This is a genomic window from Streptomyces sp. DH12 (assembly GCF_020873895.1).
In the GTDB taxonomy this organism is placed as follows: domain Bacteria; phylum Actinomycetota; class Actinomycetes; order Streptomycetales; family Streptomycetaceae; genus Streptomyces.
On sequence record NZ_JAHWGT010000002.1, the window covers coordinates 230,686 to 286,641 of the forward strand.

General features: G+C 73.2%; 59 protein-coding genes, 1 tRNA gene, 1 other RNA gene and 1 pseudogene (2 of these 62 cut by a window edge). 54 read left to right on the forward strand and 8 right to left on the reverse strand.

The genetic code is table 11. The features are described 5' to 3' along the window. From LPA54_RS02655 to LPA54_RS02830, 38 genes are all read left to right on the forward strand, one after another. A protein-coding gene (locus LPA54_RS02655; protein WP_228973421.1) for a hypothetical protein crosses the window boundary here: on the forward strand, positions 1-93 show its 3' end. Its footprint begins 378 nt before the window's first position; 93 of the gene's 471 nt are visible here — the last part of the coding sequence; its start codon lies off the left edge, out of view; the stop codon is at positions 91-93. Beyond that, on the forward strand, positions 90-425 hold the full coding sequence (locus LPA54_RS02660) for a hypothetical protein (protein ID WP_228973422.1): 336 nt from the start codon (positions 90-92) through the stop codon (positions 423-425). The genes LPA54_RS02655 and LPA54_RS02660 overlap by 4 nt, the downstream gene beginning before the upstream one ends. After that, complete coding sequence (locus tag LPA54_RS02665; RefSeq protein WP_228973423.1) at positions 425-733, forward strand: hypothetical protein; 309 nt, start codon at positions 425-427, stop codon at positions 731-733. Before LPA54_RS02660 ends, LPA54_RS02665 begins: the two co-directional genes overlap by 1 nt. Beyond that, positions 699-1,286 (forward strand): hypothetical protein, encoded by a 588-nt coding sequence (locus LPA54_RS02670; RefSeq protein WP_228973424.1) that lies wholly within the window; start codon positions 699-701, stop codon positions 1,284-1,286. Before LPA54_RS02665 ends, LPA54_RS02670 begins: the two co-directional genes overlap by 35 nt. Beyond that, positions 1,286-1,597, forward strand: coding sequence for a hypothetical protein (locus LPA54_RS02675; protein WP_228973425.1), 312 nt, complete (start codon positions 1,286-1,288; stop codon positions 1,595-1,597). Before LPA54_RS02670 ends, LPA54_RS02675 begins: the two co-directional genes overlap by 1 nt. Positions 1,598-1,896: 299 nt before the next feature. Further along, complete coding sequence (locus LPA54_RS02680; protein WP_228973426.1) at positions 1,897-2,613, forward strand: hypothetical protein; 717 nt, start codon at positions 1,897-1,899, stop codon at positions 2,611-2,613. Between the two features lie 88 nt (positions 2,614-2,701). Then, entirely contained in the window at positions 2,702-3,208 is a 507-nt protein-coding gene (locus tag LPA54_RS02685) for a DNA cytosine methyltransferase (RefSeq protein WP_228973427.1), read from the forward strand. A 166-nt stretch (positions 3,209-3,374) separates the two neighbouring features. Next, complete coding sequence (locus LPA54_RS02690; protein WP_228973531.1) at positions 3,375-3,902, forward strand: DNA cytosine methyltransferase; 528 nt, start codon at positions 3,375-3,377, stop codon at positions 3,900-3,902. Further along, positions 3,895-4,170: a hypothetical protein gene (locus tag LPA54_RS02695; RefSeq protein ID WP_228973428.1), complete on the forward strand. Its 276-nt coding sequence runs from the start codon at positions 3,895-3,897 to the stop codon at positions 4,168-4,170. Before LPA54_RS02690 ends, LPA54_RS02695 begins: the two co-directional genes overlap by 8 nt. After that, entirely contained in the window at positions 4,167-4,913 is a 747-nt protein-coding gene (locus tag LPA54_RS42815; RefSeq protein WP_228973429.1) for a phiSA1p31-related protein, read from the forward strand. The genes LPA54_RS02695 and LPA54_RS42815 overlap by 4 nt, the downstream gene beginning before the upstream one ends. A 68-nt stretch (positions 4,914-4,981) precedes the next feature. After that, the gene (locus LPA54_RS02705) at positions 4,982-5,170 is read left to right on the forward strand and encodes a hypothetical protein (RefSeq protein ID WP_228973430.1); all 189 of its coding nucleotides are present in this window, start codon (positions 4,982-4,984) and stop codon (positions 5,168-5,170) included. Between the two features lie 14 nt (positions 5,171-5,184). Next, positions 5,185-5,598, forward strand: a complete 414-nt coding sequence (locus tag LPA54_RS02710; protein WP_228973431.1) for a phiSA1p31-related protein — start codon at positions 5,185-5,187, stop codon at positions 5,596-5,598. A gap of 8 nt (positions 5,599-5,606) precedes the next feature. Then, positions 5,607-5,792, forward strand: coding sequence for a hypothetical protein (locus LPA54_RS02715; RefSeq protein ID WP_228973432.1), 186 nt, complete (start codon positions 5,607-5,609; stop codon positions 5,790-5,792). Then, positions 5,792-6,067 carry a hypothetical protein gene (locus LPA54_RS02720; protein ID WP_228973433.1) on the forward strand — a complete coding sequence of 92 codons (276 nt, stop codon included), beginning with the start codon at positions 5,792-5,794 and terminating at the stop codon, positions 6,065-6,067. The genes LPA54_RS02715 and LPA54_RS02720 overlap by 1 nt, the downstream gene beginning before the upstream one ends. Next, positions 6,067-6,348, forward strand: a complete 282-nt coding sequence (locus LPA54_RS02725) for a hypothetical protein (protein ID WP_228973434.1) — start codon at positions 6,067-6,069, stop codon at positions 6,346-6,348. The genes LPA54_RS02720 and LPA54_RS02725 overlap by 1 nt, the downstream gene beginning before the upstream one ends. Then, entirely contained in the window at positions 6,345-6,476 is a 132-nt protein-coding gene (locus tag LPA54_RS42175; RefSeq protein ID WP_267486665.1) for a hypothetical protein, read from the forward strand. Before LPA54_RS02725 ends, LPA54_RS42175 begins: the two co-directional genes overlap by 4 nt. 223 nt (positions 6,477-6,699) lie before the next feature. Then, positions 6,700-7,107, forward strand: coding sequence for a hypothetical protein (locus LPA54_RS02730; protein WP_228973435.1), 408 nt, complete (start codon positions 6,700-6,702; stop codon positions 7,105-7,107). 151 nt (positions 7,108-7,258) lie between these two features. After that, a complete protein-coding gene (locus tag LPA54_RS02735) occupies positions 7,259-7,438 on the forward strand; it encodes a hypothetical protein (protein WP_228973436.1) in 180 nt (59 codons plus the stop codon). Between the two features lie 201 nt (positions 7,439-7,639). After that, the gene (locus LPA54_RS02740; RefSeq protein WP_228973437.1) at positions 7,640-10,135 is read left to right on the forward strand and encodes a phage/plasmid primase, P4 family; all 2,496 of its coding nucleotides are present in this window, start codon (positions 7,640-7,642) and stop codon (positions 10,133-10,135) included. Further along, entirely contained in the window at positions 10,132-12,057 is a 1,926-nt protein-coding gene (locus tag LPA54_RS02745; RefSeq protein WP_228973438.1) for a DNA polymerase, read from the forward strand. Before LPA54_RS02740 ends, LPA54_RS02745 begins: the two co-directional genes overlap by 4 nt. 119 nt (positions 12,058-12,176) lie before the next feature. After that, positions 12,177-12,437 (forward strand): HNH endonuclease, encoded by a 261-nt coding sequence (locus tag LPA54_RS42995; RefSeq protein WP_368857858.1) that lies wholly within the window; start codon positions 12,177-12,179, stop codon positions 12,435-12,437. Positions 12,438-13,058: 621 nt separating this feature from the next. Further along, positions 13,059-13,277, forward strand: coding sequence for a hypothetical protein (locus LPA54_RS02750; RefSeq protein ID WP_228973439.1), 219 nt, complete (start codon positions 13,059-13,061; stop codon positions 13,275-13,277). Between the two features lie 162 nt (positions 13,278-13,439). Beyond that, a complete protein-coding gene (locus LPA54_RS02755; RefSeq protein ID WP_228973440.1) occupies positions 13,440-14,210 on the forward strand; it encodes a sigma-70 family RNA polymerase sigma factor in 771 nt (256 codons plus the stop codon). A 36-nt stretch (positions 14,211-14,246) separates the two neighbouring features. After that, on the forward strand, positions 14,247-14,393 hold the full coding sequence (locus LPA54_RS02760) for a hypothetical protein (protein ID WP_228973441.1): 147 nt from the start codon (positions 14,247-14,249) through the stop codon (positions 14,391-14,393). 55 nt (positions 14,394-14,448) lie between these two features. Beyond that, the gene (locus LPA54_RS02765; protein ID WP_228973442.1) at positions 14,449-15,054 is read left to right on the forward strand and encodes a hypothetical protein; all 606 of its coding nucleotides are present in this window, start codon (positions 14,449-14,451) and stop codon (positions 15,052-15,054) included. Further along, the gene (locus LPA54_RS02770; RefSeq protein WP_228973443.1) at positions 15,054-15,245 is read left to right on the forward strand and encodes a hypothetical protein; all 192 of its coding nucleotides are present in this window, start codon (positions 15,054-15,056) and stop codon (positions 15,243-15,245) included. Before LPA54_RS02765 ends, LPA54_RS02770 begins: the two co-directional genes overlap by 1 nt. Positions 15,246-15,385: 140 nt before the next feature. Next, on the forward strand, positions 15,386-15,640 hold the full coding sequence (locus LPA54_RS02775) for a hypothetical protein (RefSeq protein WP_228973444.1): 255 nt from the start codon (positions 15,386-15,388) through the stop codon (positions 15,638-15,640). Next, positions 15,639-15,703: hammerhead ribozyme type II (locus LPA54_RS02780), an RNA gene on the forward strand. The genes LPA54_RS02775 and LPA54_RS02780 overlap by 2 nt, the downstream gene beginning before the upstream one ends. A gap of 13 nt (positions 15,704-15,716) precedes the next feature. After that, complete coding sequence (locus LPA54_RS02785) at positions 15,717-15,884, forward strand: hypothetical protein (RefSeq protein ID WP_228973445.1); 168 nt, start codon at positions 15,717-15,719, stop codon at positions 15,882-15,884. A gap of 108 nt (positions 15,885-15,992) precedes the next feature. Continuing rightward, positions 15,993-16,196 (forward strand): hypothetical protein, encoded by a 204-nt coding sequence (locus LPA54_RS02790; protein ID WP_228973446.1) that lies wholly within the window; start codon positions 15,993-15,995, stop codon positions 16,194-16,196. A 76-nt stretch (positions 16,197-16,272) separates the two neighbouring features. Then, complete coding sequence (locus LPA54_RS02795) at positions 16,273-16,455, forward strand: hypothetical protein (RefSeq protein WP_228973447.1); 183 nt, start codon at positions 16,273-16,275, stop codon at positions 16,453-16,455. A gap of 16 nt (positions 16,456-16,471) precedes the next feature. After that, the gene (locus LPA54_RS02800; RefSeq protein ID WP_228973448.1) at positions 16,472-16,654 is read left to right on the forward strand and encodes a hypothetical protein; all 183 of its coding nucleotides are present in this window, start codon (positions 16,472-16,474) and stop codon (positions 16,652-16,654) included. Further along, on the forward strand, positions 16,639-16,791 hold the full coding sequence (locus tag LPA54_RS02805; RefSeq protein ID WP_228973449.1) for a hypothetical protein: 153 nt from the start codon (positions 16,639-16,641) through the stop codon (positions 16,789-16,791). The genes LPA54_RS02800 and LPA54_RS02805 overlap by 16 nt, the downstream gene beginning before the upstream one ends. Before the next feature lie 89 nt (positions 16,792-16,880). Next, entirely contained in the window at positions 16,881-17,096 is a 216-nt protein-coding gene (locus tag LPA54_RS02810) for a hypothetical protein (RefSeq protein WP_228973450.1), read from the forward strand. Then, positions 17,084-17,257 carry a hypothetical protein gene (locus LPA54_RS02815; RefSeq protein ID WP_228973451.1) on the forward strand — a complete coding sequence of 58 codons (174 nt, stop codon included), beginning with the start codon at positions 17,084-17,086 and terminating at the stop codon, positions 17,255-17,257. The genes LPA54_RS02810 and LPA54_RS02815 overlap by 13 nt, the downstream gene beginning before the upstream one ends. Before the next feature lie 93 nt (positions 17,258-17,350). After that, positions 17,351-18,073 carry a hypothetical protein gene (locus LPA54_RS02820; RefSeq protein WP_228973452.1) on the forward strand — a complete coding sequence of 241 codons (723 nt, stop codon included), beginning with the start codon at positions 17,351-17,353 and terminating at the stop codon, positions 18,071-18,073. A gap of 85 nt (positions 18,074-18,158) precedes the next feature. Next, positions 18,159-18,821: a DUF2637 domain-containing protein gene (locus LPA54_RS02825; protein ID WP_228973453.1), complete on the forward strand. Its 663-nt coding sequence runs from the start codon at positions 18,159-18,161 to the stop codon at positions 18,819-18,821. Positions 18,822-18,830: 9 nt separating this feature from the next. Continuing rightward, entirely contained in the window at positions 18,831-18,995 is a 165-nt protein-coding gene (locus tag LPA54_RS02830) for a hypothetical protein (RefSeq protein ID WP_228973454.1), read from the forward strand. A gap of 461 nt (positions 18,996-19,456) precedes the next feature. Here LPA54_RS02830 and LPA54_RS02835 read toward each other — a convergent pair whose 3' ends face one another. The 5 genes from LPA54_RS02835 to LPA54_RS02850 all read right to left on the reverse strand — a co-directional run bounded on the left by LPA54_RS02835 (position 19,457) and on the right by LPA54_RS02850 (position 22,038). Then, entirely contained in the window at positions 19,457-19,876 is a 420-nt protein-coding gene (locus LPA54_RS02835) for a hypothetical protein (RefSeq protein ID WP_228973455.1), read from the reverse strand. 86 nt (positions 19,877-19,962) lie between these two features. Next, a complete protein-coding gene (locus LPA54_RS42180) occupies positions 19,963-20,085 on the reverse strand; it encodes a hypothetical protein (RefSeq protein WP_267486666.1) in 123 nt (40 codons plus the stop codon). 83 nt (positions 20,086-20,168) lie between these two features. Next, positions 20,169-20,239: transfer RNA gene (locus LPA54_RS02840), tRNA-OTHER, on the reverse strand. A 69-nt stretch (positions 20,240-20,308) separates the two neighbouring features. Beyond that, positions 20,309-20,533: a hypothetical protein gene (locus tag LPA54_RS02845; RefSeq protein WP_228973456.1), complete on the reverse strand. Its 225-nt coding sequence runs from the start codon at positions 20,531-20,533 to the stop codon at positions 20,309-20,311. Positions 20,534-20,838: 305 nt separating this feature from the next. Further along, on the reverse strand, positions 20,839-22,038 hold the full coding sequence (locus LPA54_RS02850) for a helix-turn-helix domain-containing protein (RefSeq protein WP_228973457.1): 1,200 nt from the start codon (positions 22,036-22,038) through the stop codon (positions 20,839-20,841). Between the two features lie 140 nt (positions 22,039-22,178). On the opposite strand from LPA54_RS02850, the pseudogene LPA54_RS02855 reads away from it, so the two are divergent. Further along, positions 22,179-23,009 (forward strand): annotated as a pseudogene (locus LPA54_RS02855) (TIGR03560 family F420-dependent LLM class oxidoreductase); the annotation flags it as partial. 68 nt (positions 23,010-23,077) lie between these two features. Here LPA54_RS02855 and LPA54_RS02860 read toward each other — a convergent pair. Next, positions 23,078-25,654: a polynucleotide kinase-phosphatase gene (locus LPA54_RS02860; RefSeq protein ID WP_228973458.1), complete on the reverse strand. Its 2,577-nt coding sequence runs from the start codon at positions 25,652-25,654 to the stop codon at positions 23,078-23,080. Then, a complete protein-coding gene (locus LPA54_RS02865; protein WP_228973459.1) occupies positions 25,651-27,177 on the reverse strand; it encodes a 3' terminal RNA ribose 2'-O-methyltransferase Hen1 in 1,527 nt (508 codons plus the stop codon). Before LPA54_RS02865 ends, LPA54_RS02860 begins: the two co-directional genes overlap by 4 nt. Before the next feature lie 407 nt (positions 27,178-27,584). Here LPA54_RS02865 and LPA54_RS02870 point away from each other — a divergent pair, with 407 nt between their 5' ends. The 12 genes from LPA54_RS02870 (at position 27,585) to argF (ending at position 50,203) form a co-directional block, all read left to right on the forward strand. Further along, a complete protein-coding gene (locus LPA54_RS02870) occupies positions 27,585-28,313 on the forward strand; it encodes a Crp/Fnr family transcriptional regulator (RefSeq protein WP_228973460.1) in 729 nt (242 codons plus the stop codon). 272 nt (positions 28,314-28,585) lie between these two features. Then, positions 28,586-29,398 (forward strand): hypothetical protein, encoded by an 813-nt coding sequence (locus tag LPA54_RS02875; protein ID WP_228973461.1) that lies wholly within the window; start codon positions 28,586-28,588, stop codon positions 29,396-29,398. Then, on the forward strand, positions 29,395-31,764 hold the full coding sequence (locus tag LPA54_RS02880; RefSeq protein ID WP_228973462.1) for a hypothetical protein: 2,370 nt from the start codon (positions 29,395-29,397) through the stop codon (positions 31,762-31,764). Before LPA54_RS02875 ends, LPA54_RS02880 begins: the two co-directional genes overlap by 4 nt. After that, complete coding sequence (locus LPA54_RS02885) at positions 31,761-33,284, forward strand: hypothetical protein (RefSeq protein ID WP_228973463.1); 1,524 nt, start codon at positions 31,761-31,763, stop codon at positions 33,282-33,284. The genes LPA54_RS02880 and LPA54_RS02885 overlap by 4 nt, the downstream gene beginning before the upstream one ends. Continuing rightward, positions 33,281-33,766, forward strand: coding sequence for a Pycsar system effector family protein (locus LPA54_RS02890; RefSeq protein ID WP_228973464.1), 486 nt, complete (start codon positions 33,281-33,283; stop codon positions 33,764-33,766). Before LPA54_RS02885 ends, LPA54_RS02890 begins: the two co-directional genes overlap by 4 nt. An 8-nt stretch (positions 33,767-33,774) precedes the next feature. Beyond that, positions 33,775-36,360: a vWA domain-containing protein gene (locus tag LPA54_RS02895; protein ID WP_228973465.1), complete on the forward strand. Its 2,586-nt coding sequence runs from the start codon at positions 33,775-33,777 to the stop codon at positions 36,358-36,360. A 45-nt stretch (positions 36,361-36,405) separates the two neighbouring features. Beyond that, positions 36,406-39,900, forward strand: a complete 3,495-nt coding sequence (locus tag LPA54_RS02900; protein ID WP_228973466.1) for a tubulin-like doman-containing protein — start codon at positions 36,406-36,408, stop codon at positions 39,898-39,900. Next, positions 39,897-42,629 carry a hypothetical protein gene (locus tag LPA54_RS02905; protein WP_228973467.1) on the forward strand — a complete coding sequence of 911 codons (2,733 nt, stop codon included), beginning with the start codon at positions 39,897-39,899 and terminating at the stop codon, positions 42,627-42,629. The genes LPA54_RS02900 and LPA54_RS02905 overlap by 4 nt, the downstream gene beginning before the upstream one ends. Further along, complete coding sequence (locus LPA54_RS02910; protein ID WP_228973534.1) at positions 42,626-44,710, forward strand: hypothetical protein; 2,085 nt, start codon at positions 42,626-42,628, stop codon at positions 44,708-44,710. The genes LPA54_RS02905 and LPA54_RS02910 overlap by 4 nt, the downstream gene beginning before the upstream one ends. Beyond that, positions 44,710-47,547 (forward strand): hypothetical protein, encoded by a 2,838-nt coding sequence (locus tag LPA54_RS02915; RefSeq protein WP_228973468.1) that lies wholly within the window; start codon positions 44,710-44,712, stop codon positions 47,545-47,547. Before LPA54_RS02910 ends, LPA54_RS02915 begins: the two co-directional genes overlap by 1 nt. Before the next feature lie 125 nt (positions 47,548-47,672). Then, entirely contained in the window at positions 47,673-48,905 is a 1,233-nt protein-coding gene (locus LPA54_RS02920) for an arginine deiminase (protein ID WP_228973469.1), read from the forward strand. Positions 48,906-49,183: 278 nt separating this feature from the next. Next, a complete protein-coding gene (gene argF / locus LPA54_RS02925; protein ID WP_228973470.1) occupies positions 49,184-50,203 on the forward strand; it encodes an ornithine carbamoyltransferase in 1,020 nt (339 codons plus the stop codon). A 14-nt stretch (positions 50,204-50,217) separates the two neighbouring features. Here the strand turns inward: argF and LPA54_RS02930 are convergent, their stop codons facing one another. Next, positions 50,218-51,609: an aminopeptidase P family protein gene (locus LPA54_RS02930; RefSeq protein WP_228973471.1), complete on the reverse strand. Its 1,392-nt coding sequence runs from the start codon at positions 51,607-51,609 to the stop codon at positions 50,218-50,220. Positions 51,610-51,809: 200 nt separating this feature from the next. Between LPA54_RS02930 and LPA54_RS02935 the strand changes: the two genes are divergently transcribed. The 3 genes from LPA54_RS02935 to LPA54_RS02945 form a co-directional block, all read left to right on the forward strand. Then, positions 51,810-54,242: a collagenase gene (locus LPA54_RS02935; protein WP_228973472.1), complete on the forward strand. Its 2,433-nt coding sequence runs from the start codon at positions 51,810-51,812 to the stop codon at positions 54,240-54,242. 56 nt (positions 54,243-54,298) lie between these two features. Beyond that, positions 54,299-55,501 carry an FAD-binding oxidoreductase gene (locus LPA54_RS02940; RefSeq protein ID WP_228973473.1) on the forward strand — a complete coding sequence of 401 codons (1,203 nt, stop codon included), beginning with the start codon at positions 54,299-54,301 and terminating at the stop codon, positions 55,499-55,501. A 152-nt stretch (positions 55,502-55,653) separates the two neighbouring features. Next, positions 55,654-55,956, forward strand: the 5' portion of a protein-coding gene (locus tag LPA54_RS02945; protein WP_228973474.1) for a (2Fe-2S)-binding protein. Its footprint extends 18 nt past the window's final position; 303 of the gene's 321 nt are visible here — the first part of the coding sequence; it begins with the start codon at positions 55,654-55,656; its stop codon lies beyond the right edge, outside the window.

Sequence of the window (55,956 nt, forward strand, 5' to 3'; positions counted from 1 at the left end):
CGCGACTTCAGCGACAACCGCGTCTTCCGGCTCACGGGCGCCCGGTGGGCCGCTGACTTGATCGACTCGGAGACGGCAGAGGAGACACGATGATGCAGTTCCGCGACAAGGACGGAGACGTCTGGGAGTCGGACGGCGAAGGCCGCCTGCGGTGTGTCCGGGCGAACGACCCCGATGACGTCGGCCTGGATCTTTCCGCGGCTGACGTGGATGAGGACTACGGCCCCCTGACCCCCGCTGCGGAAGAGCCCTCGGAAACCCCCTCAGCGCCCGTCTCGCCGCTCTTCAGCGCTGACCACGTCCTGAGCCGCGCGAGTGTCTTTCAGAGCGCTCACGCGCTCGTCACGGGTCTCGCGTGGGGCGAGGAGCAGAAGCCGAGCGTGTACGACGTGCTGCAGGTGGCGCGATTCCTGGAGGAGAGCTGATGAGCATGCGTGAACTCGTGGCTGCCGGCGCGCCGGAGCTGCCGCCCGGCTACTTCTACCGGGTGCGGAGCGAGTCGTCGTTCGGACTGCTGAAGGTGGAGCTTCGTCGACAGGGGCGTTGGTTCTCCACGGCTGTGGAGAACACCTACGTCCGACCCGCGGACTACGCGACGGTGGAACGCGCCGTTGTGGATGCGTGCTCCCGAGTCGTGGAGTGGTGGGGCGGCCGACAGGCCGACGCACGAGCGATGGAGGAGTCACAGAAGTTCATCGGTGACCACGACCCGAGGGGCGGTCGGCATGGCTGACTGGGCTGCAATGGTGGAAGCGCGAGACGCGAAGATCGAGCGACTGAGAGAGCTCCTTCAGTACGAGAACCAGCGCGCTGACGCCGCCATCGATCGGGAGGAGACTGCGGAGAAGGCCGCAGAGGAGGCGCAAGCGGAGGTAGAGCGTCTGGCGTCGCTCGCCGGTTACTGGGAGCACCGGGCGGAGGAGTCGGCGGAGGAGGCAGCGCAGCTCCGGAGCGCGTGGAAGGTCTCCCACGCAACAGGCGAGTCGTACCGGCGAATCACTCGAGACCTGAACGAGACGGTTCGGGAACTGCTCAGTGCACTTACGGGGCGTACCTCCGAGCGCGACCGCTACCGTCTCGCCTGGCTCTCCGCCCGTCGACGTGCCGCGGACGAAGCAAATTTCGCCACGGAGGCGCTGGAGATCCGTGACGCCCACATCGCCCGTCTTGAGGCGCAGCTCCGGGACCTCCGTGAGTCGACTCACGCACCTCCGCGCCTAGTGGCCGCCGGCTCCACGGACGACGGTGACGAGGTTTGGCGCCTGGCGGAACGGGAGGGACGCTGATGGGCTGGGCTAGCGCTAGCCGCATCTTCGAGCCAGCGGCGGACGCCATGCTCCGAACGGGGGCAACCGCTGCGCAGAAGACGGAGGTTCTGAGCGCGCTCGTTAAGGCGCTGCTGGAGGGCGACTGGGACACAGCGGAGGAGAGCCTCGGGCTATACGAGGACGATCCCGCCATCGTGGAGGCGTTCCGACGTCACGGGATCGTCGTGGAGTGCGGCGCCGAGCGTGATCTCCTCAGCGGCTGGAGCGTCTGTCAAGAGGAGCGCGGTCACGTCGGCTGCCACCGCGACTGGCAGGGACGGGAGTGGTGACCCCGCGGGCACGCTGGGGCGCCGTCTGGGCAGGCTGGGCCGCGTACTTCGCCGTGGCGGAGTGGGCCGCTCTGCGATCGGGGCACCCAGATGCCCCGCTGTCGTCGCACCTGCGCTACGTGCTGGGCGTGCGCAAGCGCTCGGTGCACACCCGCGCCGGTCAGGTGGCGGCCGTGGCTGGCGCTGTCTGGCTGGCCGACCACCTCTACCGAGATTGACTGTCACAACCGGGCGCCCCCTGTCCATAACTAGGGTGCGGGACCGAATGGGCCCCCTAGTCACGTAAAGGACTCACGAAAATGGCAAACAATCTGCGCCGCCTCTGGGACACCGACCCCGACGCCGCTCCCAAGAAGCGAACCTTCTCCGACGACTTCGTCGGCCGCTTCCGCTCCGGTCGGCTCGTCGGCAAGCAGCCGGAAAGCCTGTCCGCCTGGCGGGTCACCACGGGGGACCCCACGGTTGCCGCGGAGATCGCTCGCCTGATGGGCGGCGAGCCGGAGGAGTGGGACACGGACAAGGAGGACAACCTCGAAGTGCTCACCGACTCCCCGTCGGTGGAGATCATCATCGAGTCGTCCGACAAGATCGATGCGAGCATGAAGCTCTTCGGCCTCCAGGGTCTCGCGCATCACTGCGACGGCGTTGAGCTCCTCTCGCCCGACGAGGACAAGGGCGAGCCGTGCGGCTGCCCGCCGCTGCTGCAGGACCGCAAGGACAAGGCCCGGTCGGGCCGGGGGCCGAAGCCGTCCATCGATGTCGCGTTCCGCCTGACGGCGGCGCCGGATCTGGGGCTCTTCCGCTTCAACTCCGGCTCGTGGGAGCTCGTGAAGATCCTCCACGAGGTGATTGCCGACGTCGACGCTTACGACGGCCCCGTCCGCGCGACGCTGACGATCGAGCACGTCAGTTACACCACGAAGGCCGGTCGGGACGTGGCCTACAACAAGCCGGTGATCAGCGTGAAGGGCGCCTACGAGACAGCCGCTCCGGCTGACCTTCCGATGGCCGCCTGACCGACCACGCCGAAGCGCCCGCCTCTCCCGAATAGCGGTCGGGAGGGGCGGGCGTAGTCACGAGTCTACGCACACGAGGAGAGACACGATGCCGATCCTTGAGCTATGCGCCGGCTACGGCGGACTGGGGATGGCGGTGGAGGCCCTGACGGGCGACAGGGTGGCGTACGTCGCGGAGGTCGACGAGGCGGCGTGCAAGATTCTTGCCGTCCGCTACCCCGACGCGCCGAACATCGGCGACATCACGGCGTACGACTGGCGGCAGCTCGTCGGCCAGGTCGACATCATCACGGCGGGATTCCCCTGCCAGGGACTGAGTAACGCTGGCCTTCGGAAGGGACTCGCGGATGAGCGCTCGGGAATCTACGTCCACGTCGTTGAGGCAGTTCGCATCCTTCGACCGCGACTCGTCTTCCTGGAGAACGTCGCGGCCATCCGGTCGCGGGGCCTCGACGTCATCGCCGCGGACCTGGCCGCGATCGGGTATGACCTCCGGTGGACGTGCCTTCGAGCTTCCGACGAGTCTGTTGGATTCGCGCACCACCGAGACCGATGGTTTGGCCTGGCGGTTCCTGCCGACGCCCAAGGCGTCTGACGGCCCCCACGGAGGCCCGAACCAGCGCAGCAGCAAAGGCGAATACGACGCGCTGCCGGGTGCGGTGGTGCATCTGCTTCCCACCCCGACGGCGTCCATGGCGACGCGTGGAGACTGCCCTTCGGAGCGGCGCCGACGATCTCCATTCCTCGGCTCTGTGGTCAACATGCTTCCCACTCCAACGGCGCGCGACTGGAAGAGCGGCGCGTCCAATCTGCACGGGAAGAACAGCCGACCGCTCAGCGAGGTAGTGCTGTTGTTCAAGACCCCGACGGCAAACCTTGGGACGAACGGCGCGGCTCAGCATCCCGACAAGCGCAAGGCTGGAGGACACGGCCCGACGATTGACGACGAAGTCAGCTATCTCCTTCCCGAGCCGACGGAGGAGGTCCAGGACTGGGCAGACTACGAGCCCGCCATCCGACGCCAGGAAGCCGTCACCGGCCGCCAGGCGCCCATCCCCACGGAGGTCGGCCCTCGCGGCGGGCGCAGGCTGACGGCACGATTCGCAGAGTGGCTCATGGGCCTCCCTGACGGGTGGGTGACCGGCGTCCCGGGGCTCACCGCAGGCAAGCGCGACCCGCGGGCGAAGCAACTCCACGCCATCGGCAACGGCGTCTGCCCGCAGCAAGCCTACGAGGCGTATCGACGCCTTCTCACGATGAACGTTCACGCAGAGGAGAGCAATGTCTAAGGCCCGACTCACCGACTTCACCGGAGCGGAGATCCGTCCCGGCTCCGTCATCGCCTACCCGACGCGCCAGGGAAACCGAGTGCGCACGTCGGAGGCCGTCGTCCTGGAGACGATGAGCGACAAGTCCACCGGCCGCGTCGTCCCCATGCTGAAGGTGCGGCCGACGGGGCGTGACTCCGGCTTCATCGCCCGCAAGACGCTCAAGGCTCAGAAGGTCAGCGCGGAGCACGTCGTCGTGATCGGCGAGACGGAGGGGGAGCGGGCGTGAGCGAGTTCAAGGTAGGGGACAAGGTTCGAGTCCTCAGCGGTGGCGAGGGCGTGATCACCTACGGACCGGTGAATAGCACGTTCGGCACCTTCAAGCTGATGGTTGTCAAACAGGACGGGGACGAGGAGCGCGCGTTCAGGGTCAGCGACCTGGAGTCGATCCCGAAGTTCGCCGTCGGCGACCGGGTGAAGAAGCCTGCGACAGGTATCAACGGGATCATCGTTGCCGGCCCGTACACGGCCTGCGACGGGGAGCAATTCTGGGTCGTGGAGGAGCGAGACGGTAGCCACTCGACACCGCGCGAGGATGGCCTCACGCGAGTAGCTGGCGGATGCGTCAATGTCGGCGACCGGGTGCGCGTCGTTGTCGCGGACCCGGAATTTTGCCCTGCCGAGGAGTCGACGTTCGTCGGGCGAGTCGGAACCGTAACTGAACTCAAGAAGGAAATGAGCCTCCCGTACAAGGTTCGCTTCGGCGACGGGCCTCACGGCGCCCCCGACGGATATTGGTGGTGCCAGGAGGTCGAGCTTCTCACCGAGCCGGCCGCAGACACCTACGAGCACGACGGCGTGGTGTACGACCTGAGCGCACGGTACCGCGATGTCGACGGCGATCCCTGGACGTTCAAGCGGTTCGGTACCGACGTACACGGCGGATGCAACGGCCATGAGCCAAAGGACACGTACGACACCCTGGAGATGATCGTCAGGTATTACGGCCCCCTGACCAAGATCATCGACTGACCCGCTCCACCCTCGCCCCCGGCGCCCACGTGGCCCGGGGGCTTTGGGCGTAGGAGGAAGGAGAAGGAATGACCTTCGGTGAACTGCGGCGCCTGATCAACACCATGCCGCTCACAGCGGACAACGATCCCGTGATGTTCCTCGACATGGACGCCGCGTATCTCTACGACATCGATCGTGTTCACCACGACGACGTTCGGCACGACGAGCCCCGAACTGAGGGCGGCACAGTCATGATCTTCGGCCGCGAGCACTGACACGAGGAGAACCCATGGCCACCGCACAGTACGAAACCCGCACGCGCACCGTGGAGGAGACGGTCGTCGTCCTGGAGCTGACGGAGGACGAGGCAGCCGGCCTGCGGGGAGTCCTGGAGTCGCTCGACTACACAGGGAACCTCACGAGCCTGCTGAAGGCGCTCCAGGGGCCGGAGGTGCCGACGCCCACGGACACGTACACGTACGACGGCGTGGTGTACGACTTGAGTGCCCAGTACCGCGATGTCGAAGGCGACATATGGGAGTTCTCGACGGAGCTCAGCGGGCCGGACACGCTGGACCACATGAACGACGGTACGCCGCTGGCACGATTTCGGACGGGCTCCAGCGGGTTCGGCAGGCATTGGACCTTCAGTCTTGCGGAGGTCACTCGGAACTACGGCCCCCTGACCAAGGTCACCGAATGAGCGGCGCCATGCACGTCATCGACGACGCCAACGCCCCCGCCCTTGGCGACATTCGCGACGCCGGCCCGGATGACTGCATCTACATCCGCGCTGCCGCGACCGGGCGGAAGGACTGGCCGAAGTATTGGGAGGCTGCGGGGGTGGCGCTGGCCCGTGGCGCGTTCGTGCACGTGATGAACAGGGAGGAGGTCTGATGGCCCGCCACGCAGGGGACGACGCACAGGCTTTCCGCGCCGTCCTGGAGTACGAGCGGCCGAAGCGAAACCCGGTCCACCACTGGCGCGACAACCCCGACGTGCCGGAGTTCCTCGACGAGTGGGAGACGCGCGTCAGCTACATGGGTCCCTACTCCACGCCGGGCGCGGCGCGCGGGCAGTTCAGCCGGCACCGACGAGACACGCTGTGGGGTGGGGCGCGGCTCGTCAGGGAGTACGTGCAGCGCTCGGAACTGAAGTGGGAGGAGGTCTGATGGTGCGCCAGATGGTAGGCGACGAGCAGCAGATGTACCGCGTCCTCATCGCCCGCCAGCAGCGTCGGGACAACCCCGACTGGGAGCGGGGGAATGTCAACTCCCCACGCTTCTTCTGGGACGGCCCCGAGTGCACCACGGCGTACGGCCCATACAGCACCATCGGCGCCGCCCGCGGACAACTCACCTTCCACACGGTCGACGTCTACGGAGAGACGAAGAAGGGCGTGGTGGACGGGCGGATTCAGCGGGCGCACACGACATGGGAGGACGTTCAGTGACCGACGAGGACAACCTCCGCCGCGTGTGGCCTGCGCCCGACTCGGAGCCGGTGAGCTTCGACAAGCCTGCCTGCGTGTACGCCTCATGGATAACGCCGGAGATCATGCGGGAGGTGGAAGAGGGATGACAACGGCTGGTAACGGTCGGCTCGACTGCCATCGCATCTGCTACGCAGGATCGCCGGAAGCCACGGCTGCATGGCTGAAGGAGCGAGGTTACCGGGCAGCGCCCGCGGGCGTGCCTGGGTGCTTTCAGGTGGGCGTTGTGTTCTCCCGGGGTAACGAGCCCGCTCGACTGGCCGTGATGGACGAGACGCTCGTCTTCGACGGCCATGAAGTGACGGTGCACTGATGGCTAACCCCTCGAAGGCCAAGGGCACCACCTGGGAGGCCGCCCTCGTCGCCTACCTCCGCGAGCACCACAACCCCGCCGCTCACCGCAACGTACAGATGGGGCGACTCGACATCGGCGATATTTCCGGTTACTACCTCCACGCCCTGGAGGCGAAAGCGGAGAAATCCATCACGCTCGCCGACTACATCGCGCAGGCTAACCGGGAAGCAGTCCACGCCGGCCAGCCATTCGGCTGCGCGGTCGTCAAGCGGCGCATGAAGGGCACCGCGGACGGCTACGTCGTGCGCGACGTGCGGACGGACGTGCGGTTGATGAACCGCATGAGGGACATGGAGGAGGCGCTTCAGGACGTCGACTACGACCGTTGGCACGACATCGACGCGGAGCACAGGGAGGCAGCGTGAAGCAGTTCGTTTGTACCGACGGGATGACCTGGACCGAACAGCCTGACGGCTCGTATCGCAGCCCTGATCCCGCAGGCGGGTACTGGCGGGAGCCGTCCCTCGACACGTTGGAGCTCTGGGGCGGTCCCCTGAAGCCTGTGGAGGAGGCAGCGTGAAGCAGCGAATCGAGTTCACCGGGGCCGTCGACGTCTACACCGACAAGCCGCTGACGCTGGACGCCGCCGCTCGGTGGGTGGAGGTCGCTCTCCTACGTGGCGACAAGCACGCTGACTCCTACGTCTCGTGGCTGGAGGAGGTCGTGCACGTGAACGAGGTCGACGATGACGCGTAGCTACTCACTTCCGCGACTCTGCCGCTGCGCCAACCCTCGCTGGTCTGACTGGGGTTACCACACTGCACGGGGCGTGTCGCGCCGCTGCCTGACGTGCTGGGGTGTGCAGCCCTTCCGGCGTCGAGTCTGACGACAACCGAACACCGCGCGACAAGGGGCGTCCTACGGGGCGCCCCTTCCGCACGCGAGAGGGGAGAGACCTTGCGACTGACCGACATCCTGGCGCGCTTCGCCGGCATGGAGGAGGACCATGACGGCTATCTGGCCCTGTGTCCCGCGCACCGGGACGTGGACCACCCGTCGCTGAAGATGACCCTGAAGGCAGACGGCACCCTCCTCATGGTTTGCCGAACGGGCTGTGAGACGTCGGCAATCCTACGCGCGGCCCGCCTGAATCCGAGCGACTTGTTCAACGTCGACGGCCAGGGGGCGAAGACGATCAGCGCACGGGCTCCCGAGAGCGTCGGCCCGGGGGAGATCGCCGGCCTGCGCATGTTCGTCGACGAGACGTCGGCCGCCCTTATGGGCTCCCCGCGCGCCACCGACTACCTGATGAACCGCTTCGGCCTGGCGCCGGAGGCGGCGGAGGATCTGGGCGTCGGCTACTCCAACTCGGGCGACCGTACTCAGCCGTGGCTCTCCCGCGGCTTCACCCGCTACCCGCGCCTTACCGTCCCGCTCACCGGGTTCGATGGTGTCGTCCGCGGCCTCCAGGGGCGCGACCTTTCCGGCAAGTGCCCAGCCCGGTGGGTGGGGCTGACGAACGTGGAGGGCCGGACGTGGGCGAAATACGGCGTCATGTGCTCAGGCGCAGGCTTCGACACGGTCCTCATCTGCGAGGGCCCTGGGGACGCCCTGACGGCCGTTGGTGCCGGCTACGACGCCGTTGCCATCCGCGGCGCCGGGCTGGCCCGGAATGCGGCCCTCGTGGAGGAGCTGGCGGGCGGTCTGCGGGACCTGGACGTCGTCATTGCCGGCGACCGGGACCGTGCGGGTGCCGGTTTCACGGACTCCCTCGCCCTCGCTCTCGTCCGCGCGGGCGTCATGGTGCGGCGCCTGGAGCTCCCGCACGACGGCGACGACCTGACTGACTGGCGGGAGCGTGACCCGGAGATGTTCCCCGGGCTGCTGCATGCCGCCGTTCGCGCTGCTGCCGTCGTGGAGGACGAGCGGACGGCGCCCGTGAGTCGACTCACGGAGCCTGAGCCGCCGGCCGACCTCCCCGCGACCGATGCCGCTCTGGCGGAGATGGACCTCAGCGCGCGACAGATGTTCGACGCGACGGACGTCGGCATCGCCGTGCGGCTGAGGGACTTCATGTCTCGCGACGGTGGGGGAGTGCGCTACGCGCCGGGGCTGGGTTTCCTCGTCTGGGACGGCACGGTGTGGGCCCACGGTGACGCGAAGGTGAGGGAGGCCCTGCACCTGATGGGGGCGGAGCTCATCGCGTCGGGCGACGACTCGAACCGGCGCCTGGCCCTGAAGGCGCTGACGAACCGGTCCATCGACGCCGTGATCAAGGAGCTTCCGAGCGTGCCCGGAGTTCCCGCGCGAGCGGACGACTTCGACGCACGGCCGGAGCTCCTGAGCGTGGCGAACGGGACGGTGGATCTGCGCACGGGGGACATTCACCCGCACACCCCGACGGACATGATCACGAAGCGGCTCGATGTCGCGTACCACCCTGACGCGAAGGCGGACCGCTGGGAGCGATTCCTCACGGAAGTCTTTCCCAGCCATCCGGAGCTTCCGGCGTACATGCGGCGCCTCGTCGGCTACGGAATTACCGGGTCGACGGCGGAGGAGTGTTTCGTCTTCCTCCACGGGGACGGCAAGAACGGGAAGTCTAAATTTCTGGGTGCGATTATCGACACATTCAAGGGGGTGACCAAGAGCACCGAGTTCAGCACTTTCGAGGGGCGTGTCAGCGTCGGCCAGGCGTCGCCGGAGGTGGCGGCCCTTCGAGGGGCGCGGCTCGTGACGGCCAGCGAGACGGAGAAATACAGCCGACTTGCTGAGGGTCTCATCAAGCAGCTGACCGGCGGCGACCCGGTGACGTGTCGATTCCTCAACCAGAATCCTTTCACCTACATTCCGTCGTTCCTCCTCCTCGTCGCGGGGAATTACAAGCCCGCCATCCTGAGTCAGGACTACGGAATTTGGCGACGGGTGAAGCTCGTGCCTTTCGAAGCGTCGTTCCGCGGCGACAAGGCGGACACCTCCCTTTCCGCGAAGTTGCGGGCGGAGCGTGAGGGCATCCTCGCGTGGGCCGTCCGCGGGGCCGTGGAGTGGTACGCGCACGGGCTCCAGGAGCCGGCGTCCATCGAGCACGCGACGCAGGACTACCGGGAGTCAGAGGACCGGCTAGGGGAGTTCATCGAGGCTCGCCTCATCCAGGAGCCCGGTGCCCGCGTCGCCCCGATGGAGGTCCGTCGCGCCTACCGCGAGTGGGCGGAGGACGCAGGACTCAGCCGCAAGGAAGTGCTGTCCGGCTGGGCGCTGGGGCTGGAGCTGGAGAGCCGGGGCTTCACGAAGGACAAGCGGCGCGGGCGCTGGGGCTTCAACGGTATCCGCCTGGCGCGCGACGAGGAGATCCAGGCGGCGCAGCGCGTCGCGGACGAGGAGGACGACGGGCCCGCCCCGGCGTCGGCAGGTACGGACATCTTTGGGCAGACACGAGAGGAGGCAGCAGCATGAGGAACTTTCCCTACCGCATAGCCGGCGAGGAGACCGTCACCCGCGTGCCGGACGACGCGAGCGACCTGCGCGACTTCCGCGCGTGGGTGGAGCGCAAGGCGTCGGCCGGCGAGATGGTCGGCGCGGACACCGAGACGACGGGGCTCGACATCTACAGCCCGTCGTACCGGCTCCGTACCGTACAACTCGGCGACGCGCGTGATGCCTGGGTGCTGCAGGTGGAGGACCGCCCGGAGATGCAGGAGGCGGCCCGCTGGGCGCTGCTGACGCTCCCGCGGCTCGTCTTCCATAACGCGGCCTTCGATCTCCTCGTCCTGGACCGCCACCTCCGGTGCCCGCTGGAGACGATGGCGCCCCGGGTGACGGACTCCAAGATCCTGGCCCACCTGTACGACCCGCGACCGAAACACGAAGGCGGCTACGGCCTGGCGCTGAAGGAACTGTGTGCCCGTGACGTCGACCCGTCGGCGCCGGATACACAAGGAGACCTCACGGCTGTTTTTCGCAGCATCGGGGAGACGAAGGCGACTGGCTGGGCGAAGATCGACCTCAGCCACCCGACGTACCTTCAGTACGCTGGCCTTGACGTCATCCTCGTGTCCCGTCTCCTGCCCGTCCTGACGAAGCGGTTGTGCGACGTCGGTGTGAGTCAGCGGCTCGTCGACTTCGAGCATGCCGTCATGGTCGTCTGCGCCAAGCTGGAGCGGCGCGGGATGCGGGTGGATCAGGACTACGTCCGTGGCCTCGTCGACCGCCTGGAAGAGGAGTCAGCGCTCCACGCGGAGAAGGCTGCGCGCTACGGGGTGGTGTCGGTCAACGCGCCCAAGCAAGTGGCTGACGCGCTCGTCGGCATGGGGGAGACGCTGACGGAGCGCACCGACTCCGGCGCGCTGAAGGTCGACAAGTCCATCCTTCTGGACCTGGCCGACCTTGACCAGTCATGGCAGCCGCGCGGGACGCGACGGCCCAACCCCTTGGCGGACGCCGTCCTCCGATCGAAGCGCGCGGGCAAATGGAGGATGTCGTACGGCATTGCCATGCGCGACGGACTGGACGACGCCGGCCGGATTCACCCGAAGATCAACAGCCTTCAGGCGCGGACGGCCCGGATGTCCATCTCCGGGCCTCCGCTCCAGCAGCTCCCGTCGGGGGACTGGACGATCCGTCGGGCGTTGCTGCCGGAGCCGGGGCACCGGATCTTCTCCGTGGACTACTCCGCGGTGGAAATGCGCGTCCTGGCCGCCCTGGCGGACGAGACGGTGATGAAGCGCGCCATCGCGGAGGGGCGCGACCTCCACGGATTCACTGCGGAGCTCATCTACGGGCCCGATTACACGTCCTTCCACCGGAAGCTCTGCAAAGGCGTGGGCTTTGGCAAGGTCTACGGGGGCGGCGCTCTCACACTCAGCCGGCAGACCGGCGCTCCGCTGCCCGACGTGAAGAAAGCCATTGCGGCGTACGACCGGACGTATCGCGGCATCAAGCGGTTCTCCTCCCGACTCCAGCGCGAGGCGCGTGCGGACGGATACATCGTCTGGACTCCCGTCGGCCGGCGGCTGCCGCTGGACCGGGACAGGGTCTACGCGGCGACGAACTACGTGGTGCAGTCGACGGCCCGTGACGTGCTGTGCCAGGCCCTTTTGGACATGGACGCGAAGGGCCTGACGGACTACCTCTATCTCCCGATCCATGACGAGTGCCTCGGGTCGGCGCCGGAGGACGTGGCGGAAGACGTGGCCGCAGAAGTCGGCACGGCCATGGCCATGGATTTCTTCGGTGTCCCGCTCGACACGGACCCCGAGGTGGGCGGCTACTCCTGGGGCTCCCTCTACATGAAGAAGGCACACACGATGATCGAACACGACCCTTGGTATGCGGCGCACCCCGACGAGGCGCATGCCGCGGAGGAGCGTCGGCGGTGACGCCCGCGCGCGGGCCGGTGCCGATCCCGGGCAGGGCGACGGGCCTTCGACGGGGCGTGGCGGAAATGCGTCCCATGACGACCCGCCAGGTGTTCCGTCTCCCGCACACCACGCCCCCCATGCGCCCGCCGGAGCCGCCCCGCGGGCCCTCCCACCGTGACGTACTGCGACGGTGGGAGGAGCTGGAATGGTGGACCTGCACCTACTGTGACCGCGACTTCGGCCCATCGGTCGTAGCAGAGGTGGACCATGTTCGTCCGCTTGCGCACGGGGGTCTTCACGAGTGGGGCAACCTTGTGCCCGCCTGCCGGGACTGCAACCGGGCCAAGAGTGACTCGGACGTCGTCAGTTGGCTCGCCGCTCACCTGCGGTGGTTGTAGCCGTGCGCAACGCTACGAGCGCGTAGGGATCCTCCACGCCGCCCGCTCAGTCGACACGAGATTCACACAAGTAACAATCAAATAACGCAAGGTCGTTGCTTCTTAAATTATGGCGGACGGCATAACGCGAGGTGAGGTGGGGTGGCCGCCATGACGGATGTCGAGCGGCAAATGTGAGGGTACGACAAATCGGTACAGAAGGGCCCGCGTTGGGCCCTGTTTTCGGTCCATTGGCAATTGCCGGAGGGGTGCCCGTGACGTACAGTCCTGACTCAGTCGCACAAGGACGCGAGCGGCTCGTGAGTCTCCTGGGAGCGCTACAGCGTGACACGGAGGAACTCACCCGCATGGTGTCCGTGTACGACGACGCGATCAACATGCCGGGACGTGTCCCAGAGGTGGACGACGGTACCGGCCGACGAGCCACGAGCGGCCCCACCCGCCCGACGGAGCGCACTGCGCTGGACGAGAGCCGGCAGGCGCTCACACGTGAATTCCAAAGCGACGCTGCACGGATGCTGCCCTACGCGGTGGCGGTCGTGCGCGGCGTCATAGCCTCGATGGACAGGACCCTGGCCCGCTGGGAAGGGGAGGAGCCTGTCCACGATACGGGGGGTATCCGTGGACATGATCACCGGGCCGCAGGCGACTCCGGAGCAGATTGGTGACCTGAGCGAGCGTGCCGGCGTCTACGGCGCCCGCATGGCGACCGACACCGATTTCGCCTGGACCGCCGTGACGCGGCTGCTGCGCCTCACGGGGTGGGACACGTGCCCGCTCTCCCTCGCCGACGTCGGCATTGCTGTCGCGCTGGCGATCCCCATCGTCGACCTGACGTAGATCTAGCGCTCCGTGAGTCGACTCACGGAGCCCATTCAACCACCTGCCCCACGACCGGTGGGGCATGTAGTGGCTCAGGTCACAAATCTCGCTGTCACATCTGCTCTCCACCTGCCCATAACTAAATCGAGTCGCGCTAGTCACTCGTGAGGGGAACGAACGATGGCCAAGAAAGTTACGCCCGAGCTCATCGCGTCCGCACAGGCCGGTGACAAGGACGCCATGTGGGACATCGTCCAGGCGCACGAGGGCGTCATCCGCGGCATTGTGCGGTCGGTGGCCCCCGCGTCCAAGGAGGAGGACGCCGAGGATCTGCGCCAGGAAGCGACGGCGCAGCTCATCAAGCACGTGTACGACTACCGTACCGACCAGAGTGCGGCCTCTCTGACCACCTACGTGCACCAGCGCATCCGCAGCGCCGTAGCACACGAGTGGGCGCGCATGCGGGCGCCCCTCACAGTGCACGCCGGGACGATACTGCGCGTCCGTCGGGCGCTCGCCGAAACGGCCGGCGACATCGAGGCGGCTTGGGCGCTGCTGGTGGAGACCTCCACGCCGAGCACCACGATCTCGCGTGCGTCGTTCATGTCAGCGCTGGAAGCGATGACTGAGGGCGTCTCTCTCGACGCCATCGCGGCACCGGGTACCTACTCGGGCGCCGACGGGAGGCTTAACCTGGCGGAGCTCATCCCTGACCCTGACGACACCCCCGACTCGCTCGACCGACGCGAGCTTGCGCGGTGGCTGCTGAACAAAGTGAAGCCGCGCGAGTCGCTCTCTCTGAGTCTCTACTACGGCATCGGCATGCAGCGCGCCGAGGACCGGGAGGCCGCCGACATCGTGGGGGTCACGCCGCCCAACCTTCGGCAGATCCGCCGGCGGGGCGTGGACCACGCTCGGACCGTCGCCACCGCGTACGGCGTGAGTGCCTAGCTCAGTCGAGTCTCACTCTCGAAAGGATCAACAGCCATGCCCCGATTCCCCTCCCTCGACTCCTACGACCTCCAGGGCATCCGCCCCGACGAGGCCGCCCTCTGGGGCGACGACGTCCGATACGCCGTCGACGACCTGGATGTCACGGAGTTGTACGAGAGCGCGGAGAGCCTCGTCGACTAGCTCCGTGAGTCGACTCACGGAGCCTCACGTTAGCCACTCACGAAGAGGAGAGAACATGTCCAAGCACACGGCAACTTGCAAGTACGACGCGGGCGACACGATCGCTGCGAACGTGGCCAACCATGACGTGCGTCTTCTGGTGCGGTCCACGTCCGACGAAACGGCACACATCTACCTCAGCCCCGCCGACGCCCGGGACTTCGCCCGCGGCATCCTTGTGGTGGCCGACGAGGTGGAGGGGAGGGGGCAGAAGACCGGCGAAGAGCGCACCACGACGAGCCCCATGTCCGTCAACATCGGCGACCGGCTCCGCGTCACGCGCGACTGCCTGGAGTCCGCGGCCGTCCGTGTTGGTGACGTGGTGACCGTAACGGGTCGCTACGGAAGTGCGTTCCACACCGATGACGCCGAGCACCCGGGCATGGCGCGGTGGCACTTCAGCACCGCCAACCTGGGTGACGGTCTGGAGTTCGTAGACGACCCGGAGTCGTCGGAAGCGGCGCCGAACCCTGCGTCGGGCCCCACCGCGGACGAGCCCGTCCCGGACGTCCTCGCCTCCCGACTCGAAGCCCTCCGCGCCGCCCGCGAGTTCGCCGGCCCGCGCGCGGACAGTGACTCCGTCCTGGAGTACGCGCGGTATCTGACGGGCGAGTACCTCTGATGCAGGTCAGTCGGGGGAGGGGGCGCGTCATCCTGAGCGCCACCCTCCCCGGCACGGCCGGTGAGTTCACCGACGAGCTCACCCCCGCGGAAGCGCGTTCCCTCGCCCGCCGCCTGACGTCCGTCGCGCGGGACGTGGAGCGCCAGGTCCCCACGGCCGGCGACGGGTGGGAGCTGGCGGAGCTGAAGTAGGGCGGCGCCCCGGCTCCGTGAGTCGACTCACGGAGCTTCGCACAGGGTGTTGTGGTGGCCACCATGGCTGTGCCATCATGAAGTCACGCAAGCGACTCGCGTCAGGTGCCTCATGTGGGCGCCCCAGAGGAGGGAACGAAATGAACGCTCTCGTTCGCGAACTGATCAACGAAGTCGGAACCGACGAGTGCATCGCGGCTCTTGAGCCGGAGTTCACGGAGGACGAGGAGCGCATCCTCGCAGCGACGGCGCCGCAGACCGCCAAGATGAATCTCGGACAGCTCCAGGGCTACCGCGACGCCTACGCCCCGAGCAGCCTCTACGGCCGTACCCGTCAGGATGAGCTCTGCTATGAGGCGATCCGGCGCGAGCTTGCCCGTCGCGACAACAGCTAGCCGAAACGCCCTTCGGGGCGTCGCGCGGGACTGGCCGCCCCGCCCCTGATGAGGCAGGCCGTAGGAGGAGAGACCCATGACGGTCAAGACGATGAAGCGCACGTTCCTCCGTACCCACCGGTTCGGCATCGTGCGGCAGATGGACGAGAAGCGGTCCCGCGGTGCGGAGCGCAACGTCCGGAGTCCCCAGGGACGGGAGCTGCTCGCGTCGAACATGATCTATCGCAAGCGCTACGTGAAGTAGGTCAGTCCGCCCCGCATAGGTAAGCCCACCGGCACCCCAGCCGGCGGACGCGCGGTTCGAATCCGCGGCGGGGCACTGCCTCCCAGACGTGGAGGTGAAGGAGGAGAGATGGCAAAGCGGCCGATGTCCGACGAGGCGCGGTTCATCATCATGCGATGCGTCTACCAGTGCTTGGCGTGTTGGGTTGCCTGCGCGGCATCGGTGGTGTGGATGTTCAAGGAGCAGACGCCGTTGGCGCTGAGCCTTTACGTCGCCGCGTGGGTGTTCTCGATCATCGCCTACGCAACCACGCTCAAGCCCCAGGCGAAGTGATCCACCGGCTCCGGGACCGTCAAGCGGTACGGCCGTCATAGGCCACCCGGAGCACTCGGAAACCACAGGAGGGAACATGACGTCGCAGGAACTCCTTCGTGCCCAGCGAGCTGGCGCGGAGATCCTCCACAACGGCGCACCCGTGCACTACCGGCCCCGTGGCAAGGGGGACCGAACGCCCTGGGTCTTCTTCGAGGGACGGGAGGAAGTGCGCTACCCGGCGAGCGGCTGCCAGGCGGTCGCGCCCCGAACGACGTAGGTAGACAGGACGACCGGTGACCATCCACTACGTCGCCTACACAGCCCTCTTCGGCCGCTCCGGCGTCGCCCGCGTGTACTCTCCGCGCGATCTCCCGACGTGGTGGGAGTGCGCGGCCGTCATCCCCGGATTCATCCGCGGTGAGCTCCTGCAGCAGGAGCCGCCACCCACCCAGGAGGACCCATGCGCCAGACCCTGAAGTTCGCCCGCGCCGCGACCCGCCGGAACGGGACGCGCACCACCGCCGGCAGGACGGACGTCCACGTCGACGTCCGCCGGACCTTCCCCACCGACCCGGAGGCGAAGTTCACCGTCCGCGCCGGCGCGTGCTGCTGACGCCGCACAGACCCGGGACCGTGAAGCGGTACGAGCGTCATAGCTCACCCGGGTCACGCAAGTGTCCATCGCAAGCGAAGGGATACGCCATGGAGAAGACGAAGATCACCGTGGAGGCCCGCTACATCCGGCGGGGCGACACCTTCGAGCGCCACCGCCGGACGTGGACGGCGACGCAGGACGCGTACCGGCGTGGGCCCTGGGGGAGCGTGGAGGTGGTCACGGAGCGCGGCGTCGTCTGGTTCTCCAACCAGGAGGAGCCCATCGTCGTGACCCGCGGGGAGGGCCCGGCATGTACCGCCTGACGTACGAGGACGGCACGCACCGCGTCGTCAGCCGGCTGGCCCTGAGCCGCTTCCTCCGTCTGGCTGCCGCACTCGGCAGCGGGCAGACCCCCGTCCGCCGCGGATGGGTGGTGACGCTGCCCGGCGGGTCGCTCGTCGCGGTGATCAAGGAAGCTCCGTGAGTCGACTCACGGAGACTGACACAGGGTGTTGTGGTGGCCACCATGGCTGTGCCATCATGAAGTCACGCAAGCGACTCACACAAAGGAGGCGTCATGGCATCGGCGGCCACCGTCAGTAGGGTTCTGGGGCAGCAGTTCGACCGAAGCAAGTCGCAGGCATCCCGGGTGCGCGGCTACTCCACCAGCAGCGCCGGCTTCCAGGTGAAGGCGTCGCCGACGGACGCCGGTACGGTCCTGGTGGAGTACATCCCCGGCGCCTTCGCGCATCACCTCGACGCGGAGACCCGCAAGGAGCGGGCGGACCGGATGCTGTCGGCCTACGCGGAGGTGTTGGGGAAGCGTTGGACGGTGCGCCGCCACCCCAGTTACCGCAACGTCCTGGTGGTGACCGACAAGGAGGTCGTCCAGCCCGTGGAGGTCGCCGCGCCGGCGCCGGAGGGGTTCGCGCAGGGTCAAGCGGTCATCGTCCAGCACCCCGGCCGGTCGCCGTTCACGGGCACCGTGGCCCACATCCACACCGCGCCGGGGTACGTGGCCGTGCGCGACGACCGCAGGAACGTGGTCAACCACCCCACGCGTTTCGTGTCCGCCGCCGAGACGGAGGAGGAGCCGGAGGAGTTCGAGCGCTGCGAGCCCGTCATGGGCGGCAAGGTCCACACCCTCATGCCGGGCGCCCCCGAGGGGCACGCGTTCCCGCAGTGCCGGACCGGCGGCAGTGCGAACCGCGGAACCAGGTACCGCGTCGTTACCGCTCCGCTGACGTGCTCCACCTGCCTCGCCTACGAGGAGCGCCGGGCGGCGCACGCCCGCAGGTAGTCACTCCACCGGGCCCCTGCGAATAGCGGACGCAGGGGCCCACCCATCGCACGAACCTTTCACACACATGCACACAGGAGTCACCTTGCGCACACTGATCAGACGCGCCCGGACCGTCGACCCCATTCTGATTCAAGCCGTCCTGGCTGCCGCCCTCTCTTTCGCGCACATCCACGACGTGGCGGCGTCGGCCGGCCAGGGAGGGTGGAAAGCTTGGGCGTACCCGGTGAGCGTCGACCTCCTCATGATCATGGCGTGGAAGCGGATGCGGACGCCTGACGTCCCGCATTTCGGCGCATGGTGCTGGTTCCTCCTCTCCCTCGCTGCGTCTCTCGCGGCTAACATCGCCACCTCCGGCGTGATGGACTTGTCGCACCCGCCGTCTGCGCTCCGCGTGATCGTCGCGGGCTGGCCGGGAGTTGCGTTTCTCGGTGGCATGATGCTCGCGCACACCCGGACCGCGACGGAGCTGCGTGAGGACCACACGGAGAAGTCGCAGGAGGTCGCTGGAGAGCCTGCGGGAGAGGCGGTGGAGGAAGTGGACGACGAGCCCGTGAGCGTCCCAGAGAAGCCCGTTCTTGTGTCGTACCGCGAGGCCGCGGAAGATCTCGGCGTGGCGGAAGGCACGGTGCGCACGTGGGCGTTCAACGAGCTCGTGACGAAGTACCCGGGTCCGACCGGTAATAGCGTCCGGGTCGACCTGAGAGAGTGCAAGCGCGTCCAGAGCCGGCGCCTGGCCGGGGTGTGAGGAGAGGTAATGGAGGAGCGCAAAGCGTGGTTCGTCATCGCCCCGGGGATCTCCGCGGAGTACGAGTTCGACGACTACGAGTGGTACGAGGCATCGGAGACGCAGGGCAGCGTGTACGGGCGTGCCACCGGTCAGGTGCGCGTCGACCTGGCGCAGGCGGAGAGGGACTTTTAGCCGTGAACGTCTATATCACCTACGCCGACGGCCGCCACGAGGCCGTGAGCTACGCCGAGCCCGGATTCTTCGGCTCCCTCCTCGCTGCCCGCCGCGAGGGGAGGGACCGTTGATGCAGTGCAAGGACATCCCCGACGCCGTGTTCCTCGATGCCGTTCGAGCCGCCCCCGCAAATGTCGCCGGATGGCGCACTCGATTCGATGTTCACGAGCGGCTGGAGGAGGCGCTCGATGTGGAGATTCCCCTCAACCTCCTCATGGCGAAGGCACGTCGCCTTGAGGCGCGTGGACTGCTGGGCGGGTGCACCTGTGGGTGCCGGGGCGATTGGCACCCGTCGGACGAGTGCGGGGATTCGGTGTACTGCTGCCCGCCCCGTAGCTAGCCTGCTTGACTAGGAGCGTCGCAGCACACCCAAGAGCCCCCGTCGGATCACCCGGCGGGGGCTCTTTGCGTTTCCCGGCTCAGCGCAGACCTTCCGGGCAGGCGTACGTCGGCCGCCACGGGTTCGGGCACGCGACGAGGTGGACGGCGTAAAAGGTCGTTCCGCGGTGGCCCCACCAGCCGCCCACGACGTCCGCCCCAGCTTCGAGCGTCTCGCGGGCGCTGTCCAGGGAGGCTGCGATCGTCTCGTCCGCCTTGGCGTGGTCACCATCGAACGCCTCCCGGTAGAGGAGGATTTGCTCGTGGTACCACTCCAGCGCCGGCGCGATGTCCTTGAACGTGGCCTTGACCATGCTGCGGCTCTTCAGCAACCAGTTAGCCGGCTCGATGGGGACGACTGCAATGGCGGCAAAGCCCTGGCCCGCCGGTCGACGCTGTGAGTCCTGGCCGTACTCGGACCCCGACCCCACCCACATGTAGCCGTGGTGGTGCACTGACATTGCACTCCTCTCACCGGGAAGCACCGCGCAGGGGCGACCTCGTGGAGGAGGCCGCCCCGCTTCACGCGTGCGTGGAGACTATCGCGCTACTGGCGCCCGCACCCGTCGCCGTCCCCGCAACCGCCGGACGGGTTGCCGCCCTGGCCGTCCGACTCGTCGTCGTCGCCCTGCGGGGTGACGATCCTCTTCAGCGCGTCCTTGAGCGTCATCGGCGTCCGCCTCTCTCAAGCCCCGGACACGAGACCCCCTCATGTCCGTCGTGCACTTGCAGCCCGCCTCTGACGGCGAGCAGTCCCCGTGTCCGGAGTCGAACCGGAGTCCCGGCGCGGGGGAACTGGCGCTCTACCACTGAGCTACACGGGGTGGTGGACCCGCCCCGCCCCGAGAGGCTGCCGACCTCACATCGGGACGGGACGGGGATTGTGGGGCTCGTCAGAGCCTGATCTCGCGGTGCGTGTGGGTCGTGAGCCGCACGTTGCAGTCGCTGACCGCCGACGCGTCGCCCCGTCCACGAGCGAGCTTCCTCGCCATCTCCAGGTCGGCGCAGGTCACGCACCCCTGACGCGGCTCCGGCTCCTTGTCGAGCCGGAGGGGGAGCTCGATGGGCGGCTCCGGATAGGTCCGTCGTGCGCCTGAGGCACTCGCGTGGGTCTTCATCGTCGCCTGTTCCCTTCCCGCAGCCAGCACGCCCCGGGTCGGAATCCGCTGTGGGGGTGCTGCGCGATTTCGTCGCTGCACGAGCGCACCGCCACGAGATCCCCGACCGCCCTCGCGTCCTCACGGGAGGAGCGAAGGACGGCACAGGTGGCGCACCCGTCTACGCCCGTGGGCTCTAAGGCGGAGGCGGGGGAGCGTTGTACGGGGTGCCCGTTGCTCACCGTCGTCATGCAAACGACAGTAGAGGCGTCGGCGCCCGCTGTCATTGGTAGTTCTGAGGGGTGATCAGCAGAACTACCAATGCCTCATACCGGCAGCTTCACCACGTTGGCCAGGCGCCGCATTTCCGGGGTGAGGGCGCGTCGACGATCAATGAGCCGGTCGACGATGTCGCGGGCCAGCCTCTGGTTCGGCAGCCACTCGGGGGCGCTCGCGTGGATCTCCCGCAATTTCCCTATCGTCTCGGAGTACTGACGCAAGGAGAGGTGAGCGCCGGCCACGTCGAGTCGATGCCGATTGCGGTTGCTCGTCGACGGCCTCACCGCGTACACCGGGACCTCGCCGGCCAGCCGGAGCACGAGGTCCGGCCGGTGACGAATGGACGCGTTTTCTGCGGATTTCATGGCCACCGTGGTGGGTCCGAATGTCCGCGTCACCTCCGACGGCGGTTTGTACTCCCGACCCAGTACCTCCGCCGCTCCGCGGGCAAGCCGCATTGCGTGATCCGCCTCGGTGGCTCGGTTGTCGCGGACGGACGCATTCGACACCCTCAACAGCATCCACCCCCATGCACAGAGTTCGTCCGGGGTCGCGCGAGAAATGCGACGCGGCTCCGTCTCGTCGGCCCACTGAACGGCAAGATCCCGCGCAGCGCCAAGCTGACCCGTACGGAGGAGGAGCCAGAGTTTCGTGTTGACGGTCGTCGCGAGCTCTAGGTGGTCTTCGCCCTCGTCGGTGGCCCGCTCAAGGGCCATTTCCGCGGCGTCGAATTGGCGTGTCTGCGTGAGGAGCCACGCCGTCGTTTGCAGGACGCGCATCCGGACGGCACGCCCCTCGGAGCCCAGTGCGTCGGCGTCCCGAATGACTCGGGGCATCAGCGTCGACAGCTCATCGAGCTGAAGGCGCTTGAGGTGCGGCTCCAGGTCCCTGAAAGCGCCTCTGACGCCCTCCACGGTGGGCGGACGGTCCAGTCCCTCAGCGACGATTGGAGGGTGCGTCAGGGCGGCGCGTACGGCCTTCCAGCGGTCTGTGGTTTCGGTGTCGGCGTGCTCTGGCTCCTTGGTGTCACCGAGGAGCCTCGATGTCGGCACCCGCAGCACGCGCGCTAGATCGTGCAGCGTCTCGGCGCGGGTGTCGCCGGCCCGCTCCTGCTCAAGGAGGCGGATGGTCGCGACCGATACGCCGCGGGTGCCGGGTAGCCGTTTGGTGAGGCTTGCCAGTTCGGCCTGAGTCAGGCCGCGTAGCTTCCGCAGCTCGCGTAGGCGGCTGCCAATCGTGGCGCTCATGGCAGCAGAGTACGCCCGCAGAGCCAGGCAGGGCAGGGGAAGCGGGGACGTGCCGCCGCTTAGCTGGGTGGGGTGTCTACGGTCGCGTGACGGCATTCTCGCTGGTCAGCGGTGGTAGCCGAGTAAGGTAGTAACGTGTATCCTTCTTCCGCTCCGACCACTACCTCCACATGGGTTCCGTCACCGGGCTGCCGGGGCCCACGGACGCCTGGATCACCCTCGCGGGCCTCGCCCGCGAGACCCGGCGGATCCGGCTCGGCACGCTGATGACGGCCGCGACGTTCCGGCTGCCGGGCGTCCTCGCCATCCAGGTCGCGCAGGTCGACCAGATGTCGGGCGGACGCGTCGAACTCGGCCTGGGGGCGGCCTGGTTCGAGGCCGAGCACGAGGCGTACGGCATCCCGTTCCCGAAGGAGAAGTTCGGCCGCCTGGAGGAGCAGCTCGACATCGTCACCGGCCTGTGGGGGACGCAGGTCGGCAAGACCTACGACTACGAGGGCAAGTACTACCGGCTGACCGACTCGCCGGCGCTGCCCAAGCCCGCCCAGAAGAAGGTGCCCGTCCTCGTCGGCGGTCTCGGCGCGAAGCGCACCCCGCGGCTGGCCGCGCGGTACGCGGACGAGTTCAACGTCCCGTTCGCCTCCCTCGCCGACACGGAGCGTCAGTTCGCGCGGGTCCGCGCGGCGGCGGCGGAGGCCGGCCGCCGCCCCGACGACCTGGTGTACTCCAACGCCCTGGTGGTCTGCGTGGGCAGGGACGACGCCGAGGTGGCCCGCCGGGCGGCGACCATCGGCCGCGAGGTCGACGAGCTGAAGGCCAACGGCCTCGCGGGCTCCCCCGCCGAGGTCGTCGACAAGATCGGCCGGTACGCCGCCGTGGGCGCCTCCCGCGTCTACCTCCAGGTCCTGGACCTCCACGACCTGGACCACCTGGAGCTGATCTCCTCGCAGGTCCAGTCCCAGCTGGACTGACGGCCGCGCGGGCCCCGTTCCGGCCTCGGGCGGTCGCCGGGCCCGCCGCCGGCGGCGGGCCCGGCGGGTCACAGGCGGGGGTCGACCGGTTCCGACTCCAGGGACAGGACCGCGAAGACCGCCTCGTGGACGCGCCACAGCGGCTCGTCCGCGGCCAGGCGGTCCAGCGCCTCCAGGCCGAGCGCGTACTCGCGCAGGGCGAGCGAGCGCTTGTGGCCGAGGGAGCGGGAGCGCAGGCGCCGGAGGTTGTCCGGGCGGGTGTACTCGGGGCCGTAGACGATCCTGAGGTACTCGCGCCCGCGGCACTTCACGCCCGGCTGCACCAGCCGGCCCCGGCCGTCCCGGGCGAGGGCCTCCAGCGGCTTTACGACCATGCCCTCGCCGCCCCGGCCGGTCAGCTCCAGCCACCAGTCGACGCCGGCCCGCACCGACGCCTCGTCGCCGGTGTCGACCAGCAGGCGGCGCGTGGTGCGCAGAAGGTCCGTCGGGTCCGCCTCCACGAGGCGGTCGGCCAGCGCCGACTGCTCGTCGTGCGGCAGCCCGGCCAGGCTGCGGCCCCGCGCCGCGAGCACCTGGAACGGCGCGAGCCGCACCCCGTCCAGCCCGTCGGTCGGCCAGCAGTACCGGCGGTAGGCCGTAGTGAAGGCGGCCGCGTCCTCGGACCGCCCCCGCTGCCGCTCCAGCAGCGCGGACACGTCCACGCCGCGCGCCGCGGCCGACTCCAGTGCCGCGACCGCGACCGGCAGCGCCGCCCCGGAGGCCGCGCCGACCGCCGCGTACTGCGACCGCAGCAGGCCGCCCGCCTTCAGCGACCAGGGCATCAGCTCGGCGTCCAGGAGCAGCCAGTCCGTGTCCAGCTCCTCCCACAGGCCGGCGCGGGACACCGCCGTGCGGACCCGGTCGAGCACCGCCTCCGTCGTCGCCCCGTCCGCGAAGAAGGGACGCCCGGTGCGGGTGTACAGGGAGCCGGTCGCCTCGGCGGAACCGAAGCGCCGCAGCGCCGCCTCCGCGTCGCGGCAGACCAGGACGACGGCCCGCGACCCCATGTGCTTCTCCTCGCACACCACCCGGGCCACCCCGTCGGCCGCGTACCCGGCGAACGCCTCCGCGGGGTGCTCCAGGTACCCCTCCAGGGCCGACGTGGCCGTCGGCGCCATCGTGGGCGGCAGGTACGGCAGGAGCCGGGGGTCGACGGCGAAGCGGCTCATGACCTCCAGCGCGGCCGCCGCGTTCTCCTCCCGCACGGTGACATTGCCCGCGTGGCGGGTCTCCACGACCCGCCGCCCCCGTACGTCGCCGAGGTCCAGCGGCCGGCCCTCGTGCCCGCCCGGCGCGTCGGCGGCCAGCGGCCTGGCCGGCTCGTACCAGACCTTCTCGGCCGGCACGTCGACGAGTTCCCGCTCCGGCCAGCGCAGCGCGGTCAACCGGCCGCCGAACACCGCGCCCGTGTCCAGGCAGATGGTGTTGTTGATCCACGCGGTGTCCGGGACGGGGGTGTGGCCGTACACCACGGTGGCGCGGCCCCGGTACTCCTCCGCCCACGGGTAGCGCACGGGCAGCCCGTACTCGTCGGTCTCGCCCGTCGTGTCGCCGTACAGGGCGTGCGCGCGGACCCGGCCCGACGTGCGGCCGTGGTACTTCTCCGGCAGGCCGGCGTGGCACACCACGAGCCGGCCCCCGTTCAGCACGTAGTGGCTGACGAGCCCGTCGATGAAGGCGCGCACCCGCTCGCGGAAGGCGTCGTCCTCCCGCTCCAGCTGCTCGATCGTCTCGGCCAGGCCGTGCGTCGTGCGGACCGAGCGGCCGGCCAGCCAGCGGCCGAGCTTGTTCTCGTGGTTCCCGGGCACGCACAGCGCGTCGCCGGACCCGACCATCCCCATGACGCGGCGCAGCACGCCCGGACTGTCGGGACCCCGGTCGACGAGGTCGCCGACGAAGACGGCGGTGCGCCCCTCGGGGTGGTGGCCGTCGACGTAGCCGAGCCGGGCGAGCAGCGCCTCCAGCTCGGCGCTGCACCCGTGGACGTCGCCGATGACGTCGAAGGGCCCGGTGAGGTGGCGCAGGTCGTTGTACCGCCGCTCCCGCACCACCTCGGCGGCGTCGACCTCCGCCGCGCCGCGCAGGACGTGCACCTTGCGGAAGCCCTCGCGTTCCAGGCCGCGCAGGGAGCGCCGCAGTTCCCGGCAGTGCCGGCGGACGACGTGCCGGGGCATGTCGGCCCGGTCGGCGCGGTCCGCGTTGCGCGCCGCGCACACCTCCTCCGGTACGTCCAGCACGATGGCCATCGGCAGCACGTCGTGCGCGCGGGCCAGCCGTACCAACTGGCGGCGCGCCTCGGGCTGCACGTTCGTCGCGTCGACGACGGTCAGCCGGCCGGCGGCGAGCCGCTTCCCGGCGATGTAGTGCAGCAGGTCGAACGCGTCGCCCGAGGCACTCTGGTCGTTCTCGTCGTCCGCGACCAGGCCGCGGCAGAAGTCGGAGGAGACGACCTCGGTGGGCTTGAAGTGCCGTCGGGCGAACGTCGACTTGCCGGAGCCGGTGGCGCCGACGAGCACCACGAGGGACAGGTCGGTGACGGGCAGCACGCGGCTCGGCGCGGCGGCGGGCCCGGTGGGTTCCGGGACGGCGGTGGCGGCGCTGGTCATGCGGCCTTCCCCTCCTTCTGCGCCGGGCCCGCGTCGTTCGCGCCCTCGGCGATGCTCCTGCCGCGGCTGTCGCCGTCGTCCACGGCGGCGGTGAAGACGGCCATCTGCGTCGGCGCCCCCACCTCCGGGTCGTCCGGCCCGACCGGCTCGAAGGCCACGGCGTACCCGTGCCGCTCGGCGACGCCGCCGGCCCAGGCGCGGAACTCCGCGCGGTCCCACTCGAACCGGTGGTCGCCGTGGCGCAGATGTCCGGCGGGCAGCGACTCCCAGCGGACGTTGTACTCGGCGTTCGGGGTCGTCACCACGACCGTGGCGGGCCGGGCGTCGCCGAACACGGCGTACTCCAGCGCGGGCAGCCGCGGCGGGTCCACGTGCTCGACCACCTCGCTGAGGACCGCCGCGTCGTACCCCCGCAGCCGTTCGTCGGTGTACGCGAGGGAGCCCTGCAGCAGTGTCACGCGCGCCGCCTGCCGCTCGCCCATGCGGTCCAGGCGCAGCCGGCGGGCGGCGAGGCCGAGCGCCCGTGCGGAGACGTCGACGCCGACCACCTCCGTGACGCGCGGGTCGCCCAGCAGCTCCTTGACCAACTGGCCCTGGCCGCATCCCAGGTCGAGCACCCGGCAGGCGCCCGCCCTCCGCAGCGCGGCCGTGATCGCCTCCCGGCGCAGCGCAGCCAGCGGTACGGGCCGCTCCTCGGTGTCAGTGGCCTCGTCGACGGCGTTGTCCAGGTCCTCCGCCTCGCTGTCGTCCGCCGCGGCGAGCCGGGCCAGTTCGAGGCGTTCGGTCGCCTCGCGGGTCAGGGCGTGGCGGCGGGCCAGGTAGCGGGAGACGATCAGCTGCTGCTCCGGGTGGGCGGGCAGCCATCCCTCGCCGACCCGCAGCAGCTTGTCGACCTCGTCGGGCGAGACCCAGTAGTGCTTGGCGTCGTCGAGCACCGGCAGCAGCACGTAGAGGTGGCGCAGCGCGTCCGACAGCCGCTGCTCGCCCTCCAGGACGAGCCGGACGTACCGCGAGTCGCCCCACTCGGGGAACCGCCCGTCCAGGGGCACGGGGTCGGCCGCGACCGTCCACCCGAGGGGTGCGAAGAGGCGCCGTACCAGCTCGGCGCCGCCCCGCGCGGGCAGCGCCGGGACCTCGACGCGCAGCGGCAGCGCCGCCGCGGCCAGTTCCGGGCGGGCGTCGCACCGGCCGCGGAGCGCGCTGGAGAACACGTTGCCCAGGGCGACGGCGAGGAGGGACGAGGCGGCGTACGGGCGGTCGTTGACGTACTGGGCCAGTGCCGTGTCGGGGCCCCGGTCCCGGCCGTTCCGGCCGCCCCCGGCACCACGGACGAGCGCGACCGGATCCACCTCCAGCAGCAGCGCGGCGGTGCAGCGCTCGGCCGACGCCTCGGGGTAGAGGACGTGGGCCGTGCCGTGGGAGGTGGAGAACGCCTGCGCCTTGTCCGGATGCTTGTGCAGCAGGAAGCCGAGGTCGGTCGCGGGTCGTCCGGGGACGCCGGTCGTACTGATCGTCAGGAACACCCGTCCGAGTATCCCGGCCGAGCCACCCTCCCTCCAGCGGTTTTGCGAGCCGACGGCTGAGGGGGAGGGGCGGGGGAGGGACCTCGGAAAGGGGGCGGCAACGGGCCGGAGGAGGGGCGCACAGGGGCGCACAGGGGCGCACTCGGAGAGTGCGGGGCGCATATGCGGAGCGTCCGGAGCGCGGGATGGTGGCGCGATGCGCCTGGTGTGCTTCGCCGCCGGTTGACGGGCTTGTGGCGAGCCCATAGCGTTCTTCACCCCAAAGGAGTGACGCAACGTCAGTAGCGTTGCCGGAAAAGCCACTTGGGGCGTCGTGCCGATTCGCGAGCGCGCGGTCACCGATGCGATCCAGCCGACACGCAGCCACCCGCCCCGGTGGGTGCGCGAAGAGCGGGGGAGGGGCGCGCATGAGTCTTTTCGGCCAGGACCGCTCCTTCCTCGAAGCCCTCCCCCTCCAGGACCGCCGCGCCCTCCTCGCCGAGGGCGCTCCCCGCGTCTACGAACCCGGCACGATCATGATCCGGGAACGGGACACCTCCGCCTACGTCCTCGCCCTGCTCTCCGGCTGGGCCGTCGTCTCCGTCGGTACCGAGCGCGGCACGCGCCTCATCCTCGCCCTGCGCGGCGCGGGGGAGGTCGTCGGCGACCTCGCCGCCGTCGACCGGGGGCCGCGCAGCGCCACGGTCACGGCACTCGGCAGGGTCGAGGCCGTGTCCGTCTCCGGCGACCGGTTCCGCCGCTTCCTCGCCGCCCGCCCGCACGCCACCTCACTGATCATGCGGCAGCTCAGCGCCCGGCTGCGCAGCGCCGACGTCGAGCGCCGCTCCCTCGCCTCCGAGACCGTCCTGCAGCGCCTGGCGGCCCGGCTCGCCGAACTCGCCGAACGGGCCGGACGCCCCGGCCCGGGCGGCACCGTCCTGGAGATACCCCTGCCCCAGCACGACCTGGCCGCCGCCATCGGCGCCACCCGCGAGGCGGTCGCCAAGGCCCTGCGCCAGCTCCGCGAGGGGAACGTCGTGCGGACCGGGCAACGCCAGGTCGTCGTCACCGACATGACCGTCCTGCTGCACCTCGCGCAGGGGCGCGGCCCGCGCCCCGCCCCGAGATCCGCGGAGAAATCCCCGCCGGGTGTGTAAACGGCCACATCGCCCGCGCCGGCGGGCGACGAGGCTGGCCCTGTCACCACGAACAGCACCACACGACGAACGGCACGACGCACCACCGCCGCCACGCCTCCACCCCGGCACCGCCGCGCGCCCGGGACCGGTCCCGGGGCTCGGGGCTCGGGGCCGGGCGGGGTCCGGTACGGCGGCGGCCGTCCGGGCGGCCGGCGCACCGACCGGTACGCCGCCCTCCACGAGCACGACGTTTCCAGCACCACGGCACATCACGGCACCGAGGAGTCCGAGTGAGCAGTGCGGGAGCCATCCACAGACTGGTCGTCTTCGGCGACGCCTGCGCGTCCGCCTCGCTGGGCATGGCCGCGAAGGAGCGCATGCGGGGCGCCCTGTACCGGGCGTTCGGCGAGGCGTACGCCGCCGTCGGCGTCGCGGCCGGCGCCGTCCACCAGGAGGACCGCGGCGACGGCATCCTCTGCGCGGTGCCGCCCGACGTGCCGCCGACGCTGATGGTCGGCCGGTGGATCGACACGCTGTACGAGAGCCTGCGCGAGCACAACGCCGACCTCGAGCGGCGGCTGCGCGTCCGCGTCGGCATGAACGCCGGGCCGGTGCTCGACGACGGCCGGGGCCTCGTCGGCCGTGCCGTCGACCTGACCTGCCGCCTGGCCGACAGCCCGGCCGCGAAGGACGTCATGGCCCGCGCCGGGGACGCCGACCTGCTCGTGGTCGTCTCGGACTGGCTGTACGTCAACGTGGTCTGCGAGGGCGGGCGGTACGTCGAGCCGGGCCACTACCGGCCGGCCCGCGTCCGCTCCAAGGAGACCGACGAGACCGCCTGGTTCCACATACCCCGGCGCGCCGCACCGCCCCTGCCGCCCCCGGCGGCCTCCGACGCCACCGGCGGCGCATCCGAGGGCGCGGGCGGCGCCCCACAGACCGGCGGTGGGCCGCTCAGGGGGGACGGCCCACCGCCCCGGGCCGCGACGGGACCCGGACGCACCTACCGGGCCGGCGGCGACCTCCAGGTGTTCGAGCACAACACCATCCACGGCGGCTTCACCGGCATCCGCAAGGACCGCGGCACGGGAGACGGCGCATGAGCGACCACGACGACGCCCCGCAGCACGACCAGCGGGACGACCGGCCGCCGGCGGGCGACCACGCCCGCGACCAGGTCAGGGACCGCGACGGCGCGGGCAGGGACGGCGCGGGCAGGGAGGGCGCCGACCGGAACCAGCCCGGCCGCGACGGCGCGGACGCCGCCCCCGCCCCCGAACCGCCGCCGAACCCGTTCGACCACGCGGGCCGCAACCCGCTCGGCGCGTCCGGCGGCACCGGGGGCGCCGGCACCGCGCACGCCGCCCGCACCACCTTCGAACACGGCCGCGCCGAACGCCGCTACGACATCCGCGGCGACGGCCAGGTCTTCGAGGACAACACCTTCATCAACCAGTTCTGGCTCGACTCGGGGCCGCCCGCCGTGCAGGGCGCCGTCCCCCGCGAGACCCTCGCCCACCTCGCCGCCGTCTACTGCGAGACCGCCGGCTACCAGCGGATGAAGCAGGCCCTGCGCGCCAACGGACTGATCGTCCTGGCGGGCGAGCCCGGCAGCGGACGCACCGCCACCGCGCTCGCGCTGCTCTCCGAACTCACCGAGGACCAGGTCACCCGCCTCGACCCGGCCACCGCCGTCCACACCCTCGGCGACGACGCGCTGCTCGCCGCCCACGGCTACCTGCTGGAGCTCCCGCCCGAGGACAGCGCCGCCCCCGAACCGGACGCGCCCGACGGCCCGCACGGCCGCCGCCCCGCCCGGCGCCGCCTCACCGAACTCCACCTGGACCGCTTCAGCGGCCAACTGCGCGCCAGGACCTCGTACGGCATCGTCCTCGTCGAGAGCGGCGACCTCGCCGACCGGCTCCTCCAGGGCCGCTACGGCGTCGCCTGCCCGCCCCCGCCGCCCGCCGAGGTCCTCCACCGCCACCTGCGCGTCCTGCTGCACGGCGAACCCGACGGGGCGCTCGCCGCCGCGCGCGCCCTCGCCGCCCACGAGGACGTCGTCCGCGCCCTCGGCCTGGACGAGCTGCGCCCCCGCGAGGCGGCCCGCCTCGCCGACCACCTCGCCCGCCACCAGAAGGGCGAACTCACCCACGAGCAGCTCGTCGACGACTGCGGCGCCTTCGTCCGCGCCCAGGCCCGGGTGTGGTTCGCCCGCGCCGACCGGCCGGGCAGCCTCCCCGAGGCGCTCCCCGCGCTGAACGCCGCCGCGTTCCGCATCGCCGTCGCCGTCTTCAACGGCTCCGCCTACAGCCTCACCGCCGAGGCCGCCGAGCAGCTCACCTGGGAACTCGCCGTCACCCTCGACCCCGAGCGGCCCGTGGGCCGGCGCCTCTTCGGCACCCACGCCGACAACCGGCCCGCCGTCGCCCGCTCCGTCGTCGAGGACGGCGAACTCGACCTCGGCGCGGCGCGCGTCCCCGCCCGCGTCATCCGCTTCCAGGGCGACGCCCTCGCCACCGCCGTCCTGCGCGAGGTGTGGCACGGCCACCACAACGTGCGCGGCCCCGTCTCCCGCTGGCTGCGCGGCCTGTGCGACGACCCCCGCCCCGAAGTGTGGGTCCGCGCCTCGATCGCCGCCGGCGTGCTGTGCTCCTGGGACTGGGTGTACGGCTTCGGCGAGCTGGTCCGCCCGCTCGCCGCCCTGGACGGCCGCGTCCCGCGCATGGCCGCCGCCACCGCGCTCGCCGAGGCGGCCCGCGACGCGCGCGTCCAGCCGGCCGTCGCCGCCGTCCTCAGGGAGTGGGCGCGCAGCGGAGACGCCGCCCTCGTCGACACCGCCGTCCTCGCCCACGGCTACGTCCTGCCCGCCGGCTCCGTCCGCTCCTCCCTCGACGCCCTGGGCGCGGCGGTCCGGGCCGGCGACGGCGCGGACCCCGACGTCCTCGGCACCGCCTCGTTCAGCGTCATGCGGCTCCTCGCGTCGGGCGGCCCCGACACCGTCGTCGAACGCCTCGGCCGCTGGCTGGACGACGGCCGCCGCTCCCTCGCCGACCTCGTGCTGCTCTCCGCGATCGGCGCCCTCACCATGCGCACCACGCACCTGTGGGGCCTCACCGAGGTGCCCGCGCTCGAACCGTACGGCTCGCGGCCGCTGCTCCTCGCGCTGCTCGCCACCCGCCCCGACCTCTCGGCCCCGCTGGCCGCCCTGGTCCGGGAGGCCCTGGGCACGCCCCGCTCGGGGGGACCCGCCCTCGACGGGCTCGCGTCGCTGCTGCGCCGCGCCGCCCGGGACCCCGAGGCCCTGCGCGCCGTCTGCGGCTTCCTGCCGGCGCTCGCCGCCACCTCCCGGGACCGCGACCGGTTGCGCGGCCTCCTCACGGGACTCGTACGCGACCGGGACAAGCCCTTGGACAAGGCCGCGGCGGGCCGCATGTGGGACGCCGTGGCGGAAGGAGGCCGGCGATGAACCCCGGACCGTCCCGTCAGGCGGACGACGACCAGCCCGGGGCCCGCCGGCGCGGTCCGCTGCGCCGCGAGTGCCCGCCGCCCTACCGGCGTGAGACCGGCACGATCGCGGCCGTCCTGCTGTACCGCAACGGCGGCCACCGCGTGATGTGGCCGGACCGCAAGGAGGACCACGGCGTCCCCCTCTTCGGCGGCCCCTACACGGTCTTCGAGGTGGTGCTCGGCCGCAACGTGACCGAGTTCGACCTGGAACTGCCCGCCGCGGGCGACGGGGTGTCCTTCCGAGCCAAGGCGAGCGTGCAGTGGGAGGTCGACGACCCGCACCTGGTCGTCACGCGGCAGGTGTGGGACGTCGCCGACCTGCTCCGCGACGACCTGCTGGACGGACTGCGGGCCGTCTCCCGCCGCTTCGACCTCACCGAGGCCCAGCGCGCCGACGAGGCGATACGGGAGGAACTGGCCGCGGGACGGCTCCAGTTGGGTCGCGACCTGGGGCTGCGCACCCGCGTCCACGTCTTCTTCGACCTCGACAGCACCGTCAAGGGCCAGCTCGCCGAGGCCCACTGGTCCCGGATCGGCATGGACGTCGACCGGGAGGCGGCCGAGCGCGACCGGCGCAAGGCGGCGTACGAGCGGCAGCTCCTGGCCGACCGGTCCCGGGAGATCGAGACCATGCTCCGACGAGGCGACCTCGCCCAGATCGCCCACCACATGGCGGCCAACCCCGACCAGCAGCTGGAGATCCGCCGGCAGCTGCGCGCGGAGGAGCGCGAGGGCAAGGCGGACTTCCTCGCCGTGCTCCACCGGCTCATCGACACGGGCGTCATCGAGCGCCACGACCTCGACCAGATGACGTACCAGGTCCTGGAGCACCTGCGCAGCAGCAGCGGGGGCGTCCTGGGCGGGGTCGCCGACCGGGTCCTCGACCTGCCGCAGCCACAGCAGGCGCCCAGGGCCCTCACCCGGGGCGCCTCAGGCGGCGGAGCGGCGCGCCCGCCGTGGGAGGAGGACCACGCGGACCGCGGCCCCGCCGCCGGGCACCGCGACGACGCCCGGGACCCGCGCGACGCCCGGGACCCGCGCGACGCCCGGGACCGGCGCGACGACGGGGACCGGCGCGACGACGGGGACCGGGGCAGGGAGGCCGACCGCTACGGGGACACGGACCGCTACCGGGACGCCGACCGCCACGGGGAGGGCGACCGGGACCCGGACCCCGCGCACGACCGGCACCACGTGCACGAGCCGACCCGCGTGCAGTCCGCCCGCGAACGCGAACGCGACCGGGCCGACGACCGCGGCCGCTACGACGGCGGCCGCTACGACGACGGCCGGTACGACGACGGCCGGTACGACGACGGCCGGTACGACAGCGATCGGTACGACAGCGGCCGGTTCGGCGAGGACCGCCGCGACGACGACCGGTACGGTCCCCGCCACGCCGACCGCGACCGCCGCGACGCCCCCTACGGGGGGTCCGGCCGGCCCAGCGCCGACTTCGACGACTGGGACGACGCGTGAGCGGCACCCCCGCGCCCCCGGACGAGATCCGGCTCATGGCGGAACGCATGCTGACCACGGTCCGCGAGGACATCGGCCGCGCCGACACCAAGGCGGCGATCCTGCTCTCCGGCGCGCTCGCCTTCCTGGCCGTGGTCTTCACCCGCGACCCCGCCGTGCCGGCCACCGCCGGCGCCGGCGTGGTCGTGCTCGCCCTCGGCGCCGTGCTGTGGGGCGCCGGGATGCTCATGCTCGTCGCGGTGGTCCTGCCCCGCACCCGCGTCGGGGCGGACCGCACGCTCCTGCGCGACCTGGCCGCCGGCGCCCCCGCCGGCGTGCTCTTCGACCGGCTCGCCGAGGCGGGCGCCGACACGACCTCCTGGCTCCTGGACCAGGCGAGCGTGCACGGACAGGTCCTGGCCGCCAAGTACCGCTGGCTGCGCACGGGCACGCTCTGCCTCGCGCTCGGTGCGGCGCTGGCCCTGCTGAGTGAACTGTGGTGAGAGAGACGATGCGAACGACCAGAACCGGGCGGGCCACCCGAGCCGCCGCCCTGCTCCTGTCCCTCGGCCTTTCGGCCCTGACCCCCGCCCCGACCCCCGCCCTGGCCTCCACCGCGGGAGCCCCCGCCGCGGGCGCCCGGGTGGCGAACACCCCCGCGGCGCCCGCCGAGGGAGCCGACCCCCTGGACTTCGCCGTCGTCGTCGACCAGTCCGAGAGCCTGTCCGACGCGGACCTGTCCCGCGAGGTGGAGGCCGCGGCGCTCCTCGTACAGGGGGAGATATCGCAGCGGTCGCGCGCCACGGTCATCGGCTTCGGCAGCTCCGAGGAGCCGGGCCAGTCGCCCGTGCGCGAGGTGTGCCCGCCCACCGTCGCCGACACGGCGGGGCGCCAGCGCCTGAGCGACTGCGTCCAGCAGCTGTCGCGCCGCGACCCCGCCCGCACCGGACCCGGCACCGACTTCCCGGCGGCGATCCGCCAGGCCGTCGACCGCCTGGCCGAGAAGGGCGGCGCCGCCACCACCCCCCGCGTGGTGTTCCTCCTCACCGACGGCCGTCTGGACGTCGCCGACAGCCCCGAGTACGGCAAGGACCGCACGTCCCGGCAGGCCAACGGAGCGAAGCGGCTCACCGACGAACTGGCCCGCGCCCGCCGCGAGAAGGTGCAGATCTGGCCGCTCGGCTTCGGCAGCGGCATCGACCGGGCCGCGCTCACCGCCATGGCGCGCGGCGGCTACCAGCCCGGCTGCGCCGACACCTCCGCCGCCACGCCCCGGATGCGGGTCGTCGCCGACTCGGCCGGCATCGACGAGGCGTTCCAGGAGACGTTCGCCGCGGCCCGCTGCGCCGGCGTCGCACCGGGGGAGTCGAAGCGGCCCCCCGCCGACCTGCACGTGATGATCCCGCCGGTCGCCACCGACGGCACCATCACCGTCACCAAGCACGACCCGGCCGTGACCGTCACCTACTACGACCCGCGGGGCCGCCGGGTCTCCCCGGGGACCGAGCTGGACGGGTCCGTCTTCGAACTCAGCGGCCAGGACGGGCCCGTGGAGGCCCTGCGGATCTCCGATCCGCTGCCCGGCCGCTGGCGCGCCCACGTCGAGGCGCCCGCGGAGCACCGGGAGCGGGAGGTCGCCGTACGGGCCATCTGGCAGGGCAGGCTGGGCTCCGAGGTCCTCCTCGACCCGGCGTCCCCCCGGTCCGGCGAGGAGACCGTCGTCCAGGTGCGCATGCAGACCCGCAGCGGCGTCGTCATCACCGACCCGGCGCTGCTCGCCGGCATCAAGGTCACCGCGCAGCTCGCCGGGGACGGCTTCGCGCCCGTCCGCGTCGCCCTCGCCGACGACGGCGAGGGGCCGGACGCCACCGCCTCCGACGTCAGGTTCACCGGCACCGTCACCGTCCCCGCCACGGCGACGGGCGCGCTGCGGCTCACCACGCTCATGGCGGCGCCCGGAGTCACCTCCGACCGGCGGCCCCTGCACGCCCGCGTCTCGCACGGCACCCCCGACGTCGTCGCCGGGCTCACCGTGGAGCGGGCGACGGTGCACCCCGGCGGCACCGTCCGCGGCACCCTGTCGGTCACCAACAACGGCCGGACCCCGCACACCCTGCGGCTCGCCCTCGCCGACCAGGCGCGCGGCACGCAGCTGCGCCTCGACCCGGCCACCGTCACCGCCGCCCCCAACAGCCGGCGCGACGTGCCGTTCGCGCTGACCGTCGGCCCGGACACCGCCCCGGGCGACCTCGGCGGGAAGATCACCGTGGTCGACACCGGCGACACCGGCGACACCGGCGACACCGGCGGCACCGGCGACACCGGCGGCACCGGCGACGCCGGCGGCACCGGAGACGCCGGACGCGTCCTCGACACGGCGTTCCTCGACGTCCACGTCGACGCGCCGCCCACCTGGTGGGAGCGCTGGTGGCGGGTGGTCGTCGGCGCGGTGGCCGCCGCGCTGCTCCTCGGCGCGTTCGTCGCCGTACGCCTCCTCGCCCGCCGCCGGCGGCGCGACCTGGCGGGCGTCGAGCTGGAACTGCTCGGCGGGGGCCGCTGCCTGGACCGGCTCTCCGTGCGCGGCGGCCAGGCCCAGGGCGGCGTGTTCCGCTTCACCGTCGAGCAGGCGCGCGGCGCCGCCCCGACACTCCAGCGGGCCAGGCCCGGGGCGTCCCGCGCCCACCAGCTGCACCGCACCGGCGGCGGCGAGCTGCGGCTGCGGCCCCACGGAGGGCGGGAGCAGCCCCTGCGCCCCGGCGAGGCCGCCCCGCTCGGGGGCGACGAGGGGCTGGAAGTCGCCGTCCACGACCGCAGGTCCGCGGGCGGCACGACCCGCACCGCCGCGGACCGCCGAGGCGGCGACGCCCACCGGGCCACCGCCGTCGGAGGGTTCCTCAGCCGGCTGCGCCCCGGACGCGACCCCGCGGGCCGTGCCGGGGCGACCCGCCGGCGCGGCGCCGACGACGAGCCGGGCGGCGGCGACGGCGACGGCCGCACCTGGTCCCGTCCCGGTCGCGGCCCGGGCGCCGCACCCGAGGACGGCGACCGCGGCACCCGCGGGTCCCGCGCCGACGGCACCTGGGACCCGCACTTCTGACGTACGAGCGCACGACGGGGCGTCCGCGCCCCGAGGGGAGACGGAATGAAGATCTACCAGCCCATGCTCTTCGTCGGCCTGGGCGGCACCGGCGGACGGATCGGCAGCGAACTCGAACGCGGCCTGCGCCGCGAACTGTGCGGCCCGGACGGCACGAACCTGGTCGACGGCGGCCGACGCGCCCCGTTCCAGCTGCCCGACTGCCTCCAGTTCGTGTACGCGGACTTCAGCGAGGCGGAGCTGCTGCGCCAGCCGCAGTTCCGCGCCAAGGGCACGGAGGGCGCCGCGTACGCGCGGACCTCCCGCATGGTCCGCGACCTGCTTCCGGGCGAGTTCGACAGCTCGCCCGACGTGACGCGGATGCTCCGTGTCGCCCTGCACGAGGAGACCCGCGACTGGCTGCCGCCGCAGGCCCGCCAGCCGCGCGTCGCCCCCCTCCACAACGGCGCCGGGCAGCTGCCCACCGTCGGCAGGGCCGCCCTCTTCGCGACCCTGCGCAGCGGCCTGGAACCCGTCCTGCGGCCGCTGCGCGCGGCCATCGGCGCCATCGGCAACTCCGCCGGCGACCTCCAGCGGCTCGGCGGCGGCCGCATCCGGGGCTGCGACGTCTTCGTCGCGTTCTCCGTGGCCGGCGGCACCGGCGCCGGCATCTTCTACGACTTCATCCACCTCATCGGGCACGAGTTCCGCCGCTCCAAGGTGCCCGGCGTCAAGATCTACCCGCTCGTCGTCATGCCGTCCGCCTTCCCGCCGGAGGCGGGCGGCGGCCGCGAGGCCGAGCTGAACGCCGCCCGCTCCCTGGTGGACCTCTCGCGGCTCGTCGACGACCAGAACGTCCCCGACGCCCAGTCGGACGTGGGCGACGTCGAGCAGCGCGCCCGCGTCAGCGTCCGCTACCCCGGCGACACCGTCGTCGCGCTGCGCCCCTCCACCGTCCAGACCGCGTTCCTCTTCAGCAAGCCGTCGGTGATCCGCACCGAGGACCTGCGCCGCTCCGTCACCGCGATGGTGACCTCGCTCATCGGCACCGAACTGCCCGACGACAAGGGCGGCGGCCGCTCCGACGACGACCACCAGTCGTTCGCCGCGAGCTTCATCAACGAGAGCGTCGAACGGTCCAAGACCGCCCGCTCCGGCATCGGCTACCGCGGCATGTCCACCAGCCTCGCCGCCTCCCTCACCGTCCCCGTCGACGACCTCGCCGAGATCGTCGCCGCCCGCCTCCTCGCGCAGGCCGTGCGCGGCATGGCCGAACGGGCCCGCCACCCCGCCAAGGACGGCGGCGACCGCGTCCGGGAGATGTTCGAACGCTCCGGCATCGGCGCCCTGTGGACCCGGCGCGCCCCGGACCCGCCGGAGCCGGAGCAGCCGCCCCGCGGCACCAGGGCCGTCACCCAGGCCCTGCACGACCGGCGCGGCGACCTGGAGGACCTCCTCGCCCGCCTCGAACGCGACCTGTCCCGCGACGTCCCCCGGCTCGTCGAGGACTTCCGACCCGGCACCGGGGTCCGCGAACTCCTCGGCCTGGTCAACCCCTTCCAGCTGGAACGGGTCATCGCCGGACTGCCCGGCCACCCCGACCGGGTCGCCGAGGCCGGGTTCGCCGGCATGCTCGACAACCGCAGCGGCGAACCCCGGCGCCCCGCGCACGTCCAGCACGCCCCGCCCCCGGTGCCGCGCGTCAAGGGCGGCGCGGGCGGACTCGTACCGGTCCGCTGGAGCGACCCCGACGTCCGGGAGGCCGTGGCCGACCAGGACGACTGGTACCACTGGCGCGCCAACGCCCTGTGGCACCGGGCCTGGGGCGACGGCGAGACGCAGTGGCGCCCGCCCCTGGCCCGGGCCCGCAAGGCCGTCGACGAGCTGGCCCGCGCCCTGCGCGCCCACGAGGAGGGCGAGAGCAAGCTCTTCGCCGACCGCCGCCGCGAGCTGTACCGCGACGACCGCAAGGGCGTCTCCTACCTGCTGCCCCCGCAGAACGGCCTGCGCGCCTTCTACGACGACGCCGTCGACCGGCTCGTGCGCAGCGAACGGCTCCCCGACAACACCGACGCGGCCGGGCTCCTGGCCCGGATCGTGCAACCCGAGGACTGGCTGCGCGCCCTGGAGGCCGTGCGGCGCTCCCACGGCGCCGCCGTCAAGGAGGTCAAGCAGGTCGTCGAACGGCGCGTCAAGCGGCTCTTCGGCGAGGCCGACGACACCCTGTACGAGCGGCCCCTGCTGCCATCGATGGCGCTGCTGCTGCGCGCGGCGGCGGGCGACGAGAACGCCGCGGCCACCGTGGACGGCCGCTGGCTGGAGCAGTTCCGCGTCCAGCTCGCCAAGCTGCTGCCCGTCGGCTTCACCCCCGACGGCAGCGGCCCGCTCAAGGTGCTCATCGCCCACCCGGAGAGCGAGGCCGACGGCCGGGCCGCCGAGTACCTCGCCCAGGAGCTGTACCTGCCGCCCCACGCGGAGCAGGAGTTCCGCGCCGTCGACACCGAGTCGATCACCGTCGTGCTGTTCCGCAGCGGCATGAGCCTCACCGACATCTCCGAGGTCCGCGAGGTGCTCAAGCTCTGGTCCGAGGCGCGGGACGCGGCGGGCGCCGAGGACTTCCTCCACTGGCGGCAGCGGCTCGGCCACAACGACGACTGGCTGGTGAGCACCGAACACGACCGGAAGCGCATCCTCCACCACCTCCTGTGCGCGATGTGGAACGGCAGGGTCGCCGTCCACGAGGGCGGCGACACCTCGCCCGCCCTCGTCCGCGTCCGCCTCCAGGAGGGCGAATCGGCGACCCTGTCGCTGCGCCTGGAGTCGTACGACGGCCGGCTCTCCGGCTGGGCGGGGCTGCTGCGCGCCTACGAGCGGGCCGCGCTGCTCGACGAGGGCTCCATCATCGAGGAGTTCTGCGAGCGGCTGATGAGCACCCAACCGGAGGGGCTGGCCACCACACCCGTGCCGCCCTCGCCGCTGTTCCTGACGTTCGTCGAGGAGGTCGCGCCCCGCGAGCTGGCCCGCATCGAGGAGCTCACCGGCCGGTACGGCGACGAGGACGAGGAGTGGCTCGCCCCGCTGCGGCACTTCTGGGCCGAGACCCTGCCCGGCGCGCTCGACCTGCGCTTCGACGGCGCCGCCCGCCCCACCCGCCCGACGCTGCGCGCGCTCCACGAGCGGTACCGCCGGCGGGACGCGGAGGGCGAACCGTACGACCCGCGCCCCGCCGGCCCCCGCGCCGCCACCGACGACACGCGCCGCCCCCCGGCCGACGGGTACCGGCGGACAGCCGGCGGGTACCGCGACACGGGCGACGACGGGTATCGGGACACGGCTGACGGCTACCGGTCCCCGGCCGGCGAGGGCCGCCGGCGGGAGGCCGAGCCCCGGCACGAAGCCGTCCCCGAACCGCGCCGCGCCTCCCCGGAGGGGCGCTCCCCCTCCACGGGACCGCGCCGCACGCCCGCCGAATCCGCGCCCCCCGAGCCGCGCCCCGCGCGGCCCGGCGACCCCACCCGCTCCCCGGCCTACCCGTGGGACCTGGACGGTGACGACGAGTGAGCCTCCGCGACACCGCCACCACGGCCCCCGCCCACCACCCGCCGGCCGACGCCGTCTGCGTCGACCTGCGCCGCACACCCGGCGCGGACGCCGTGGCGGACGCGCTCGACGCGGCCCGGTACGACGACGGCGGGCCCCGCTTCGTGGTCGTCGACGACGCCGCCCGGCTCGTCGCCCACCAACTCCTGTACGAGCGGCTCCACGCCCACGGCCCCGCGCGGATCGTGTGCCTGGCCGTCGGCTCCTCCCGGGAGCGCGTCCTGAGCCGCCCGCTCACCCTGCGGCCCCCCGCCGCCGGGGTGCTGTGGCTCCTCGACCCGCACACCGGCGACGACCCCGACGGGCTGCGTCCGCTGGTCGAACTCCTCGCCCAGCGGGACGTGTTCGACGCGGTCCTGACCCAGCTCGGCGACGTCGTCCACAACGTCGCGGTGCCGTCCGTGCGCGTCGTCGAGCACGACCTGACCGACGAGGCCCGCACCCGCGCCTGGCAGGAGGCCCTCACCGCGCTCACCGGCCAGGACGCCCCCGGCGGCGCCGTACCCGGCGACACCGTCCCACCGGACCTCGCCCTGCTGCTGGACGACTCGCTCCCCGAGGCGGTGGCCGGCCACCGGTGGCTGGACCCCTCGCGGCCCGCCGCCGCCCGCCGCCGCGCCTGCGACGACGCGTCGGAGGACGCCCACGACGGGTACCGCCTCGCGCGCGGCCCCGCCGGGCTGTTCACCGCCCGCGCGCGCCGCGCCGACCTGCCCGCCCGGCTCGCCGCGCTGGGCCGGGCCCTGGAGGCGTACCGCGACACCGTCGCCGGGGCCTTCACGGACGCCGACGGCGTACGGCTCACCGCCGACCGGCGCGCCCGGCTCCTGGAGCGGGGCATCGTCCTGCCGGACCTGCCGGCCGCCTCCCGCGCCCGCGTCGTTCCCGCGCTGCGCGAGCTCACCGAACGGCTGCTGGACCGGCGCCTGCCGCTGCGGTCGGCCGCCGCCCGGCTCGCCGCGCTCGCCGACCGCTCCGCGCCCGCGGGCAGCGCCGCGCGCCTGGCCCGCCTCGACGAGGTGTGCGACCCGGCGTACCTGCGCCACCTGGCCGCCCCGCCACCGTTCCGGGCGGGCGGGGCACCGGCTGCGGCCGCGCTGCTCGCTCTCGTACCGGCGTTCCTCGCCGGGCTGTGGGCGGGTCCGGGCTGGGTCCTCGGCCCCGTCGTCGGGCTCGCCGCGGCGGCCCTCGGACTGCTGATGCGGCGCCACCGGCCCGACCGCTCACCCGACGGCCGCCGCGGCGGGCCCGCCACCACCCAGGTGGCGGCCCGGCTGCTCGGCGGCCTCACGGGCGGTGCCGCCGGGGCCGTCGCGGGGGCGGCGCTCGCCCTGCCCCTCTGGGCGGGGGCGCCGGCCGCCGCGCTGGCCGTCATCGGCGTGGTCGTCCTCGCGCTGCGCGACTGGACGGCCTCCGTCGACGCGTGGTGGCGCGCCACCGACGCCGCCTACGCCGCCCGCGTCCTCACCGGCGTGGACCGGCTGCTGGCCGAGACCGCCGTGCACGACTGGCTGCTCGCCGACGCCCGCCACCACTGCTCCGACGGCGCGCGGGCGGCCGGCCTCCTGCTGCGCGGCCTCGCCGCGACCGCCGACGCCCACGGGCGCGGCGACGCCCCGGCCCCGGCCGCGCCCCTCACCGGAGCGCTCGCGGAGCCCCGGCCGGTGCCGGAGCCCGGGACGGGCACCGCGGGCCGGTCCGCGGTGCCGGCCGGGCCGGACGGCACCACCGACGCCTGGGACTGGGACACCTGGGGCGACAGCTCCGCCGACGACGGCTGGTACGGCGCCGAACCTGCCGCACCGACCGGCCCCGCCCACCACGGGCCGCCGGCGGCCGACCCGGCGACGTCCGACACCGGGGCCGCGGCGTACCGGGCCGTCGACGCCTTCCCCGCCGCGGCGCCCCCGCAGGGCCCGGCGTACGAGACGGTCGCCCCCGCGCAGGGCCCGGCGTACGAGACGGTCCCGCCCGTCCAGGGCCCGGCGTACGAGGCCGTCCCCCGCCACGCCGGCGGCGACGCCGACGAGGACGCGCGGTGGTCGCCCTGGCAGCCGGCCGGCCCCGCCGAGGACCCGCCCTGGCTGGAGCGCGAGCGCGGCGACGGCGGCCCCGACCTGGTCGGCACCCTCGTCGACGACCTCGCGGCCGGCACCCGCCGCATCCTCACCCCCTGCTGGACCCGGATCGAACGCGACCCCGCGCGGGCCGGGCGCACCCCGCTCGACGGGCCCATGCGCGAGGTCCTCGACGAGGTGCACGACCGCCTCGTGCGCGACGCGGCGACCTCGCCGCCCCCGTACGCGCCCCGCTCCGGCGAGCGCCCGGACGCCGCCCGGCTGACCGGGGTCGCCCCGGACCGGGTCGCCGAACTGCTCGCCGCCGGCGACGCCGAGGCCACCGTCCCGCTGTGCGGGCCCCAGCACCGGCGGCTGCTCTCCGCCGACCCGCTGGAGGTGCGCCGGGTCCGCTTCGTCCCCGAAGCGTTCCGGCGCGGCGCCGGCGACGACGACGAGCACCGCCCCGCCGGACCGCGCGCCGGGCACGCCGGCGACGACGGGTTCGCCGAGGACGTCGTGTGGACGCCCACGGGCCGCCACGCCGGGGTGCTCGGACTCGTGCCGCTGCGCGCCGACGCCGTCCGCACCGTCCGCGAGGAGACCCCCGACGAGGAGGCCGACGCGTCGTGACCCACCCCGCGCACACCGACGAGGAGCTGTCGTTCCTCACCCACACGGGCAACCTGGTCCGCTTCGCCGCCCGCTTCGGCCCCGACGAGGAGGTCCCCGGCCGCCCCGGGCGGCTCGCCCGCACCGCCACCCTCGGACTCGACTGGACGGTGCGGCAGTACCGCGTCGCCCCCGGCGACCCGCACGCCCACGCCGCCCTCGAACGGGAGGCGGCGGCGGCCGTCGCCCTCGAACGCCGCTACGGTCGCGAGCGGTTCGGGGAGGTCTTCACACGCGTCGTCGGCTACTCCCTCGACGCGCCGGAGCCCTTCGTCCTGTACCGGATCGCCGGCGGCGATCCGCTCACCGCGCACGGCGGCGCCCTCGGCGCCGCGGACCAGCAGCAGATCCTCGCCCAATTGGTCCTCGCGGTACGGCTCCTGGAGGAGGCCGGGCTCGTGCACCGCGCCCTCGCCCCCGACTCCGTGCGCTGGGACGGCCGGCACGTGCGGCTCGCCGAGCCGCACGCCGCGCTGCGCGCCGGCGAGCCGCGCGAGGCGTTCGGCGCCGCGCCGTGGGCCTCGCCCGAGCAGCGGCGCGGCACCGGCACGGCCGACCCGCGCGACGACCTGTGGTCCGTCGCCCAGCTCGGCTACTTCCTGGCCGCCGGGCGCCCGGACCGCGGCGAGGGACCCCCCGCCGACCTGGCCGGCTTCCGCGGCCTCGCCGCCCTCGACCACGGCGGGGCCTTCGCCCCGCAGGCCGCCGGGCGGCCCGCGCCGGCCGAGCTGATGCGCCTGCTGAACGTCCCCGACCCCTTGGCCGCCACCGCCGGCGGCCCCGACCCGCTGGGCCGGGGCCGCGCCGAGTACGACGCCCAGATCGCCCGCAAGCGCGCCCGCCTCGGCCTGGACCGGCCACCGCCGCCACCCGAGCCGGCCGCCCGCCCCCGGTGGTTCGGCCGCCTCGCGCCCGCCCGGCAGCCCGCCCCGCCCGCGGCGCCCCCCGCCCCGCCGCCCGCGCCGGCGGCGCAGGCCACCTCACCGGAACGCCTCTGCCCGCACTGCCTGCTGCCCGTCGCCTTCGACCCGTCCCGCCTGGTGGCGATCGGCCCCACGGGTGAACGCGTCCCCCTCGACCTGAGCGGCGAGATCGCGCCCGCGCGCCTGCGGGACCTGCTGCGGACCGCCTACCAGCCGTGCCCCCACGCCGACGAGGACACCCTCCACGAACTGCCCGCCCCCTACCTCACCAACGGCCGGCCCCTCACCATCGCGCTCGTCGGCAGCTCCGGCGTCGGCAAGACGCACCTGCTCGCGGCGATGCTCGGCGAGGTCGAACAGGGCGGCCTCGAACCGTACGGGCTCAAGTGCCTGCCGCTGAACCCGGACACGCACCGCACGTTCCTCCGCGAACGCGTGCAGAGCCTCCAGCAGGGCCGGGAACTCGGCCGCACCGGGCAGCAGGCCTTCGCCCGGTTCGCCGACGGGCTGCTCGTCACCGGGCGCGGCCCCACCCGCCCCGTCGTCTTCTTCGACCTCGCGGGCGAGGACCTGGCGCAGGACGGGGAGGTCACCCGGTTCCTGACGGGCGTCGACGCGTTCGTCTTCGTCGTCGACCCGCTGCGGGCCCTGCGGCTGCCGTCCCTCGACCCGGTCCGGGCGCTCAACGGGCTGCGGCGGCGCGACCTCGGCGACGAGGCGTTCACCACCGTCCTCAACCGCGTCCCGCGCGACCACGGCCCGTACGTCGCCGCCCCGGCCGTCGTCGCCCTCAACAAGAGCGACCTCGTGCGGGTCGAGCCCACCGTCGACCGGTGGCTGGGCCGCACCCTGCCCCCCGCCTACCGGCCGGACGAGGTGCGCGCCGAGAGCCGCGACGTCCACGCCTTCGTCGCGAAGCACGCGTCCCCCGCGTGGCTGCGGCCCTTCGACGACTGCGCCCGCTGCACCCTGCACTTCGTCGCGGCGACCGGCGGGCAGGCACGGGACGACCGCTTCCCGCACGGCGTCCGACCCCGCAGGGTGCTCGCCCCCCTGCTGTCGATCTTCGCCATGTGCGGACTCCTACCGGGAGCCGACCCGGGAGAGGCAGGCATCTGATGGTCCGTCCGACGGCTCCCCACGAACGGCTGGTCGACCAGATCGTCTTCCGCTGGGACACCGACAACCTCTCCGGCACCACCGGCTTCGGCCCGGTCGCCTGCTCGTGCAGCCCCGAACAGGCCGACGCCGTCTTCCGCAGGACCGGACCGGTGCTGCGGGCCACCGGCGAGGCGACCGCCCCCGCCCTGCTCCGCCTGGAGAGCGGCGACCAGGCGCTGCTCGTGCACCGGGCGCCGTGGCGCGACGCCGGCGGCCGCGCGAGCACTGTCTGCCACGCCCTGGTGGGCCCGGCCACCGTGCTCGACCCGGCCACCTGCCTCGGCCTGCACCCCTGGTCCTGGGCGGGCGGCGAGCTGCCCCTGGCGGAGGTGCGCGGCGCCCTCCCGCCCGTCGCGGAGGGCGCGCTGCTGCCGGCGGCCGACGAGGGGCAGCGGCTCCTCACCGCCGGCCTCGACGACGTCCGAGGCGAACTGACCGGTGCGGTCGCCGCGTTCCTGCGCGACCCCGGCGCCGGGTTCACCTTCCTCGACCCGTCGGGGACGACGGCGTGCCGGGTGCTGTGGGGGCTGCACGGCCTCTTCGGCGGACAGGTCTCCCGGCGGTGGACGTTCGCCACGCACGACACCGCCGAGACCGACCAGCTGCGGTTCGTCTTCGTCAGCCGCTGGCCCGGCGAGGCCCCCGCCAACGGGGCCCGGCGGCGCGCCGACCCGGCCGCCCGCTCCCGCGACCACGCCGAGTCGGTCGCCGACCTCCTCGTCCGCCACCAGCTGCGGGACGGGTACGAGGTGGGCGAGGCCCTGCGGCGCGCGGCCGACCGCCACCGGGCCGTCCAGGGCGGCCCCACGACGCTGCTGGCCCTCGCCGACGCCGCCCTGTCGGGCCTGCCCCCGCTGGACCGGCCCCCACTGGACCTGCCCGCGCTGGACCGGCCCCCACTGGACCGGCCCGCTCGGCGGCCCGCCGCCCCGCCGCCCGCCTCGCCCCCGGCCCCGCCCCGGGGCCGGCGCCCGGCCCCGCCCGTGGCGGTGGTGGCCCCGGAGTGGCCCGAGCCCTCCGGCGACCGGCCCCGGACGTTCCGCCGGCGGGGCGGAGCGCGGCGCGGCGCCGGCCACGGGGAGCTGCTCGCGGTCCTGCGGGACCCGTTCGCGGGGAGCGCCGTCCGGGACGCGGTGTCCGGCGCCGCCGACGACGAGCTGGTACGCGCCGTCGCCACGCGAGGCACCGGCTACGGCGCGCTGACGCTGCTGATGGCGGAGGCCGCCGCGCGCTGGCCCGCCTGGGCCGACGAGCAGCGCGCCGCCCTCTGCGCGGTGCTGCTGGAGCAGGAGCTGTTCGTCACGGACCGGGCGGCCGGGGCCGGGCAGCCGGCCGACGAGGTGCGGGCGGCGAACGCCGCCTCGCTCTACCGCTGGGCGGTCCGGCCCCTGCTGCGGGACCCGGCGCTCGCCGACCGCGTGACCGAGCTGCTGCCACGCCTGAGCGCCTGCCCGCACCGGGCGGCCCGCGCCGCCGTGCGCCAGATCACCGACGACCCGAGCCCCGGCCTGCCGGAGCCGACGTGGCAGGCGCTCCTCCGCGTCGCCCGCACGCGCCGAGCCCCGCACCAGGGCGGTGGCGGCGGCGGTGCGGGCGGTGGTGGTGCCGGCGGCGGTGGCGGTGCGGGCGCCGACCGGCCCCGGCCACCGGACGCGCCCCCACCGGCTCCCCGGGCTCTGCCGGCCGCCCCTCCGCCGCCTCCGCCCCCGCCGCGCCCGTTCCCCCCGCCCGTACCGTCCACGCGACCGCCGCGCCCGCGCGACGACCCGCCGGCGTACACCCACGACCCCTGCGACGCCGACCTGCCGGACACCCCCGGGTACGGGAGGCGCGACGGGCACGGCGGCGGTACGAGCGGCCCGGACGGCGAGTGGAGGGCCGCCCCTGCGGACCCTGACCGAGCGGCGCACGAGGCGCGGGACCCGTCCCCGCACGGTCAGGCCGGCGCGGACGGTCCGGGCGACAGAGGCCGCACGGGCGGTTCCGGCGGTACGGGCGGTCCGTCGGACGGCCGCGCCGGGCACGGCCCGGCCGGGGGAGGCCCGACGGGCGAGGCCGACCCCCAGCCGGAGGAGACCGGCGCCCCACCGGCCCCGCCCCGCCCGGCCGAGGCGCCCGCCCCGCCCGCCCCGACCCGGACAGGCGGCGCGCCACGTGCGACGGGCGAGCGGGACCTGACGGACGGACCCCGCCCACCGGCCCCGGCCCGACCCGACGGCCTCCCGCGCCCGGCGGCGGGATCGCGCACGGCGGACGCGGGCCGCCGGACCGACGCGCCGCCGCCCGGTGGCGTGTCGCGCTCGGCGGACAGGCCCTGGCCGGGTGGTGCGGCCCGCCCGGGGGAGACTCCCCGTACGACGGGCGAGGAGCGGCCGGGCGCCCCGACCCACCCGGGGCCGGAGCAGCGCCGGGCCGACTCGGGCGAGGGCGGGGACCGGCCGGCCGGCGGGACCGGACGCCCCTGCGGGGCGGGGCCCGGGCCGCTCGGCGCCGCTCCACCGGCGACGGGCGCCGACCCGCCGGGCCCACCCCGCCCTGACGGCAGTCGACCTGACGGTAGGCGCCCGGACGGCAGTCGATCGGACGGCAGGCACCCGGACGGAAGGCGCCCGGACGGCAGTCGTCCGGACGGAAGGCGCCCGGACGACAGGCGACCGGACGACGGCCGGCCGGATGACAGGCGGCCGGACGACAGGCGACCGGATGACAGGCGGCCGTACGTCGTCGCGGCCGTCGGCGCGGGCGTGATCGTGCTGCTGCTCGCCGCACTCGTCGTCGTGCTGCTCCGCGCCTAGGTCCCGTCCGGAAGGTCGCCCCGCACCGCGACGCCCGGCACGCACGCTCGTGCCGCCGGGCGGGCCCACCGCGGCGTCACCACCCTGTCGGTGTGTCGGGCGGTCCGCTCGGCAAGGATGGGGGGATGGGATTCCACGTCGACTCCGAGACCGGGCGGCTGCGCCGCGTCATCCTCCACCGCCCGGACCTGGAGCTCAAGCGCCTGACCCCCAGCAACAAGGACGCCCTCCTCTTCGACGACGTCCTGTGGGTGCGCCGCGCCCGCCAGGAGCACGACGGGTTCGCCGACGTGCTGGCCGACCGGGGCGTCGAGGTGCACCTCTTCGGCGACCTGCTGCGCGAGTCGCTCGAACTGCCCGCCGCGCGGGAGCTCGTCCTGGACCGGGTCTTCGACGAGAAGGAGTACGGCCCCCTCGCCACCGACCGCCTGCGCTCCGCCTTCGACGCGATGGAGACGCCGCGCCTGGTCGAGGCGCTGGTGGGCGGCGTGACGAAGCGGGAGTACCTCGCCGCCCACGCCGAGCCGACCTCCGTCCGCTTCCACGTCATGGACCTGGACGACTTCCTCCTGCCGCCCCTGCCGAACCACCTCTTCACCCGCGACACGTCCACGTGGATCTACGACGGCGTGTCTATCAACCCGATGCGCTGGCCGGCGCGGCAGCGCGAGACGGTGCACTTCGAGGCCATCTACAAGCACCACCCGCTCTTCACGGGCCCCGACGCGGGAACGTTCCACCACTGGTCCGAGGGGCAGGACGACTACCCGTCCACCATCGAGGGCGGCGACGTGCTGGTGATGGGGAACGGCGCGGTGCTCATCGGCATGAGCGAGCGCACCACGCCGCAGGCGGTGGAGATGCTCGCCCGGGGGCTCTTCGCCGCCGGGTCCGCGCACACGATCGTGGCGCTGGACATGCCGAAGAGGCGGGCGTTCATGCACCTGGACACGGTGATGACGATGGTCGCGCCCGACACCTTCACCCAGTACGCGGGGCTGGGCATGCTCCGCTCGTACACGATCGAACCGGGGGAGGGCGGGCAGGCACTGAAGGTCGGCGACCACCCGCCGGAGCACATGCACCGGGCGATAGCGGAGGCGCTCGGCCTGCCGTCGATCCGCGTGCTGACGGCCACCCAGGACGTGCACGCGGCGGAGCGGGAGCAGTGGGACGACGGCTGCAACGTGCTGGCCGTGGAGCCCGGCGTCGTCGTGGCGTACGAGCGGAACGTCACGACCAACACCCACCTGCGCCGCGAGGGCATCGAGGTGATCGAGATCCCCGGCAGCGAACTCGGCCGGGGCCGGGGCGGGCCGCGCTGCATGAGCTGCCCCATCGAGCGGGACGCCGCCTGACGGCCCGGGGCCCCGCAAGCCAGCGCCGGCCCGGGGCCCCGACCACGCGCCCACCCGCCCCGTGCCGTGGGCCGCCGGGCGCGCACCGGCGTCCTGCCACCCCCGCCGCCCGCGTGGCCCGCGCGAGCCGCCGGCGCGCGAGTGCCGCGCGGCCGTCCTAGGGTCTTACCCGTACGGCGCACCACCGGCTCCCCGGGAGCCGCCACCCCCTACCGTATAAGAATGTCGGGTGTCGTATACACTTCCAGTCTTTCCGTCGCCCGACCCCAGGAGCACCCATGGCCCTCGACCTCACCGGCCGCCACTTCGTCAAGGAGCTGGACCTCACCGCCGAGGAGTTCCGCGGCCTCGTCGACCTGGCCGCCCGGCTGAAGGCGGCCAAGAAGGCCGGTACCGAGGTGCGGGCACTGCGCGGCCGGAACATCGCGCTGATCTTCGAGAAGACCTCCACCCGCACCCGCTGCGCCTTCGAGGTGGCCGCCGCCGACCAGGGGGCCGCCACGACGTACCTGGACCCCTCCGGGTCGCAGATCGGGCACAAGGAGTCCGTCAAGGACACCGCCCGCGTCCTCGGCCGGATGTACGACGCCATCCAGTACCGCGGCGACAGCCAGGAGGCCGTCGAGGAGCTCGCGCTCCACGCGGGCGTCCCCGTCTACAACGGCCTCACCGACGCCTGGCACCCCACCCAGATGCTGGCCGACGTCCTCACCGTCACCGAGCACACCGACAAGCCCCTCGACCGGGTCGCGTTCGCCTACCTCGGCGACGCCCGCCACAACATGGGCAACTCCTACCTCGTCACCGGCGCCCTGCTGGGCATGGACGTCCGCGTCGTCGCCCCGCGCGCGTACTGGCCGGCCGAGGACGTCGTCGCCCACGCCCGCAAGCTCGCCGACGAGAGCGGCGCCCGGGTCACGCTCACCGAGGACGTCGCCGAGGGCGTCCGCGGCGCCGACTTCGTCGCCACCGACGTGTGGGTGTCGATGGGCGAGCCGAAGGAGGTGTGGGACGAGCGGATCGCCGCCCTCTCCCCGTACCGCGTGACCATGGAGGTGCTGCGCGCCACCGGGAACCCGGACGTCCGGTTCCTGCACTGCCTGCCCGCCTTCCACGACCTGGGCACCGCCGTCGGCCGCGAGATCCACGCGCGGCACGGCCTCACCGAACTGGAGGTCACCGACGAGGTCTTCGAGTCGGAGCACTCCGTCGTCTTCGACGAGGCCGAGAACCGCCTCCACACCATCAAGGCCGTGATGGTGGCCACCCTCGCCGGGGACGCCGGCCCGCACGCCTGACGAACGCCCGGCGCCTACCGGGCGTCGAGCAGGGCGCCCATCCACTCCTCGACGGCGTCCGGGGTGCGCGGCAGCGCCGAGGACATCAGGCGGGCGCCGTCGGCGGTGACGACGAGGTCGTCCTCGATGCGCACGCCCATGCCGCGCAGCTCGGGTGGGAGGGTGAGGTCGTCGGGCTGGAGGTACAGACCGGGTTCGACGGTCAGGACCTGCCCCTCCTCCAGGACCCCGTCGAGGTACGTCTCCGCCCGTGCCTGGGCGCAGTCGTGCACGTCGATGCCGAGCATGTGGCCGCTGCTGCACAGGGTGTAGCGCCGGTGCAGGTCGCCCTCGGCGTCCTTGAGCACGCCCCACTCGGCCAGCCCCTCGGCGACGACCCGCATCGCGGCGAGGTGGAAGTCGCGGAAGCGGGCGCCGGGGCGCAGCGCGGCGATGCCCGCCTCCTGGGCGGCGAGGACCAGTTCGTACACCCGGCGCTGGGCGGGGGAGAAGCGGCCGGAGAGGGGCAGGGTGCGGGTGATGTCGGCGGTGTACAGGGTGTCCGTCTCGACGCCCGCGTCCAGGAGCAGCAGCTGCGAGGGGTCCAGGGGGCCGTCGTTGCGCGTCCAGTGCAGGACGCAGGCGTGGGCGCCGGCGGCGGCGATCGTCTCGTACCCCGTGCCGTTGCCCTCGGCGCGGGCGCGCAGCCCGAAGACGCCCTCGACCCAGCGCTCGCCGCGCGGGTGGGCGAGGGCGCGGGGCAGGGCCCGGACGACGTCCTCGAAGCCGGCCGTCGTGTGGTCGACCGCCAGCTGGAGCTGCTCGACCTCCCAGGGGTCCTTGACGAGGCGCAGTTCGGCGAGGGCGGCGGCCAGCCGCGGGTCCGTCGACGGCTCGCGCCCCGGGGGGAGGGTGCCGCGCAGCTCGGCGAGGTCGGCGCAGCGGATGCCGGTGAGGCGCTCGGCCTCGTCGAGGTCGGGGCGGCGGCCCACCCAGAACTCGCCGTAGCGCCGGTCCCGGTAGAAGGCGCCGCCCTCGGGGCCGGTGTCGCCGGTGCGCGGCGAGCGGGGCCGCAGGTACAGGACGGCCTCGTGGTCGTGCGTGCCGGACGGCTCCATGACGAGGACGTGGCCCGGCTGGTCCTCGCCGGTGAGACCGGTGAGCCAGGCGTACGCGCTGTACGGGCGGAAGCGGTGGTCGCAGTCGTTGGAGCGGACGCGCAGTTCACCGGCGGGTATCACCAGCCGCTCGCCGGGGAAGCGGGCCGACAGTCTGGCCCGGCGCGCGGGCGTGACGGCCCGGGCGGTCACCCGGGCGTCGAGCGGCAGTGGCGAGGGCGCCCAGTCGCGGGCCATCGACCGGGCCAACTCGGTGGAGACGGACAGGTCGTGGCTGCCGGTGCGGGGGCGGGTGGGGGCGTCGGCCATCGGGGCTCCCGGAGGTTCGTCGCAACGGAGAAGAGCAGAGGGGTTGTCAGTGCAATTTCACATTACTATGTTACAGCTCACATTGCAGTGGCATGGCCGCCTCAAGCACATGGGCAACTCGCCGCTGCGGCAGGCCCGTCCACGCCCGGAGAGGGGGCGCGGACGGGCCCCACCACCCCCACACACCAGGAGCCGCAAAGGTGTTCCAGATCCCCCGACCGACCCGCCCCGCCGGGCGCAGACCCCTGCGCACCGGCCTCCTCGCCGCCGCCGTCACCGCGGCGCTGCTGGGCGGCACCGCCCCCCTCGCCCCCGCCGCAGCCGCCGAGGCCCCCGAGGCCGTCGCCGGTACCGCCGCGCTCCGGGCCCCCGCCCCCGCCGGGGCGGCCCGCGGCCCCGCGGGGCCGGACGGAGGCGACGAGGTGCTCCGCCTCGGCAGGGCCCCCGCGCCCGTCACCCCCGCCGCCGACGCCCCCGGTGACCGGCCCGCCGGCGGCCGCACCCCGGGCCCCGCCCCGACCGCCGGCCCCGGCGCCGGCTCGGCGCGTACCGCCCCCGCCGCACCGGCATCCGCTGCCGCTGCCGCGCCCGCCACCACCGCGGCGGGCGTCCCCTGCACCCTCGACGGCGTCACCCGCCTCGCCCCCGGCGCCTTCGCCGACTTCCTCGCCGACCCGGCCGTCACCGCCGACGGCTGCCTGCGCGGCCTGATCTGGACGTGGGACGCGCGCCTCGCGCCCGTCATGTCCGACGCCCACGTGCAGGCCGTCTCCCGGCGGATCACCGGCCTCGCCGCCGGGCACGACGGCACCAACTCCGGCCACCTGCTGGAGATGTTCACCTACCTCCACGCCGTCGTGTACCACGACTTCTCACGCACCGAGATCGACGTCACCGACGCGCCCACCGCCGAGACCATGCGGCGCGCCATCCACTACTTCGGCACCGCCGCCCGCACCTTCCGGGTCACCCGGACCAACGCCGAGACCCTCCGCGAGGCCCTCTACACCGGCAGCGCCCCGGGTCTGCGCCACTCCCAACTGGACCTGGTACGCAAGGTCCTGGCCACCATGGACCGGTACCACCCCGAGACCTCGGCCGACCCCTCCTGGGGCGGCGCCGTCCTCGCGGGCCTCTCCGTCAACTACCTGGGCCTGTACCCGGGCAACAACGACACGGCCTTCCGCACCCTCGTCGCCCGCAACGACGCCTACCGGGCCGCCTTCAGCGCCTTCGCGCGCCACACGCACCTCAAGGGCAAGCCCAACGAGTGGACCGTGCGCGACGCGCTCTCCGAGTACGGCCGCTTCGGCCAGGTGCCCTCCCTGCGCGACCGGATCACCACCGACCTCGGCGCGCTCCTCACGCCGGTGACCGCCGACTGGGGCCGCGGCAGCGCCCCGTGGGCGAAGCTCGCCTCCTGGCTCGACTACTACGGCGCCTGTGAGCCGTACGCCGTCTGCAAGGACGACATCGAGCGGCAGCTCTTCCCGCGGACCCACGCCTACGACAACGGCACCCTCAAGGTCCGCACCGCCCTGGACCGCGCCGTCGTCGACCAGCTGTACTACGCGAGCAAGCAGGTCAAGGCGCAGTTCCACCGGGTCCTCGGCACGGAGGCGGCCCTGACCGGCGACCCCAACACCGCTCTCAACGTCGTGCTGTACGCCTCCCGCGCCGACTACGAGAACTACCACCCGCTGCTGACCGGCATGGACACGAACAACGGCGGCATCTACATCGAGCGCGGCGCGACCTTCTACACCTACCAGCGGCGCGTGCCGCAGGACTCGCGGCTGACGCTGGAGGAGCTGTTCCGCCACGAGTACGTGCACTACCTGAACGGCCGGTTCGCCGTACCGGGCTTCTTCGGCGAGGGCCCCTGGTACCAGGGCGACCGCACCACCGCCATGGACGAGGGCACCGCCGAGTTCTTCGCCGGCGCCACCCGCGGCGAGGGCGTCGCGGTCCGCAAGTCCCTCGTGCAGGGCGTCATCGCCGACACCGCCGGCGGCGGCCCCCGCATGAGCGTCGACCGGATCCTGCACGCCACCTACGACGGCGACGGATTCCGCTTCTACAGCTACGCCGGCGTGCTCTTCGAGTACCTCTGGACCGAACGCCCGGCGCAGCTGCGGGAGATGTACCGGCACCTGCGCGCCGACGACCCCGCGGCCTTCGACGCCTGGCGCGGACGGCTGGCGCGCGACCCGGCCGTCCAGCAGGGGTACGACGCCTTCCTCGACCGGCAGATCGCGCGCGTCGCCGAGCTCTTCGTCCCGGACACCGCGTACGTCCCGAACGACCTGCTCCGCGAGACGACGGCCGACGCCGTGCGCACCGCCTTCGCCGGGGCGACCGGGGCCGACCCGCGCTGCACGGCCAACGGCGACACCGGGATGCCCCGGTTCGTCTGCTCGGGCCGCGTCACCGCCCGCCTGGACGACGCGGGCAGCGCCGACCGGGTCTTCCGGGACATGTCGGGGACGGTCGACCGCTTCCTCCTCGGCCGGGCCGCCCCCGCCTCGCCCAACCTCGCCGACATGAACTGCTCCTTCGGCGAGGTGGAGGTGTGGGCCGACCGCACCGCCGGCAGCGCGGACTACACCTGCGAGGGTCCCCTACGCCGGTGACCCGATCACGGGTCTTGTGGGGCGTCAGTAGTATGTGAAATATTATTGACGTGCCCATGAGACACCCGGGACCGCAGCCGTCCCCGTCGCTCCCGTCACCGGACGCCGTGATCGTCGGCGCCGGAGTGGTCGGCGCCGCGTGCGCGTACTACGCCACCCGCGCCGGCCTCTCCGTCGCGGTCGTCGACCGCGGCCCCGTCGCCGGCGGCACCACCGGCGCCGGCGAGGGGAACCTCCTCGTCTCCGACAAGGAGGCGGGCCCCGAGCTCGACCTCGCCCGGCTGTCGATCCGGCTGTGGCGGGAACTCGCCGGACTCCTCCCACCACAGGACGCCATCGAGTACGAGCCCAAGGGCGGCCTCGTCATCGCACCCGACGAGGCCGCCCTCACCGCGCTCCGCGCCTTCGCCCGCGGCCAGCGCCGCGCCGGGGTCACGGCGCACGAGGTCCCCGCCGACGCCCTGCGCACCCTCGAACCGCACCTGGCGCCCGGCCTCGCCGGCGGCGTCCACTACCCCGCCGACGCCCAGGTCCAGCCCGCCCGCGCCGCCGCCGCCCTGCTGCGCGCCGCCCGCCGCGGCGGCGCCGTGCTGCGGCTCGGCGAGGAGGTGACCGCCGTCCTCACCGGCCCCGGCGGCGCTGTCCGCGGCGTCCGCACGGCGCGCGGCGACCTCCACGCCCCCGCCGTCGTCAACGCCACCGGCACCTGGGGCGGCCGGTTCGCCGCACTCGCCGGCACCCACCTGCCCGTCCTGCCCCGCCGCGGGTTCGTCCTCGTCACCGAGCCGCTCCCGCCGGGCAGCGTCCGCCACAAGGTGTACGCCGCCGGCTACGTCACCGACGTCGCGAGCGACTCCGCCGCCCTCCAGTCGTCGGCGGTGGTCGAGAGCACCCCGGCCGGGCCGGTCCTCATCGGCGCCACCCGCGAACGCGTCGGCTTCGACCGGACCCTGTCCACCCCGGCCCTGCGCCGCCTCGCCGCCCAGGCCACGGCGCTGTTCCCGACCCTGGCGGACGTCCACGCGATCCGCGCGTACTGCGGCTTCCGGCCCTACCTGCCCGACCACCTGCCCGCCGTCGGACCGGACCCGCGCGTCCCCGGGCTCCACCACGCGTGCGGCCACGAAGGCGCCGGCATCGGCCTCGCCCCGGCGACGGGCCTCCTCGTCGCCGCCGCGCTCACGGGTGCCGAGCCGCCCCTGGACCCGACGCCGTTCCGCCCCGACCGCTTCCCACCGGGCCCCCCGCACCCGTCATGACCCGCCCCCGCCCCGCCCCCGCCGTCCCGCCGCCACCCCGTCCCGCCGCCACCCCCGGCCGTCCGCCCCGCCGGAGCCTCCGTCCGCCGGACCGTCCCGCCGCCCGGCCCCGCGCACACCCGCACACCCGTACTCCCTCCAGGAGCCGCCCCATGGCCCGCGCCCCGCGCGACCCGCTCGGCCTCGTCCGCGCCGAGCCCAGGGAGCCGTACCCCTTCACCTTCGACGGCCGCGAGCTGACCGCGCTCCCCGGGCAGAGCCTCGCCGCCGCCCTGTGGGCGGCCGGGATCCTGTCGTGGCGCACCACCCGCCGCGGCGGGGCCCCGCGCGGCGCGTTCTGCGGGATCGGCACCTGCCACGACTGCCTCGCCACCGTCAACGGCCGCCCCAACCAGCGGGCCTGCCTCGTGCCGGTACGCCCCGGGGACACCGTCACCACCCAGGAGGGCAGCGGC

Coding starts and splice junctions, on each gene's coding strand:
- LPA54_RS02695 (WP_228973428.1), top strand. CDS start 3,895: ATGTCTAAGGCCCGACTCACCGACTTCACCGGAGCGGAGATCCGTCCC.
- LPA54_RS02835 (WP_228973455.1), bottom strand. CDS start 19,876: ATGTCAGTGCACCACCACGGCTACATGTGGGTGGGGTCGGGGTCCGAG.
- LPA54_RS02830 (WP_228973454.1), top strand. CDS start 18,831: ATGGAGGAGCGCAAAGCGTGGTTCGTCATCGCCCCGGGGATCTCCGCG.
- LPA54_RS02685 (WP_228973427.1), top strand. CDS start 2,702: ATGCCGATCCTTGAGCTATGCGCCGGCTACGGCGGACTGGGGATGGCG.
- LPA54_RS02795 (WP_228973447.1), top strand. CDS start 16,273: ATGACGTCGCAGGAACTCCTTCGTGCCCAGCGAGCTGGCGCGGAGATC.
- LPA54_RS02895 (WP_228973465.1), top strand. CDS start 33,775: ATGCGAACGACCAGAACCGGGCGGGCCACCCGAGCCGCCGCCCTGCTC.
- LPA54_RS02785 (WP_228973445.1), top strand. CDS start 15,717: ATGACGGTCAAGACGATGAAGCGCACGTTCCTCCGTACCCACCGGTTC.
- LPA54_RS02755 (WP_228973440.1), top strand. CDS start 13,440: ATGGCCAAGAAAGTTACGCCCGAGCTCATCGCGTCCGCACAGGCCGGT.
- LPA54_RS02725 (WP_228973434.1), top strand. CDS start 6,067: ATGGTGCGCCAGATGGTAGGCGACGAGCAGCAGATGTACCGCGTCCTC.
- LPA54_RS02720 (WP_228973433.1), top strand. CDS start 5,792: ATGGCCCGCCACGCAGGGGACGACGCACAGGCTTTCCGCGCCGTCCTG.
- LPA54_RS02815 (WP_228973451.1), top strand. CDS start 17,084: ATGTACCGCCTGACGTACGAGGACGGCACGCACCGCGTCGTCAGCCGG.
- LPA54_RS02705 (WP_228973430.1), top strand. CDS start 4,982: ATGACCTTCGGTGAACTGCGGCGCCTGATCAACACCATGCCGCTCACA.
- LPA54_RS42995 (WP_368857858.1), top strand. CDS start 12,177: ATGCGCCCGCCGGAGCCGCCCCGCGGGCCCTCCCACCGTGACGTACTG.
- argF (WP_228973470.1), top strand. CDS start 49,184: ATGGCCCTCGACCTCACCGGCCGCCACTTCGTCAAGGAGCTGGACCTC.
- LPA54_RS02675 (WP_228973425.1), top strand. CDS start 1,286: ATGGGCTGGGCTAGCGCTAGCCGCATCTTCGAGCCAGCGGCGGACGCC.
- LPA54_RS02665 (WP_228973423.1), top strand. CDS start 425: ATGAGCATGCGTGAACTCGTGGCTGCCGGCGCGCCGGAGCTGCCGCCC.
- LPA54_RS02850 (WP_228973457.1), bottom strand. CDS start 22,038: ATGAGCGCCACGATTGGCAGCCGCCTACGCGAGCTGCGGAAGCTACGC.
- LPA54_RS02930 (WP_228973471.1), bottom strand. CDS start 51,609: ATGGCCGACGCCCCCACCCGCCCCCGCACCGGCAGCCACGACCTGTCC.
- LPA54_RS02900 (WP_228973466.1), top strand. CDS start 36,406: ATGAAGATCTACCAGCCCATGCTCTTCGTCGGCCTGGGCGGCACCGGC.
- LPA54_RS02920 (WP_228973469.1), top strand. CDS start 47,673: ATGGGATTCCACGTCGACTCCGAGACCGGGCGGCTGCGCCGCGTCATC.
- LPA54_RS02710 (WP_228973431.1), top strand. CDS start 5,185: ATGGCCACCGCACAGTACGAAACCCGCACGCGCACCGTGGAGGAGACG.
- LPA54_RS02915 (WP_228973468.1), top strand. CDS start 44,710: ATGGTCCGTCCGACGGCTCCCCACGAACGGCTGGTCGACCAGATCGTC.
- LPA54_RS02660 (WP_228973422.1), top strand. CDS start 90: ATGATGCAGTTCCGCGACAAGGACGGAGACGTCTGGGAGTCGGACGGC.
- LPA54_RS02790 (WP_228973446.1), top strand. CDS start 15,993: ATGGCAAAGCGGCCGATGTCCGACGAGGCGCGGTTCATCATCATGCGA.
- LPA54_RS02880 (WP_228973462.1), top strand. CDS start 29,395: ATGAGCGACCACGACGACGCCCCGCAGCACGACCAGCGGGACGACCGG.
- LPA54_RS02680 (WP_228973426.1), top strand. CDS start 1,897: ATGGCAAACAATCTGCGCCGCCTCTGGGACACCGACCCCGACGCCGCT.
- LPA54_RS02760 (WP_228973441.1), top strand. CDS start 14,247: ATGCCCCGATTCCCCTCCCTCGACTCCTACGACCTCCAGGGCATCCGC.
- LPA54_RS02715 (WP_228973432.1), top strand. CDS start 5,607: ATGCACGTCATCGACGACGCCAACGCCCCCGCCCTTGGCGACATTCGC.
- LPA54_RS02745 (WP_228973438.1), top strand. CDS start 10,132: ATGAGGAACTTTCCCTACCGCATAGCCGGCGAGGAGACCGTCACCCGC.
- LPA54_RS02775 (WP_228973444.1), top strand. CDS start 15,386: ATGAACGCTCTCGTTCGCGAACTGATCAACGAAGTCGGAACCGACGAG.
- LPA54_RS02860 (WP_228973458.1), bottom strand. CDS start 25,654: ATGACCAGCGCCGCCACCGCCGTCCCGGAACCCACCGGGCCCGCCGCC.
- LPA54_RS02765 (WP_228973442.1), top strand. CDS start 14,449: ATGTCCAAGCACACGGCAACTTGCAAGTACGACGCGGGCGACACGATC.
- LPA54_RS02940 (WP_228973473.1), top strand. CDS start 54,299: ATGAGACACCCGGGACCGCAGCCGTCCCCGTCGCTCCCGTCACCGGAC.
- LPA54_RS02805 (WP_228973449.1), top strand. CDS start 16,639: ATGCGCCAGACCCTGAAGTTCGCCCGCGCCGCGACCCGCCGGAACGGG.
- LPA54_RS02770 (WP_228973443.1), top strand. CDS start 15,054: ATGCAGGTCAGTCGGGGGAGGGGGCGCGTCATCCTGAGCGCCACCCTC.
- LPA54_RS02820 (WP_228973452.1), top strand. CDS start 17,351: ATGGCATCGGCGGCCACCGTCAGTAGGGTTCTGGGGCAGCAGTTCGAC.
- LPA54_RS02870 (WP_228973460.1), top strand. CDS start 27,585: ATGAGTCTTTTCGGCCAGGACCGCTCCTTCCTCGAAGCCCTCCCCCTC.
- LPA54_RS02845 (WP_228973456.1), bottom strand. CDS start 20,533: ATGAAGACCCACGCGAGTGCCTCAGGCGCACGACGGACCTATCCGGAG.
- LPA54_RS42180 (WP_267486666.1), bottom strand. CDS start 20,085: ATGACGCTCAAGGACGCGCTGAAGAGGATCGTCACCCCGCAGGGCGAC.
- LPA54_RS02810 (WP_228973450.1), top strand. CDS start 16,881: ATGGAGAAGACGAAGATCACCGTGGAGGCCCGCTACATCCGGCGGGGC.
- LPA54_RS02885 (WP_228973463.1), top strand. CDS start 31,761: ATGAACCCCGGACCGTCCCGTCAGGCGGACGACGACCAGCCCGGGGCC.
- LPA54_RS02690 (WP_228973531.1), top strand. CDS start 3,375: ATGCTTCCCACTCCAACGGCGCGCGACTGGAAGAGCGGCGCGTCCAAT.
- LPA54_RS02730 (WP_228973435.1), top strand. CDS start 6,700: ATGGCTAACCCCTCGAAGGCCAAGGGCACCACCTGGGAGGCCGCCCTC.